The sequence below is a fragment of the Dyella monticola genome (assembly GCF_003363155.1).
GTDB lineage: Bacteria > Pseudomonadota > Gammaproteobacteria > Xanthomonadales > Rhodanobacteraceae > Dyella_B > Dyella_B monticola.
This window is the reverse complement of record NZ_QRBE01000012.1, coordinates 1-57,671: the sequence shown is the minus strand read 5'-3', so window position 1 is coordinate 57,671 and position 57,671 is coordinate 1. Positions and strand designations below refer to the sequence as shown.

General features: G+C 61.0%; 43 protein-coding genes (1 of these 43 running past the window's edge). 12 read left to right on the top strand and 31 right to left on the bottom strand.

What is annotated here, in order from left to right; translation table 11 throughout:
- Positions 1 to 4, top strand: partial view of a penicillin acylase family protein gene (locus tag DWU98_RS17185; protein ID WP_115496798.1) — the 3' portion only. It extends 2,237 nt beyond the left edge of the window; the window shows 4 of its 2,241 coding nt (coding positions 2,238-2,241); its start codon lies off the left edge, out of view; the stop codon is at positions 2 to 4.
- A 198-nt stretch (positions 5 to 202) separates the two neighbouring features.
- On the opposite strand, the gene DWU98_RS17180 is transcribed toward DWU98_RS17185, so the two are convergent.
- The 3 genes from DWU98_RS17180 to DWU98_RS17170 form a co-directional block, all read right to left on the bottom strand.
- Complete coding sequence (locus DWU98_RS17180; protein ID WP_230474899.1) at positions 203 to 1,933, bottom strand: GGDEF domain-containing protein; 1,731 nt, start codon at positions 1,931 to 1,933, stop codon at positions 203 to 205.
- 52 nt (positions 1,934 to 1,985) lie between these two features.
- Positions 1,986 to 2,282, bottom strand: a complete 297-nt coding sequence (locus DWU98_RS17175) for a hypothetical protein (protein ID WP_115496796.1) — start codon at positions 2,280 to 2,282, stop codon at positions 1,986 to 1,988.
- Between the two features lie 186 nt (positions 2,283 to 2,468).
- Entirely contained in the window at positions 2,469 to 3,308 is an 840-nt protein-coding gene (locus DWU98_RS17170) for an SAM-dependent methyltransferase (RefSeq protein WP_115496795.1), read from the bottom strand.
- Between the two features lie 286 nt (positions 3,309 to 3,594).
- Between DWU98_RS17170 and DWU98_RS17165 the strand changes: the two genes are divergently transcribed.
- A complete protein-coding gene (locus tag DWU98_RS17165; RefSeq protein ID WP_115496794.1) occupies positions 3,595 to 5,544 on the top strand; it encodes a M61 family metallopeptidase in 1,950 nt (649 codons plus the stop codon).
- 81 nt (positions 5,545 to 5,625) lie between these two features.
- Here DWU98_RS17165 and DWU98_RS17160 read toward each other — a convergent pair whose 3' ends face one another.
- The 3 genes from DWU98_RS17160 to DWU98_RS17150 form a co-directional block, all read right to left on the bottom strand.
- A complete protein-coding gene (locus tag DWU98_RS17160) occupies positions 5,626 to 7,044 on the bottom strand; it encodes an FUSC family protein (RefSeq protein WP_158545103.1) in 1,419 nt (472 codons plus the stop codon).
- Between the two features lie 159 nt (positions 7,045 to 7,203).
- Positions 7,204 to 7,635, bottom strand: coding sequence for a DUF2501 domain-containing protein (locus tag DWU98_RS17155; RefSeq protein WP_115496792.1), 432 nt, complete (start codon positions 7,633 to 7,635; stop codon positions 7,204 to 7,206).
- Positions 7,636 to 7,975: 340 nt separating this feature from the next.
- Positions 7,976 to 8,791: a BON domain-containing protein gene (locus DWU98_RS17150; RefSeq protein ID WP_115496791.1), complete on the bottom strand. Its 816-nt coding sequence runs from the start codon at positions 8,789 to 8,791 to the stop codon at positions 7,976 to 7,978.
- 302 nt (positions 8,792 to 9,093) lie between these two features.
- On the opposite strand from DWU98_RS17150, the gene DWU98_RS17145 reads away from it, so the two are divergent.
- Both DWU98_RS17145 and DWU98_RS17140 read left to right on the top strand, forming a co-directional pair.
- Complete coding sequence (locus DWU98_RS17145; RefSeq protein ID WP_115496790.1) at positions 9,094 to 9,396, top strand: KGG domain-containing protein; 303 nt, start codon at positions 9,094 to 9,096, stop codon at positions 9,394 to 9,396.
- A 121-nt stretch (positions 9,397 to 9,517) separates the two neighbouring features.
- Positions 9,518 to 10,183, top strand: a complete 666-nt coding sequence (locus DWU98_RS17140) for a UdgX family uracil-DNA binding protein (protein WP_230474897.1) — start codon at positions 9,518 to 9,520, stop codon at positions 10,181 to 10,183.
- Between the two features lie 70 nt (positions 10,184 to 10,253).
- Here the strand turns inward: DWU98_RS17140 and DWU98_RS17135 are convergent, their stop codons facing one another.
- From DWU98_RS17135 to DWU98_RS17115, 5 genes are all read right to left on the bottom strand, one after another.
- Positions 10,254 to 12,185 (bottom strand): hybrid sensor histidine kinase/response regulator, encoded by a 1,932-nt coding sequence (locus DWU98_RS17135; protein ID WP_115496789.1) that lies wholly within the window; start codon positions 12,183 to 12,185, stop codon positions 10,254 to 10,256.
- A gap of 770 nt (positions 12,186 to 12,955) precedes the next feature.
- Entirely contained in the window at positions 12,956 to 14,308 is a 1,353-nt protein-coding gene (locus tag DWU98_RS17130; RefSeq protein ID WP_115496788.1) for a sigma-54-dependent transcriptional regulator, read from the bottom strand.
- Positions 14,309 to 14,391: 83 nt separating this feature from the next.
- Complete coding sequence (locus DWU98_RS17125; RefSeq protein ID WP_115496787.1) at positions 14,392 to 14,955, bottom strand: DUF4142 domain-containing protein; 564 nt, start codon at positions 14,953 to 14,955, stop codon at positions 14,392 to 14,394.
- Positions 14,946 to 15,206 (bottom strand): stress-induced protein, encoded by a 261-nt coding sequence (locus DWU98_RS17120; RefSeq protein WP_115496786.1) that lies wholly within the window; start codon positions 15,204 to 15,206, stop codon positions 14,946 to 14,948. The genes DWU98_RS17125 and DWU98_RS17120 overlap by 10 nt, the downstream gene beginning before the upstream one ends.
- Before the next feature lie 155 nt (positions 15,207 to 15,361).
- Positions 15,362 to 16,045, bottom strand: coding sequence for a hypothetical protein (locus DWU98_RS17115; RefSeq protein WP_115496785.1), 684 nt, complete (start codon positions 16,043 to 16,045; stop codon positions 15,362 to 15,364).
- A 280-nt stretch (positions 16,046 to 16,325) separates the two neighbouring features.
- On the opposite strand from DWU98_RS17115, the gene DWU98_RS17110 reads away from it, so the two are divergent.
- Positions 16,326 to 16,523 carry a KGG domain-containing protein gene (locus tag DWU98_RS17110; protein WP_115496784.1) on the top strand — a complete coding sequence of 66 codons (198 nt, stop codon included), beginning with the start codon at positions 16,326 to 16,328 and terminating at the stop codon, positions 16,521 to 16,523.
- Positions 16,524 to 16,615: 92 nt separating this feature from the next.
- On the opposite strand, the gene DWU98_RS17105 is transcribed toward DWU98_RS17110, so the two are convergent.
- Positions 16,616 to 17,494: a BON domain-containing protein gene (locus DWU98_RS17105; protein ID WP_230474896.1), complete on the bottom strand. Its 879-nt coding sequence runs from the start codon at positions 17,492 to 17,494 to the stop codon at positions 16,616 to 16,618.
- 356 nt (positions 17,495 to 17,850) lie between these two features.
- Between DWU98_RS17105 and DWU98_RS17100 the strand changes: the two genes are divergently transcribed.
- Positions 17,851 to 18,051 (top strand): hypothetical protein, encoded by a 201-nt coding sequence (locus tag DWU98_RS17100; RefSeq protein WP_115496783.1) that lies wholly within the window; start codon positions 17,851 to 17,853, stop codon positions 18,049 to 18,051.
- A 174-nt stretch (positions 18,052 to 18,225) separates the two neighbouring features.
- The gene (locus tag DWU98_RS17095) at positions 18,226 to 18,684 is read left to right on the top strand and encodes a PA2169 family four-helix-bundle protein (RefSeq protein ID WP_115496782.1); all 459 of its coding nucleotides are present in this window, start codon (positions 18,226 to 18,228) and stop codon (positions 18,682 to 18,684) included.
- Positions 18,685 to 18,746: 62 nt separating this feature from the next.
- Here DWU98_RS17095 and DWU98_RS17090 read toward each other — a convergent pair whose 3' ends face one another.
- The 12 genes from DWU98_RS17090 to glgA all read right to left on the bottom strand — a co-directional run bounded on the left by DWU98_RS17090 (position 18,747) and on the right by glgA (position 35,481).
- Positions 18,747 to 19,118 carry a response regulator gene (locus DWU98_RS17090; RefSeq protein ID WP_115496781.1) on the bottom strand — a complete coding sequence of 124 codons (372 nt, stop codon included), beginning with the start codon at positions 19,116 to 19,118 and terminating at the stop codon, positions 18,747 to 18,749.
- A gap of 168 nt (positions 19,119 to 19,286) precedes the next feature.
- Positions 19,287 to 20,795, bottom strand: a complete 1,509-nt coding sequence (locus DWU98_RS17085) for a sensor histidine kinase (protein ID WP_230474895.1) — start codon at positions 20,793 to 20,795, stop codon at positions 19,287 to 19,289.
- Positions 20,779 to 21,303, bottom strand: a complete 525-nt coding sequence (locus DWU98_RS17080) for a hypothetical protein (protein ID WP_115496873.1) — start codon at positions 21,301 to 21,303, stop codon at positions 20,779 to 20,781. The genes DWU98_RS17085 and DWU98_RS17080 overlap by 17 nt, the downstream gene beginning before the upstream one ends.
- Before the next feature lie 52 nt (positions 21,304 to 21,355).
- Complete coding sequence (locus tag DWU98_RS17075) at positions 21,356 to 21,508, bottom strand: DUF3309 family protein (protein WP_115496779.1); 153 nt, start codon at positions 21,506 to 21,508, stop codon at positions 21,356 to 21,358.
- 152 nt (positions 21,509 to 21,660) lie between these two features.
- Positions 21,661 to 22,497 carry a YihY/virulence factor BrkB family protein gene (locus DWU98_RS17070; protein ID WP_115496778.1) on the bottom strand — a complete coding sequence of 279 codons (837 nt, stop codon included), beginning with the start codon at positions 22,495 to 22,497 and terminating at the stop codon, positions 21,661 to 21,663.
- A gap of 106 nt (positions 22,498 to 22,603) precedes the next feature.
- Entirely contained in the window at positions 22,604 to 24,757 is a 2,154-nt protein-coding gene (gene glgX, locus DWU98_RS17065) for a glycogen debranching protein GlgX (RefSeq protein WP_230474894.1), read from the bottom strand.
- Positions 24,758 to 24,877: 120 nt separating this feature from the next.
- Positions 24,878 to 25,072 carry a DUF2934 domain-containing protein gene (locus DWU98_RS17060; RefSeq protein ID WP_115496776.1) on the bottom strand — a complete coding sequence of 65 codons (195 nt, stop codon included), beginning with the start codon at positions 25,070 to 25,072 and terminating at the stop codon, positions 24,878 to 24,880.
- Positions 25,069 to 27,771, bottom strand: coding sequence for a malto-oligosyltrehalose synthase (gene treY / locus DWU98_RS17055; protein ID WP_115496775.1), 2,703 nt, complete (start codon positions 27,769 to 27,771; stop codon positions 25,069 to 25,071). Before treY ends, DWU98_RS17060 begins: the two co-directional genes overlap by 4 nt.
- Positions 27,768 to 29,807, bottom strand: coding sequence for a 4-alpha-glucanotransferase (gene malQ, locus DWU98_RS17050; RefSeq protein ID WP_115496774.1), 2,040 nt, complete (start codon positions 29,805 to 29,807; stop codon positions 27,768 to 27,770). Before malQ ends, treY begins: the two co-directional genes overlap by 4 nt.
- On the bottom strand, positions 29,788 to 31,599 hold the full coding sequence (gene treZ, locus DWU98_RS17045; RefSeq protein ID WP_230474893.1) for a malto-oligosyltrehalose trehalohydrolase: 1,812 nt from the start codon (positions 31,597 to 31,599) through the stop codon (positions 29,788 to 29,790). Before treZ ends, malQ begins: the two co-directional genes overlap by 20 nt.
- Before the next feature lie 100 nt (positions 31,600 to 31,699).
- Positions 31,700 to 33,904: a 1,4-alpha-glucan branching protein GlgB gene (gene glgB / locus DWU98_RS17040; RefSeq protein ID WP_115496872.1), complete on the bottom strand. Its 2,205-nt coding sequence runs from the start codon at positions 33,902 to 33,904 to the stop codon at positions 31,700 to 31,702.
- Positions 33,905 to 33,927: 23 nt separating this feature from the next.
- Positions 33,928 to 35,481 (bottom strand): glycogen synthase GlgA, encoded by a 1,554-nt coding sequence (gene glgA / locus DWU98_RS17035; RefSeq protein WP_115496871.1) that lies wholly within the window; start codon positions 35,479 to 35,481, stop codon positions 33,928 to 33,930.
- 411 nt (positions 35,482 to 35,892) lie between these two features.
- On the opposite strand from glgA, the gene DWU98_RS17030 reads away from it, so the two are divergent.
- Positions 35,893 to 38,424, top strand: a complete 2,532-nt coding sequence (locus DWU98_RS17030) for a mechanosensitive ion channel family protein (RefSeq protein WP_158545100.1) — start codon at positions 35,893 to 35,895, stop codon at positions 38,422 to 38,424.
- Positions 38,425 to 38,516: 92 nt separating this feature from the next.
- Positions 38,517 to 39,377 (top strand): alpha/beta fold hydrolase, encoded by an 861-nt coding sequence (locus DWU98_RS17025; protein ID WP_115496771.1) that lies wholly within the window; start codon positions 38,517 to 38,519, stop codon positions 39,375 to 39,377.
- A 104-nt stretch (positions 39,378 to 39,481) separates the two neighbouring features.
- Here DWU98_RS17025 and DWU98_RS17020 read toward each other — a convergent pair whose 3' ends face one another.
- The 7 genes from DWU98_RS17020 to thiM all read right to left on the bottom strand — a co-directional run bounded on the left by DWU98_RS17020 (position 39,482) and on the right by thiM (position 46,958).
- The gene (locus tag DWU98_RS17020; protein WP_115496770.1) at positions 39,482 to 41,125 is read right to left on the bottom strand and encodes a GMC family oxidoreductase; all 1,644 of its coding nucleotides are present in this window, start codon (positions 41,123 to 41,125) and stop codon (positions 39,482 to 39,484) included.
- Positions 41,115 to 41,765, bottom strand: a complete 651-nt coding sequence (locus DWU98_RS17015) for a gluconate 2-dehydrogenase subunit 3 family protein (protein ID WP_230474892.1) — start codon at positions 41,763 to 41,765, stop codon at positions 41,115 to 41,117. The genes DWU98_RS17020 and DWU98_RS17015 overlap by 11 nt, the downstream gene beginning before the upstream one ends.
- Positions 41,762 to 42,688, bottom strand: a complete 927-nt coding sequence (locus tag DWU98_RS17010; RefSeq protein ID WP_230474891.1) for a hypothetical protein — start codon at positions 42,686 to 42,688, stop codon at positions 41,762 to 41,764. The genes DWU98_RS17015 and DWU98_RS17010 overlap by 4 nt, the downstream gene beginning before the upstream one ends.
- Before the next feature lie 75 nt (positions 42,689 to 42,763).
- A complete protein-coding gene (locus tag DWU98_RS17005) occupies positions 42,764 to 44,569 on the bottom strand; it encodes a thiamine pyrophosphate-requiring protein (protein ID WP_115496769.1) in 1,806 nt (601 codons plus the stop codon).
- A 345-nt stretch (positions 44,570 to 44,914) separates the two neighbouring features.
- Positions 44,915 to 45,160: a hypothetical protein gene (locus DWU98_RS17000; RefSeq protein WP_115496768.1), complete on the bottom strand. Its 246-nt coding sequence runs from the start codon at positions 45,158 to 45,160 to the stop codon at positions 44,915 to 44,917.
- A 347-nt stretch (positions 45,161 to 45,507) separates the two neighbouring features.
- Complete coding sequence (gene thiE / locus DWU98_RS16995) at positions 45,508 to 46,152, bottom strand: thiamine phosphate synthase (protein WP_115496767.1); 645 nt, start codon at positions 46,150 to 46,152, stop codon at positions 45,508 to 45,510.
- On the bottom strand, positions 46,149 to 46,958 hold the full coding sequence (gene thiM / locus DWU98_RS16990; protein ID WP_115496766.1) for a hydroxyethylthiazole kinase: 810 nt from the start codon (positions 46,956 to 46,958) through the stop codon (positions 46,149 to 46,151). The genes thiE and thiM overlap by 4 nt, the downstream gene beginning before the upstream one ends.
- A 152-nt stretch (positions 46,959 to 47,110) precedes the next feature.
- Here thiM and DWU98_RS16985 point away from each other — a divergent pair, with 152 nt between their 5' ends.
- The 3 genes from DWU98_RS16985 to DWU98_RS16975 all read left to right on the top strand — a co-directional run.
- Entirely contained in the window at positions 47,111 to 47,668 is a 558-nt protein-coding gene (locus DWU98_RS16985) for a DNA-3-methyladenine glycosylase (protein ID WP_230474907.1), read from the top strand.
- 212 nt (positions 47,669 to 47,880) lie between these two features.
- Positions 47,881 to 48,576 (top strand): response regulator transcription factor, encoded by a 696-nt coding sequence (locus DWU98_RS16980; RefSeq protein ID WP_115496765.1) that lies wholly within the window; start codon positions 47,881 to 47,883, stop codon positions 48,574 to 48,576.
- Positions 48,577 to 49,077: 501 nt separating this feature from the next.
- Positions 49,078 to 57,671, top strand: an 8,594-nt coding sequence (locus tag DWU98_RS16975) for a beta strand repeat-containing protein (RefSeq protein WP_115496764.1), incomplete at its 3' end; no start/stop codon positions are given.

Sequence of the window (57,671 nt, the reverse complement as noted above, 5' to 3'; positions counted from 1 at the left end):
ATGAACGTCGGTCCGGCACGTTACGCAGACGCTCCTCTTGCGCCACCGTCATTCCGGCGAAGGCCGGAATCCAGTTTAATGACGTCGTGCGAAGCACTCACGATAAAAAATGCTGTGTCCTTCAGACCCATATTTAACTGGATTCCGGCCTTCGCCGGAATGACGGTGAGGCAAGTGTAACGAGAAGGGTCGACTGGTCGACTCAGGCTTCCACCAACTCACCATGCACAATCACACGATTGCGCCCAGTGCGCTTGGCGCGATAGAGCGCGGCGTCCGCTTCCCTGCACAAGCGCTGCAATTCGTAGCCAGAGGTATCGGTAGAGGCCAATCCCACGCTAACAGAAAACGTAATGATACTTCCCTCGGCATCCACCGGTGTCGCTTCAATGGCAAGCCGGATGCGGTCGGCGATAGCTATGGCCTGATCGCGCGAGCATTCGAGCAGAAGAATGCCAAATTCCTCACCGCCCAGGCGACCGAACAAATCGGTGGGGCGCAGATGCTGCTTGCAAATGGTGATGGTGTGCTTGAGTACGGTGTCGCCGATGGCGTGACCGTGCGTGTCGTTGACCTGCTTGAAATGATCCAGGTCGATGAAGATCAGACAGGCGCTGCCGGTTTTTTTCTGCAGCAGGCGGAGGGCGTGATCGGCCTCGCTGATGAAGTGTTGATGATTGAAGATGCCGGTGAGCCCATCCAGGTAAGACAGCTCCTTGAACCGAAGCTGCGAGCGCTTGAGCTTCAGCAACCAGAACACCACGAATCCCAGGCACAACAGCAATAGGATGATGTACAGGCGGCTGGTTTCCATGGCTTTGGTAGACAGCGCCTGCTGCAAGCGAAGAATGCTATTTTGCTTGTTTAGCTTCTCCGTCTCCAATTGTTGCGCAAGCACGTGTTGTTGGGCCATTTCATAGGCCATGGTCCTGGCACTGATGTCGTTGTAATAACTCTTGTCCTGGCTTGCATAGTGCTCGTAATAATCGAGTGCAGCCGCGGCATTGCCGTGCTGTTTCTCGATCTTGTACAACACGTCATAGGCCACCATCAGCCATTCGCTGATTTCGCCTGGGTGACCCAACGCCACGGCGGCGAGGGCGGCTTTCTTTGCATCCGCGTCATCGCCGAGCTTGGCATAGGCCTCCGCGCGTTGTACCAGCGACGAAAGCATATGGGGATAGTAGTGATTGAGCTGGATACTTGGTTCAACCTGGTCGAGTAAGGCAATCGTCTTGGCTGGTTGGTTTTCATCTAAATAGAGATTGCTCAACACCAGCCGCGCGCTGTTGGTGATAACAGGTTGATGGTCGCCTACGCAGGCGTCGATGCCTTGCTGGAGGATCGAGCTAGCCGAGGTCAGGCGCTTCCCGTTGTAAAGCGCTGCAATCTGCATGGAATAGGGCAGGCACGGCGATTCGCCGGGCGGCATGGCATCCTGCATCATCTGGGCGTAGTGGATGGCAAGGTCGATCTGGCCCGCGAAATCCAGTATCTGCGAGAGGTTCATCAGCACCGAGTAGCGCGCTACCGGATCATTGATCGTCGGCAGTTCACTTGTCAGGTGGTTGGCGAGTGCGAAGGCCTCCTCGTAGCGCTGATTGACGCCCAAGTTACTAAGAAGCAATGCCGAGGCCTTTGCGATGAGCACGGCGTCGCCGGAGTGATCAATCACATTGCGCAGCTGTGCTTCGGACTTGATGTAATTCCCCTCGAACATGGTTTCCCATGCATCGAGATAGCGCAGGCGCCATTGTTCTTGTGCGGTGAGGGGCGGTGCCTCGCTATGAATCTGCGCCAGCATCTGCACGAAGCGGGGGTGATCTTTCCTGTGCAGCGCTTCGGCTTGGGAAAGGAACGCCGCAGGGTCGGTGATGGACGATTTGGTCGTACCGTGGCAAGGCTGTACGAGCGCGCCCAAGGCCATGGCCATAAATGCAGGCCATAACCAAAGGCGGCTCGCCAGGTTAGACATACCTTTTCATCTACCGCTTGGTCGACGACGGGTCGCGATCGGGCGCTGGCGACCTCTGCGGAGTGTCATCGCCATCTTCTTGATCCGGCTCTTCCTCATGGCCAGGGCCTTGGCTGACCTGGGGCGGATCACATTGGCGATGCCCCAGCTCAACGGCAAGTTGTTCCTTATCTCCGGTTGCGGCGGCGGTTATCAGGGCCTCGGAAGCCTGCGCTTCGCCAAGCGCAGCGGCCAGTTCATCGGCCGATGCGTGACGCAGCGATGCATCCTTGCCAATGGCTTCCAACAATTCGATCGTATCAGGCATGGAAATCCCCCTTTTCCTGGGTTGTCATAAAACAGTGCGAAGGTGCAGCAAAGCCGGACGATCGTCAGCGCGATAGCTGTCCGACGGCCGGCATCGGTATCTGGTGCAGCGTGCTCGCCCTGCGAGCCTGTTTTTTCCCCGTGGCGCATCGCATGAAGATCCTTCCCCTCATGGTGTCTCCCCGCCTCACGCTAAGGTACTTGTCCCGTAGAGCTTGTCCAGTGCATTCAATCGATCTCGAATGACCGAATTGGGCTTCAAGGGCGTGGCCGGAGGAAGCACCACGGTTTCCTCGGCGGTAAGGGGGACATGTGGCAGGTCGCGCAGGGCAATGCGACGCACGCACGGCTTCTCGATCGGCAGTGTGGCCCCCCGGTAGATAATTAACTCGTGGTCGAGTGGATAGTCCCTGTTCAACAACTCCACCAATACCTGGCGGTAGGCTGGGCCAGTTTCCAGACGTCCCAGGGACCAGTCGCCGGTCAGGGCAACCTGCCAGAGCACGAGGTAGCCGGCCGGGTCGATGCGCCGTTCGTAGAACAGGAGCTGGCTGGCTTCGAAATGCTGGCATCCGAAGCGGCCCGGATCGATGCCCAAATCGGCATAAAGGCAATCCTCGGCGGAAATACCCGGTTCCATGTGGGCCTCGAAGCCTTCGGCGCGCGCCACCTCAATGACCTTGTGCGGCGACCACGCGAAAATGCCCGGATGACCGTAGAAAACCCCGCAGACGCGCTTGCCCGCGCGCACCTCGGTCATCATCACCTGGACCCATTCCCGGTAGGTTTTCATGCGTGATTTGCCGGGCTTGTAATAAGGCTGAAGGCTGCGCACATCCGGATGCATGCGTTCCAGCCACATTTCCACGACACCATTGGAAAGCGCGGCGAATACCACATCCGCCTGTTCGATATGGCTGCGTGCCAGTGGCGTGAGATGCGAACCCAGGGTCATGCCCATGCCTACACAGGCAAGGCTGCCACGGCAGGTATCGTTTTTTGAGGTAGCTAGGTGTGGTGTATTCATTGGCGGATGCTAAGGCAAGTTCCGGGCCAGCGCTTTATATCCGCCGATGGAGTGTCTACGCACCGGCATGGATGGGGACGCCGCCACGCCATAGGTGACGAACAATGTCCGTTTCCGACCTAATAAAGACCTGGCGGGGGCGTCGACGATTTGGACATCCATCTCTCGTGTTGATGCATGCGGGAACGCTGGCGTGTTGTGCGCTGCGATGCAGAGGATGAATCTCCCCGCCGGTTCCCAGTGGTGGTAATTTGCGCGATCTTCCACAGCGGCACCGGAGTTTTTCATGTTGCATGTTTCCCGCGCGGGTTCGGCGCATCGTAGGTTTTCACGCCTGGCCTTGGCCCTCTCCATGACGTTTGTCGCGGCGGCTGCTGGGGCGCAGTCATCGCGCACGGACAGCGTGCCACCCCCGCAGGATCTGCCTTACGTTGGGACGGTGACGCTGCATGTCGATGCAAGCGATACCGCACAGGGCATCTTTCGTGCCCACGAAACGATCCCGGTAAAGGCCGGTCCCCTCACGCTGCTGTACCCGCAATGGATTCCGGGTGACCACTCGCCGACCGGCCCTATCGCCATGCTGGCCGGCATCAAGCTCAGTGCCAATGGCAAGCCCCTACCGTGGAAGCGTGACGAGTACAACGTCTATGCGTTTCATGTCGACGTGCCGGAGGGCGTTTCCAGCATCGATGCGTCGTTCCAGTATTTGTCGGGGCGCACCGATAACGAAGGTTTCGAAATTACTGACCGCATGATGGACATGGAATGGAGCAAGGTGGTGCTCTATCCGGCCGGCTATTATTCGCGGGATATTACGTTCTCGCCCAGCGTCACCGTTGCCCATGGCTGGCAGCTCGGCACGGCGCTGGAGACGGCTTCGCAGTCCGGCGATACCGTCAGCTTTAAGCCGGTGACGCTCAACAACCTGGTCGATTCGCCGATTTATGCCGGCCGCTATTTCAAGCGCGTCGATCTAAACCCGGGTGGCGATGCGCCGGTACACCTGGATATCGTTGCGGACGAGCCGAAGTATCTGGCGATGACGCCAGAGCAAGTGAACGTGCATCGTGCGCTGGTGACGCAGGCAACGAAGTTGTTTGGCTCGCATCATTACAGCCACTACGACTTCCTGTTCTCGCTTTCCGATCAGTTATCCGGCAACGGCACCGAGCATCATCAGTCCAGCGAAAACGGCCTGGACGCCGACTACTTCACGGCGTGGGATGAGGCCGCTCCCGGGCGCGATTTGCTGCCGCACGAATACACGCACTCGTGGAACGGCAAGTTCCGCCGTCCGGCTGATTTGTGGACGCCCAACTTCAATGTCCCGATGGGTGATTCACTGCTGTGGGTGTACGAAGGGCAGACGCAATATTGGGGCTACGTGCTGACCGCGCGCGCAGGCATGTGGACGCCGGAACAGTTTCGCGATGCGCTTGCCATGGAAGCGGCCAATTACGATCTCAACCGCGTCGGTTTCCAGTGGCGCACCATGGAAGACACCACCAACGATGCCACGGCCGCTCGTCGTTCAAGCCTGCCTTACCGCAGCTGGCAGATGAGCGAGGAGTACTACAGCGCCGGTCAGATGATGTGGCTGGAAGTGGATGCCAAGTTGCGTGCGCTCACGCATGATCACAAGTCGCTGGATGATTTCGCGCGCACGTTCTTCGGCGCCGACAATGGCAGCTACGTCACCAAGACCTATACCTTCGACGATGTGGTCGCCGCGCTCAACAGTGTGGCCCCCTACGACTGGGCGAGCTTCCTGCATGCGCACGTGAATGTGCTTAATCCACCCTTGGAAGACGGTATCGCTGGAACGGGCTGGAAACTCGTCTACACCGATAAAGAGAGCGATTACGAGAAGCAGTACAACAGCCGGCCGGAATCCTCACGTCATTTGTACAACTTTGCCTGGTCGATCGGTCTGACCATGGGCGGCAAGGGCCAGATCAACGACGTCCGCTGGGACGGCCCGGCGTTCAAGGCAGGCGTAAGCACGGGTGCCACGTTGGTGGCGGTGAATGGCAAAAACTATTCCGACGACGTGCTGAAGAACGCGATTGCCGACGCCAAGAACAGCGCGGCGCCGATCCAGTTGCTGCTGAAGTACCAGGGCGGCTATCGCACTGTCGCAGTCGATTACCACGATGGTTTGAAATATCCGCATCTTGTGCGCGTCGCTGGCACGCCCGATTACCTGAGCGAGATCATCGCGCCACGTAAGTAAGCTCATCACGACCCCCTCCCCTGCATGCCGTAGGGGAGGGAGGCGACGTGGCGTTGCACGGGACGTCTCTCAAAAGGCAGCTTAGTCCGCGTTGCCTTGCAACACACCTTGCAGATATTTCAGCGCGGGTAGCAAGGTTTCCGGTTCCTTCACAGCCTTGCGTGCTGTACCAATGGCTCTGCGTACCTCGCCGGGCGCAACGCCTTGCGTAATTAGACCGCGCGCCGGTGTCCGGCATGCATGCAATGCGTCGATCCAGTCGGCGGGTTGTAAGGCGTGTATCCGTCGCGTCAGTAGACGCGTCGCCCGGAAAGGTGGTGCCATCTGATCGAGCTGACTCAACGCATCGTCGAAGCGCGCGATGCTGCGTGTGGACACCTGCGGATCGAAGGCTTCGGAAAGCGCGGCCAATGCATGCGCCATACGTAGCCTGAGCACATCGGTGGAACGCACTGGCACTACAAGCCATGCCGCAGTGATGCCAATGATCGCACCGATGAGGATTTCCTCCAGGCGTAGCAAAAGAATGGCCGATGGCTGATGGCCGTCAAATCCCTGCAGCAGTGCGAGCGCGATGGTGATGAACAGCGCCCACCACGCGTAGTTGAAGGGGCGCAGCCATATGCCGAGAAAAACGGCGACAAGGATCAGGGTGCCGCTGTGCGTGCCGACGAAACCGGTTTGCAGGCTGAACATCAAGGCGAACACGGTGCCCACGGCTGCGCCGAGTACGCGCAGTCCGCTTTTGTAAACCACGTCCAGGCGACCGCGATTGCCGCTGTTTACGACAAATGCCGTGAGCACGATCCAGGCCCAGCGTTCGCTAAAAAACACGTAGCCGGCCACAAAAGAGGCCGCCAACGCGATCGCCATCTGTACCGCCATGCGTGTGCTGGCCTGCAACCCCGAACGGTTTTGACGGACGGGGGTGCTCGCGGCCGGTTCGGCATCTTCTGCGGACGTGCGCCACGGCATACGACGCACCAGCAGATGGCACACCGCCACCCAAAACAGCGCAAGCAAGGCCACAATGATGGGAACGAGTACCGCCGGTAATTTGCCGCCCTGGGTGACATGGACATGCGGCACGGTGAGCAATGTAACGAACGGAAGCGCAATGAGGCTGCCGGCGCGCCGCGCCATCGGTCCGAAGCGGCGCAGCCAGATGGAGACGAACATGCCTGCCACGAATGCTGCCGCACCGAACCATGGTGCGAAGCGAAGCAGCATGGCCACGCCCAAGGCGGCAAGGCCGACCAGCGGAAGCACGAAGGCTGCTTCCAGCCGTCCGCGCACATTGCGATCGAGTTGGCTGCGCGAGAGCGAAACGGTCAGCACCACCGCGAGCACCGCCGAGCCCGGGCCGGGCGCAATGATCCACGTGCACACCAGTGTCGCCAGCGCCGCCAGCATGGTCGCCGCCGCCTCCCGCAACGCTTGCAGGAGCGTTGGCATATCCGAGAGGGTGGAGCGCGCGCGGGCGGGAAATACAGAGGTCATGGGCATGTCCACTAGGCTGTGCCGCAGAATGCGGCATTCTGCGATAGGCGGCCTGCGCTTGTCTCGTCCGGCTCGACAGGGAAATCACTCCACCTGGATCACAACAAAAAACGCACCGGTGTTTCGCCGGTGCGTTTTTTGTTGCATGGCCGCGCGTTATCAGTGTCCGAGGAAGCTGCGCCCCTGATTGAGCACGACACCGCAAGCCTTGGTGGTGATCTTGGATTTCAGATCGCTGTTGCCGCCACCTACGTTGGCGAGGTTGGTGGTGCGACCGTCTTTGCCTTTGAGAATACCGCTCAGGCCGCTTTGATAGTCTGCATTGCTGGAACCGCCCTGCGTTTTGCCGAGTAACTTGCCGGCAATGCCGGATGCACCGGAAGCGCCGCCGAGGTAGTTGTTCTTCACGCAGTACTGCAGTATTCCGGCAACGTTACCCATGTTGCCGGAGCTCAGCGAGCCGCTGTTGCCCAGCGCACCGCCGAGTTTTCCACCCAGACTGCCAAGCCCCTGAGCCGCCGCGGCGTTGCACGCCAGGCTCGCTACAAGCGCAGTGGCGATGATCGCCATGGTGATGCGTCGTGTGTTCATACCATCCCTCCTTCTGGTGTACGCAATGAAGATCGAAGACGTGTCGCGATCGACCCGGTCTTTCGATAACCCCGCAAGAGCCAACAGATAGTTCGGGAATCGATGCTTCCCTGCGCCCTTGCGGGCGTTGCCGCCCATACTTATACCGTGCCGCCAAGGCGCGGGAGTCCTAGCTTCATGCGATGACGTCGCAGCGCGTCGATGGTGGCACTCGGGGCGATGTGCGGCAAGCGTTGGGGTGACAGCTCACGCTTCAGCCCCCTCCGCGTTGGGGAGGGATACGAGGATGGGTCGTTGGGTGTGTTTGCGCCTGATACCGGGAACGGTTGCCGTTCCCGGACTATTCGTCACTCCACGGCTTGCGCGACTGCGGTGCGGAAAGATGCAACCGATTGTTGATGTCCTTCACGCCGTCGACGCCATCCACGCATTCTTCGATGCGATGTCGGACGATGGCATCGCTTACTTCGCCTTCGATCGTGACGACACCGCGGCGTACGTGCAGCGAAATGTTCGGCGCATCGATATCCGCGCGGCAATCGAGCGCTTGATAGACCTCTTCGCGAATCAGCTCGTCCGCATGTTGGTCGTGCGAGGGGGCGTGATGGCCAAAGCCTGGCGATTTTTCCGGCGCATCGTTGAAGTAGTCACCGCGGTCGGGCGATGTTTCGAGGTCTTCGGCGGTGAGACGAAATCCCAGGTCGGGATCATCGGGTTCATACGCGGGGCTTGGGTTGCTGGGCGGCAGTTCGTCCAGCAATTCGCTCGCCTTGGAGTCCATGTATTGGGGGTTTTGCCACACACCTGCGAAATCGGGGCCGTGACTCCCCGGCATACCTTCCTCATCGCGGTACGAGCTGTATTCGTCCGCGTATTCGTTGTAGCCGCCTTCGGGCAGCGTGAGTCGCTCCACGCTGTAGTTGGTTTCGTCCAGGCGCAAGGGCCCTTGCCATGACTCTTCCGGGTCGCGATAGCTCAGGCGTTCTGTACGTCGGTCGTGGTCCAGGCTGCGCGGCCCGAAACCCAGCGTGGTGTCGTCAGGATCGTTCAGGCTGGTCAAGGTCGTGGTGGTGGCCACATTGCGCTCCAGCGCCGTCATGCGGCGCTTGAGCAGCCGTGCGGGCGCTTTTGTTACTGCGTGGGATTTCTTGGTCATGAGCCGCTCGCTCCGTTCATCATCGTCCCGGAAAAAGCTACTGCGCGACCCAGTGGCGGAAGGGTGAATCGGACGCTAGCCCGATGTAATGATCGTGCCGCCATTCATATGCATGACAGGGTTCCCGCGCGCAAGCACAAGCACACTCACTAGCGCTTGCTGCGATGTGACGTAGCGCAAATTCCGCTGTTTTTTTGTATGGGAAGTACGAAAGCATCACACAACCGATGGCATGTTGGCTGCACGCACAGTCGCTTAGATCAGCGCGATGAACTTTGTACGCACTGCAGAGGTTGAAAGGCATGAGCAGGAGACAGCGTGACCCACATAAGGGCGCCATGACCGTGAGCGAAGCTGGCCGCAAAGGTGGTGAAGCACGCAAAGAACAACTCGGCCCGGAAGGTTATTCGGCGCTCGGAAAAAAAGGCGGGGCCGCACGCAAGGAGGAATTGGGCTCGGAAGGCTATTCCGCACTCGGCAAGCAGGGCGGCGAGGCGCGCAGGCAGGAACTGGGGCGCGAAGGGTATGCGGAACTGGGCAAGAAAGGTGGTCAGCGCAGTCGCGCATCGGCCGAACGCACAAAGGGTTCCCACCCACAACGGTAACTGCGCTTCACCGCCCTCGCTCGCGCGGCGTACCTTGAACCGCTTATGGACGTGATTCTTGACTGAATCTGCACACCATTTCGATAAGCCGCATCGGAAGCTTCGCCCTGGCGATGTGAAGATGAACCAGATGCTTCACACACGATCGGCGTGGGAGTCCCCGCTGGCACGGCCCTCGACCTTGCCACCGCCGTCAGGGTCGTTGGGAGAGCTGCGCGATCTGGCCGGTCGCTGTCACGACTGCCCGCTCTGGAAACACGCCACGCAGACCGTATTCGGCAAGGGGCCGGTGCACGCCAGCATGATGCTGATCGGTGAGCAGCCGGGTTTGCAGGAGGATGCGATAGGCGAACCGTTCGTGGGGCCTGCCGGCGCACTGCTGGACCGCGCGCTGGACGAAAGCGGCCTGCAGCGTCGCGAGATGTATCTCACCAATGCGGTCAAGCATTTCAAATATGAGTTGCGCGGCAAGCGGCGCCTGCATAAGCGTGCCAACGCCGCGGAGCAGGCGATCTGCCGTGAATGGCTGGCGGCAGAACTTCGCGAAGTGCATCCGCAGCGCATCCTGGCTCTGGGAGCGATGGCGGCACAGGCCTTTCTTGGCACGACTTTTCAGCTCACCAAGAGTCACGGGCGCTGGTTCAAGCTAGCGGGCGGGATCGATGCGATGGCCACCTGGCACCCATCGTCCGTGCTGCGCTCGATCAACCGCGATACGCACGATCACCGCTATCAGCAACTGGTGGACGATCTGCGTGCATTCGCGGCAGGGCCGCCGACCTACTGAGACGCCCTGTTGATTTCGCCGTGTGGTTTGCTTGCCAGGGCAGGGGGCACGCAACCTGCCACATGCAGGGTCAATGGGCGGCCTGCAGCAGCAATTGCGCTTTGGCCAGGAGGTCGCCCATATCGAACGGCTTGATCAGCGCTTCGGTGGGGCCATCCAGTTCGCTGACGTCCAACCGTTCGGAGTCGGCGTAGCCGGTCATCAAGATGACACGCAGTTCAGGGAATTGCTTGCGTGCCTGACAGCACAGATCGTAGCCATCCATCGTAGGTAGGTCGATGTCCGACAACAGCAAATCCCATGACGGGCGCGCGGCGAGTACAGCGAGCGCTTCATCGCCGGAAGCGGCCTCGGAAACGTGGCAGCCAAGTTGTCGCAACCGCGCGGCCACGGAATGGCGAATGGTTTCGTTGTCTTCCACCACCAGGATGTGGCAGCCGCGCAGATCCGGCGCTGTCGGTTGACCTTTCGGCGTGGGGTTTTCCAGCTTGGCCTGATCGCATGGCAGATAAAGCAGCACAGACGTGCCGGCACCGGGCATGCTGTGAATGTCCACGGCGCCGCCGTGCTGCGTAACGAACCCATAGACCATCGACAAGCCCAGACCCGTGCCGCGTCCTTCGGGTTTGGTGGTGAAAAACGGCTCGAAGGCGCGACGCCGTGTTTCCTCGCACATGCCCGGGCCGTCGTCGGCGACGCTGATCTCGATATATGTCTCGTGAGAGCGATCCAACTGAACCTGCACGCTGTTATCGTCGGCGCTGCACAAACGGCACGTCATGCTCAGGTGCCCGTGGCCAGTCATTGCATCGCGCGCGTTCACCGCCAGATTGACCAGCGCGCTTTCCAATTGGCCGCTGTCGCACGCAACCCAGGGAAGCTCGTCAGGATGAGTGACATCCAATGTGATGTCATCACCCAGCGTGCGTTCCAGGAGTTCACGCATGGAGAGCAGTACCTTGGCGACATTCGTACGATGCGTGGATGTGGTCTGCCGACGTGCCAGCGAAAGCAGCCGCTGCGTCAGCCGGCCGGCGCGCAGGGCGGCATCGAGCGAAACCATCACGTGTCGCTTGGCTTGTGTGGTGTGGCGGTGATCAAGGCATAGCGAAGCAAGCTCCAGCGAGCTGATGATGCCCTGCAACGCGTTGTTGAAGTCATGGGCGATGCCGCCGGTGAGATGACCGATGGCCTCGATCTTCTGGGCATGGACGATTTGCTCGCGCGCCTCATGCAGGCGCCGTTCGGTCACCTGCTTATGCGTGCAGTCGCGCGTGATCTGTGCAAAGCCGAGCAATGAACCATCGCTTTCGTGAATGGCCTCGATGATGACTTCGGCCGGAAAGCGTTCGCCATTGGCGCGCAGCAACTCGCATTCGGTATTCGCGCGACCGTTCTGCATGGCCGTGCGTAGAAGCTGCGAGGGAAGGCCGCCGACGCGCCGATGCTCCTCGAACAGCATGGAAAACGGCTGACCGATAATATCGCTGGCCGAGTAACCGGCCATGCTCTGCGCACCGAAATTCCAGTCCAGCACGATTCCCTGCGGGTCGAGCATGCAGATGGCGTAATCGGCAACGTTACGCGCGAACAGGCGAAAGCGTCGTTCGCATTCGCGCAGATGATCGTGCACTTTTCGGTCCGGTTGCAGGTCGCGCACGATCATGGCGAAGCTGCGCGGGCCTTCACCTGAGCCTTTCATCACATGGATGGCCACTTCCACACGGGCGCGTCGACCTTTCTTTCGTGCCAGCCATGCTTCGGTGCGTGCCGGGCGTCCCGTGCTGTGTGCGTGAAGGGCGGCATCCAGCAACGCTTCGATGTGATCACCGGCATACAAACTGGCGTAGTGCCTGCCCAGTAGCTCGCGTGGTTCGAACGTACTGAACAGTGCGCCGCCTTCATGGCAGGCGGTGATGTGACCGCGGTGATCCAAGACAAAAATGGCGCAATCAGAGGACGACGAATGAAATCGACTGTTGTGAAGCGAAGCAGGCGGCATGGCGTGACTCGAAGCATGTAAAGCCGGGCGGTCAATGCAGCGTCTGATCTCGGTTCAGTCGAGCACAGCACTGCGCCTTTTATGCATGCACGGGTAAGCAAACAAATCCTGCAAAAATCGTTTTAAGTCAGAACCGCATGCGGTTTCAAGATCGGGCCGAGCAATATCGCCTTTACGTTTCCCTGAACGATCTGTCAGATCGCTGGCCGTTTCCTCCGGCGCCCCGTTTTCTTTGATGCCGACGGTTCAAGATGATGGCGAACGCGTAATGGCAGCGTGAAAATTGTGATGATTCAGGCCGCTGCCGGCCAAAGCGGAGAGGCTTCTTCACATGTGGGCTGGAAACCCCGGCCTGAGGCCAATTGTGGATGAGTCCGTTGATGTTTCCTGCGCAAGTTTTTTTCCCACTGTCACGCATGCTGGCGCATCCCCGACGCTTAAATGCCTGCTTTCCCGGGCAAGTGCTTGCGCATCCACGCCTTACAAAAAGGGCATGTTCCCGCGTATGAATGCAATGATCGAAACGTTGCCTGTTTTTCCGATTTTCGTCCAACCGCAGCCGGCGCCTCCGCCGGATCCAGTGAAGCCACCGAGCCCGGCACCGCCGCTGCCGGATACGGGCGCGCCCATTCCGCAGCCTGGCCGTCCGCCTTGTGTCGATCCAACGCCAGAGCCGGCACCCATTGACGATCCGGCCCCACCGCCAAGTTGGCGCCCGGTTGCCTGGTGCATGCCCGCGACAGAAGAGGGTGTCCTTGCATGTCACCTGATCAGTGGCTTCGTAGTGTCTGCTCGGCTTTGCGATAACGCAGCAGCTTGTTATAGATAGTCTTGACGCTGACACCCAGCACTCTGGCGGCGCGCGTCTTGTCGTTTCCACAGTGACGCAAGGCCTGTTCGATGGCCTTGCGTTCGATTTCATCCAGCGTTTGCCCATCCCAAAGGCCGATCGCGCGTTCCTCTTGCGAGGCCAGGCGCGCGCGGATTTCCGATGTGACGTCCACGTGGTCATTCTCTGCTGTCAGGTACGCGCGCTGCACCACATGTTGGAGTTCGCGCACGTTGCCAGGCCACGGGTAAGCTTGTATGCAGTCGAGCGACGCATCGGTCAACACGCATTGCGTATCGTATTTGGCGTTGAGCCGGTCAAGAAAGCGCATGGCCAGCAGTACCGCATCGTTATCGCGTTCGCGCAGCGGTGGCATGGCGATGGGGAAGTCGCACAAGCGGTAATACACGTCGTGACGAAGCTGGCCATTGCGAACGGCGAGCCACGGGTCGCGATTGCATGCGGCGATCACGCGCACATCGAGTTCGTGCTGGCTCTGCGCACCCAGGCGCGTCACCATGCGTGTTTCGAGCACGCGAAGCAGATAGGTTTGCAACGGTGGCGGCATCTCGATGAATTCATCCAGAAATAAGGTGCCACGCTGGGCTTGCTCGAAAAAACCCGCGTGGTCGTGGGATGCGCCGGTAAAGCTGCCACGCTCGTGGCCGAACAACAGGCTGCCGAGCAAATCCGGCGGGATGGCGCCGCAATTGACCGCGACAAAATGGCCGCGTCGTCCGCTCAGCGTATGCAGCGCTTGTGCCGCAAGTTCCTTGCCCGTACCGCTTTCGCCGTGCAGCAGCACGGTGTTATCCAGCGGCGCGATGCGGTGGATCGCCTTGAATAGCCGATGCATGCTGCATGACGCGCCGATCATTTCACCGCATTGATCCAACTCGCGATCGTGGCCGTTGCGCAGGCCTGCGCGCAGCGATGCATGATCGAACCAGGCGTCCAGACGGCCACCATCGACCGGTTTGACGATGTAATCGTCGACATGCAATCGAATGGCCTGCATGGCAGTGTTCACGTCGGGACAGCCGGTCACCACCACTACATCGGCGCTGCGATACGGATCGAGATGCGCAATGACCTCCAGCCCGTTGCCGTCGGGCAGGGTCAGTTCGATCAGCATCAGATCCGGAGAATGACCTTGTGCGATCACTGAGGAGGCATCCCTCACGGTGGAGGCGGTCATGACATCGAAGCCGCGCGATTGGGCATGCGCGCCCGCGGCATGCAGGAATGCACGATCGTCGTCGACAAGCAGCACGGACGGTGCAGGTTCGCGCATAAATACCTCCGATCATGCCGATGCGCAGAGGCGATTCAGCATGCCCGTTTCGAAGTGGACGGGTCGTGGATGACCACGCTCAATTACATCGGCGGAAGTGGCGTCGCTGCCGGATGGGGATCGAGCTCCTCCGCTAATTTCAGATGCAGATCGAGTGTGGGCAGTGTCGTTTCGGCAAGGTGGCGAATGTCCGCATTGCTGCTGGCGATGGCCGCCGTAAACAAATGAATGGCTTTGCGATGATCTTCCACGATCGCCTCATCATAGGCCTGGTCGAACGCGCTGCCGCGCAGCGCGCGCAACTGTTTGGCTTGCTGACGTACGTCCGGCCCGGGCTCCGCCGAAACATGCACGTTGTAGCGCCACGCCAGGTTTGCCAGTTTGCGGTTGACTCGCGTCTGATCATCGACAATGCGCTTGGCCATGTATTGCACGGGCGCGGCGCTGGAGGTCTTAAGCGCAACCTGGCTCAGTGTTACCTCCGTGGCGGACACGCTCACGGCCTGGCGCAAGAAGCGCCGGTCTTCCTTACTGATATCGCCGTGAATGCGTGAGGGGTGACTGGCGTTGGCTTTCAGTTGATAAAGAATCACCAACACCGCAAGAGCAAGGATGCTGATCAGTAACGTAGTTTGCGTCAGGTCCATGCTTCTTCGACAGTTTCGACGACCTCTTCGCGCGGGCTGTGCCGGCCAAGCTCAGCCATATGCTTGCGGTTGCGGCTGATCTGGCTGCCGCCTTTCTGGCCGGCCTTGCGTGCCTCCTCGGGGGTAAAGCGGTGCGCACGCCCTCTTGCGTGAGCGGTACGGCCGCCAAGGCTGGCTACTTCACGGCGTCTGCGCTCATCCATGGCCGCAAAACCCCGGAGAGAAACGTTGGCTTCGTCGTGATCGGACATAGAGGCACTCGCTACGCGTATCTCAGGGAGTAATCAGTGTTGAACCTGCCGCCTGCGAAGGGCGTGAATGTATGGCAAAGAGGAAGTGAACGCTTCTGCCTGTTCGCTCGCCATTATTCTTGCCGCCTGCGGTTTCGCATGAACACGCGAGGGCGCTACGAATGGCGAGCATCGACAGAAAACACACCCGCACGACCTACTATCGTGCTTTGCAGCGGGCGCTTGAACTTCATCGTCAAATGATTGCGCCGCACCAAGCCAAGGGCGGCAACTTCATACGATTGCTGAACAGCCACGTGATGCTCGTGGTGACGGGCGCATGCGCGTTGGAAAGGCGTGACGAAGCGCTGGAGCTCCGCATCTTTCATCAGTGCCAGCAACAATCCCCAAGCCACTTCGTTGATTTGCTCAACGCAAAGTAGCGCCTGTAGCGAGGGCAACACTTTCACCTGTGGATCGCACGCCTGTGCCCGGGCCGCTTTGGCGATAAGCAGGAAATGTTCATGCTCCTCTTCCAGCCGGTTGGTGGTGGTGCTGTCGCCGAGCACGTCCAGCGCCTGAGTAAGAAGGTGAGTGTGTTCGATGAGTATGCCAAGGAATAGCTCCAGGCCGGAGAGGTCCATGGCGCGGATGACGGGGTCTTTGCTCTGGCGGCATTTGTCGACAAGGCACTCGTGCATCTCCAGAGTGATGCGCTCATAGGAAAGGCGTATGGCAAGCATGTCTGTGAGCGTGAGTCGTTCCTGATCGGGCTTGTTCGACGAGGCGGGGGCGTGTTCTTCGAACATGTTGATAGACCTGGTGGGAAGAAAATCAAATGTGGTTCGCTTGAACAACATAGGTTGTCATATGGCTTGGCAAGCGTACTTGAACATACGCCTCGCATCCGTTCATTCCATCTTAAAATAAGCTGTAAAGACGCCCGGGAGCGTCGAATTGCAACCAGGCAGGCGTATGCACGTGCTGTTATGCACGGCAATTTTTCTCTATGTGCGACATGCCTATCACCGACGCGAAAGGCCTTTCACGACGGTCTCAAATCGCTTTGACTTCAGGGCTTATAGAGTGCGAACCGTTCGCCCAACGGCGGACATTTTTGTTCTTCACTGGAGTAGTTCCATGACTAACGAGAAAAGCAACCGCGGATTCGCATCGATGGACGAATCCAAGCAGCGCAAGATCGCCAGCAAAGGTGGCAAAGCTGGCGGCGGTGATCATGCCTCCCACGAGCAGCATGTGGCCGCAGGAAGGCAAAGCAGTGGGGGAACCCACGAGCAACACGTGAAAGCCGGCCAGCAGAGCCATAAAAACACATGATGCAGCAGGAGAAGGAATGCCTGCTTTTACGAAGGAGATGTTGCAACAAGAAAAACCCGGCACATGGAAAGTGCCGGGTTCTCTATATGCGCTCAGATATCGCGCAATGGCGAATTTCCGCCTTGGTCTTGGTCTTGATCTTCGTTCCAGGCATCGCGGCTCACACGTAGTCGGTTTTCGACGTCCTTGACGCCGCTGATATGTTCGGCGCAATCCTCGGCGCGGTGCTTCATCTGGCGCTCGCCGACCTGGCCTTGCAGCGTGACTACGCCATTTTCCACCGTCACCTGGATGGCGCTGGCGTCCACATAGGGGTTCTCCGTCAATCGATCGCAGACGTCTTCACGAATGCGCTCGTCCGAGCGGGTATAGCCGCTGGGGCCTTTGCCGAAATGGGAGCTGCCATGTGGCCGTGAGGAAAGCACATCGCCTTCGCTGGCCCAGCTTCGTGGTGATGGGCCGCCGTAATCGCCGCGATAATTCTCATAGCCTTCTTCAGGGCGACGATAGGTGGATCCATAGGTCGGCGCATAGCCCCGTTCGCCCGGCTGAAAATTCAACGTGCCCTGATCGTCGTCTTCGCCGCGCCAACCGTACCTGCCATGTTGGGCCGGCCAGATGCGCTCGGCGCCGTGCTGCCGCCATGGTTCTTCCGGCGCATAACCTTCCCAGGTTTCCTGGGCGCGTTGCCCGTAACGGGGCATTTCCCGCTCCCGGCGATTGCCATAAGCCTGTTCGTATTCGGAACGGTCCTGGTTTGCGCGCGTACCGTAATCGCGTTGTTCGCCGCGCTGTGTGGTGCCACCGTAATGAGACAGCCAGCGTGCGGTCTGGGCGTCGTTCCACTGGGAGGCATCGTCGTAGCGTGATGGGTCGTCGTAGTGCGAGGGCCGGTTCATCGCGTAGCGGTCCGGGTCGCTGAAACGTGAGGTATCGCGGAAGGGTTGATGCTGGGGATAATTTCGGTTCATGACGTGCTCCTGTAAAGAAAACAGCGGCGCTTTCGCCTCCAGATGTTTCGCAACATCCGTGCCACTGGTCCGCCCGCGTTATGGGCGGAAATGAGTTGCTTGGTGGAAATATTTACCGAACCACGTGCAGAAAAATTTTCTCAGGTAGCGCATGGCATAAGCCTGCCATTGGGTACCAGTGCCCTGATGCGCATCGGGTATGTGCAAGCAATTAATGGGGTGAAGCGCCTTTCTCTGGCACGAAGGCACCGTCATGCGAATGCACAAAAAAGCTGCGCGCACGGTCGGCGTACTACAGACACTTGCTTCACCTGAAAAAGTGGATAGTCATTTTCATCTGCAATGGAGGCGAAGCCATGACATCTTCACCCGATCAACGCCTGCAACATCTGGAGCGTCTTTGCGGTCAGCTACTGGCACAGAATCACCGGCTCATCGAACGCAACGCCAAATTGGTGCTGGAGATACAAGCGTTGGATCGTGAAGGTCGCGTGACGCTTCCCATGAGCAACGTGGCGCGCATCCCGATGCCGCCAAGGCTTCATCCGGTTCGCTGAGCCACGCGCCCGCGCCTATGAAGACATCGTTGCTTCAGCTCGCCCCCCTTTGCCGCTCAATACGGCCGATGGCAAGATTACCGATCCGCAAATACTGCAAGAAAGCGCTTCGCCACGGATCGTTGCGGCGGACTACGCCAGCATGGCCGTGGGCACGTGATACCGAGATCGCCTATGTCAAGCAATAACGATGACATCGCCATTCTCAATCGCCTTATCGAGGTGACCATCGACAGCGCCGAAGGGTATGGCGAGGCCGCCAAAGATGCGCGGAATCCCGAACTCAAGGCGATTTTTCAACGCCGGGTAGACGAACGGATGGCGGCGTTCCATTCGCTGCAGTCGCAGGTTACGGCGCTTGGCGGACAACCCGAGGACGAAGGTACCTTGCTTGCGTCCATGCATCGTGCATTCGTGAATCTGCGCGCCACCGTGCAGTCGGGTGATTTGTCGGTGGTCGACGAAGTGGAGCGGGGCGAGGATCGGATCAAAGCAAAGTATGACGATGCGATCCGCAGCGGTGAGCTTTCCGCCTCATCGCTGGCGGCGGTCGAGCAAGCGTACGAATCCGTGCGATCAGGCCATGACGAGATGAGTCAGCTCAAACATTCGCTGCACCGTCTGCATGGCTGATCGCATGAGCCGTCGCCGCAGGCGCCAAATCGGGGGCGCCTGCGGCGGGAAAGCGGGTTTGATTACTTGCTGACCAGCAAGTCGAGACAACCGAACAACTCACGCAGATGCACCGGCTTCTGCAGACGCTGCAGATGCGCATAGTCGCGTGGGATGGCATCTTCATCGTAGCCGGTGGTGAGTACGATCGGCACGTTATCGGCCATCAGGCGATCGGCGAGAGGAAACACGCGTTCGCCGTTCAAATTGACATCGAGTACGGCTGCGTCCGCTTGCGCGCCCTGGTCGAGCGCTTCCATGGCGCTGGCGACGTTGGGGAAGGGGCCCACTACACGCATGTCTTCCATTTCGAAGGCGGAGCACAGCGCGTCCGCGATGAGGAATTCGTCTTCCACCATAAGAACCGATTTGCCGCTCAATCTATAAGAAGCCATGTGCAGTCTGTCCCCTGCCTGAAGGCGTCTATGTCCTTAAGGCGTCGATGTATGAAAGATGTCTATGTGTACTCGCCACTTTGCCTACATGGCGTGTACAGACACGCTCGGAGCAAGCCCGTAAGCAGGGTTGTTATCGCCTGATCCAGCCTGGGCACACCCGACGATTCATGTCGGGCATGTGAGGATCGGCACGGCAATGGAGCAGCATACGCCGTCAGGCGTCAGCTCGTAATGCGTTTTTGCCTTGAGCTGGTACACCAGGGCATGCTCGATCAGCTCGCGGCCATAACCGGGCTGCGAGGTATCGCTCAAGCTGGGCAGTGTCACGCCGGTTTCCTGCCAATGCACGTGCAGCATGGGCGACGGGTCGTCGGTGTGTTCCACGTTCCAGCGCACGGTAAGATGCGCGGTGGAGCAGGAGAGTGCGCCGTATTTCACAGCATTGACGGCCAGCTCGTGAATGGCCAGTGCAAAGGTCTGAAGCGTGCTGGAGCGCAGGCGCACGCCATCGGGGCCGTCCAGCGTAATCTGCTGATGGGATACGGCATGTGCCGCCAATTCCGCGCGCAGCAGTCCGTCGAAGGTGACTTTGTCGCCGCGCACCAGGCGCGACAAATGCGTTTGCACGCGGCTGATGGCATGCAGGCGCGAAGCGAATATGTCGGCGAAATCGTCCAGCACTGTGTGCTTGGAACGTGTGCGTTCGAAAATGACCTGGATGACACTGAGCAAGTTGCGCGTGCGGTGCTGCAGTTCCGTATTGAGCACCTGAAGCTGGCCGGTAAGCGTTTCGCGCAACGCATCGCCCGTATGCAACCACTCTGCATCGGCCGTATCGAGCAGCACGCGCGCCAGGTCCTGGCGCTGCGCCATGAGCTTGATCATGTCCGTTTCGTAGGTGAGATCCGGGTGTGTCTCGGTCCAGTAATGCGCGGTCCGTATGAAGGCAAGCAAGGCCGACATGTATTCGAAATGTCCGTCGCCTACGGCGCGTCGCACGGCAGCGCGCGCCTGCGCGGATCGGGCAGGGACCAGGAATATGATCGTCAGCGCGTCGAACAGATCTTCTTCATCCGAGGTGCCCGGTGCGGGAATCGGTACGGGTTTCATGTGCGCTTCCAACCGCGCGAGCGACACCTCCAGCCGCGCTGCATTGGGCACCGGGCGATTCACCAGCGCGATGACCTGCTCGACGGTGTGCGTCACCGCGGATGCATCGCCGGCGGGATAGCCTTTGCCGAGCAGAAAACCGGCATGCCGGACGATGCAATAGCGCACTTCGCAAAAGCGCGACAGGTGCACGAACAGACGTTCCTTGAACAACGTCGGCAAGGGGTTGTCCAGATAGGCACCGCGGGTGTGTTGCCATAGTTGCTCGGTGAGCCCTGGCGCAGCTGCAATCGTGTCGAAGAAATGGGGAAGCACGCCCATGCGCGCGCGCACCGCGTGTTGAAAGCGATTTTCGCGTTGGCTGGCGGAGCTGAGTATCAGGCGCTGGGGCGTCAATGCCGTGCGCAAGCGTTCGCGCAGCAGGAGGGGCTTTTCGGTGGCTGCATCGACTGGCAGCGAGCCTGCATGCCGCGGTGTGCCCGGCATCAATACACGTACCGTTCTGTGCAGCGCGGCTGCGATCGAGCGCCGGTGTAATGCCATGAGATCATCGGGTCGACGCATGAGCTTCAGTGCCGGTGGTGATGTCTTCCGCATGATGCTGTTCGAAGATGCCGCGTGCCGCCTTGCGTTGATTGGCGCTCTCCACATGCACGGAAATGAGCATGCCGCCTTGCCGGATCTTGCCGTCGAAGCGCCGCGCTTCGAATTCGGGCATGCCAGCACCGACTAGTGCACCGGCAATGCCACCGGCCGTGGTGCCCAATGCGGCGCCGCTCAAGGCGCTCATCACGGGACCTGCGGCGATGAACGAACCCATGCCGGGAATGGCGAGCGCGCCGATGCCGGCCAACCATCCTAGCGCAGCGCCAGCACCGAGCCCGGCCACGCCACCGGCGGTAGCGCCTTCCGGAGCCTTGGTATCGTGTTCGTAGGCGAAATCGCGGGTGCCGCGCAGGTCCGGCAGCAGGGCCGAAACATCCTGACGGCCGAAACCAGCGCGCTTCAGATCGGCGACGATGGCTTCGGTTTGCTCGAGGGTATGGGTCATGCAGTAGACGGAAGCTTTCATTGTTCTAATTCTTGTCCGTTACACAAAGGGCTCCGTCCAGGCAGCCATTGCCTCAAAGAATGCCAAGCAACAACAAAACGATAACGATTACCACCACCAGGCCCACGCCACCAAACGGGTAGTAACCCCAGCTTCGACTGTACGGCCAGGTAGGCAGTGCGCCGAACAGGATGATCAGCAAGATGATGATCAGTATCAGCGACATGCCTTACCTTGACCCGAGGCCGCGTGGTGGAAACGAGGAATGCGGGCGACTATGGCACTGTCCATCTCAACGCAGTGCACACGTAATGTCAGGATAGGCTTCACGTCCAGGGCTTGAGGCAGCGGCGCTGCGCCAAGAATGCGAGGAGACCATCACGTCGCGCGGGGCTTGCGCGGCGCTTGCTGCCGAGCTGTGGCCAAACCATGCGTAAGTTCGGCGCCCAGCAGCACCACGAACGACGCGTAATACACCCACGTCAGCATCACCACCAGTGCGCCAGCAGGGCCATAGGCGCCGCCGATACTCACGTATCCGATGTACGTCTCGATGGCGAACTTGCCCAGGATGAACAGCACGGTGGTGAGCAAGGCGCCGCGCGTTGCGTCCGACCAGGTGATATCCGTATCCGGCAGGACGCGATACATCGCACCGAAGGCCACCACGAACAACGCCAGCGACACCACGTACTCCACTATCGACCACGCCACCGAGCCGTAGGGAATCATCAGGTGGATCAGCGCGCTGACCGCGAAGGAGATGATCATCAGAAAGGCGATGCCGATCACCAGGCCGAACGCACGCGCGCGCGCCTTGAGCCAAAGGCCGATGACGTTACGCGAGGAGTCTTCCACATGCCAGATGCGGTTGAGCGTTCCTTGCAGCTGCGCAAAGACGGCCGATGCGCTGAACAGCGTGACGACCAGGCCGAGGACCCCCGCAATATTGCCGAGCTTGGGCCGCGATTTTGCGTTGTTGACAATGAGGATGACTGCCTGCGCGGCTTTATCGCCCATCATGGCGGTGAGCGTCTGGTCGAGCTGAGCCTGCCACTGGGCACGCAGCAAAGAGAGTATCCAGAGCGTGAGCACGATGATCGGCGCCATCGACAACGCTGAGTAATAGGCGATCGCGGCGGCGTGCGTGAAGAGTTCGTCTTCATTAAAGCCGGTCATCGCGCGATGGAAGGCGGCGCGCAGGGAATTGAGCATAAATCGCCAGGAGGGTCTCGTTCTCGCCTCGGTGTCATTGCGGCCTTCGCCGGAATGACACCCGGCAGGTGCCATGAGTCTGCGACATGCAGGTCATTGGCACCCATCATCGCTGTTTCATAGGCCGCGCCCGATAAAGCGCAAGCGAACGCGCACGCAAGGTGACGTGCTTTTCGCCGATCACTGGCGCTTCGCGTGCCGTATTGACCAGCAGCCGCCATTCGGGCTTGCCGGCCGCATCCGGCAATACGAATTCAACATCTTCGAATTGACCGTTGATGAGCAGAAGCAAGGTGTTGTCGACGCCGGGGCGCTTGATGCCGGTGGGTTTCGCGCGGCCATCGAGCAGCATGCCCAGACAGCGTTCATGTGGGTTTTGCCATTGCTCCTCAGTGAATTCGTGGCCATCGCAGGTCAGCCAGGTGACTTCGCGCACGCCCGATTCTTCATCCACCAGGCCACGCAGAAAACGGCTGCGACGCAACAGCGGATAGTCGCGGCGCAGGCGCGTGAGGCGACGCACGAAATCGGTGAGTTGGCGTTGCTCGCCGGCAGCCGGCCAATCCAGCCACGTGACGTTGTTGTCCTGGCAGTAGGCGTTGTTGTTACCGCCTTGCGTGCGGGCAAACTCATCGCCGGCCAGCAACATCGGCGTGCCTTGCGAAAGCAGCAGTGTGGCGAGCATGTTGCGCATCTGCCGTTGGCGTAGGGCGAGGATCTCCGGGTTGTCCGTGTAGCCTTCCTCGCCGTGATTCCAGCTCAGGTTGTTGTCGGTGCCGTCGCGATTGTTCTCGCGATTGGCTTCGTTGTGCTTGTTGTTGTAGCTCACCAGATCGTGCAAGGTGAAACCGTCGTGTGCGGTGACAAAGTTGATCGATGCATTCGGCCTTCGCCCGCGCTGGTCGAACAAATCGGCCGAGCCGGTGAGACGCGTGGCGAAGTCAGGCAAGCGACCTTCGTCGCCGCGCCAGAATGCGCGCGTGGCATCGCGGAATCGATCGTTCCATTCGGCCCAGCCTGGCGAGAACTTGCCGGCCTGATACCCGCCGGGGCCGATATCCCACGGTTCGGCAATCAGCTTGACGCGGCCGAGCACAGGGTCTTGCCGGCAGGCATCGAGAAATCCGCCGCCTTGATCGAAGCCGTGCGATTCGCGCCCGAGAATGGTGGCCAGGTCGAAGCGAAAGCCATCCACGCGCATTTCAGTGGCCCAATAGCGCAGTGAATCCATCACCATTTGCAGCACGCGCGAGTGGCTCAGATCGAGCGTATTGCCGGTGCCGGTGTCGTTGATGTAAAGCCGGCGGTCGTCGGCAAGACGGTAATACGTGGCGTTGTCGATGCCACGCAGCGACAACGTCGGGCCCAGATGATTGCCCTCGGCCGTGTGGTTGTAGACAACATCCAGAATCACCTCCAGGCCTGCATCGTGCAGATGCGCGACCATTTCCTTGAGCTCGGCCACCGTGTGGGTGGCCATGTAGCGCGGATGCGGTGCGAAGAAGCCTATGGTGTTGTAGCCCCAGTAATTGCGCAGTCCCACGCTGAGCAGGTGCTTGTCGTCGATAAATGCGTGAATGGGCATCAGCTCCACCGAGGTGACGCCAAGCGAGCGGATATAGTCGACCACCGGTTGTTGCGCCAGACCTGCAAAGGTGCCGCGCAAGGATTCGGGCACCTGCGGATGCAACATGGTGTAGCCGCGCACATGCGCTTCGTAGATGACGGTGCGGTCCCATGCCACGCCAGGCCAATAGTGGTTACCCCACGTGAACGCAGGATCGATCACGCGCGACTTGGGCATGTAGGGCGCGCTGTCGCGCTCATCGAAACTGAGGTCGCAATCGGGATGGCCAATCGTGTAACCAAATAGTGCATCGTGCCAAATAAGCTCGCCGATAATCTGTTTGGCGTACGGATCGAGCAGCAGTTTGTTCGGGTTGAAGCGGTGGCCCGCTTTGGGATCGTAAGGGCCATGCACGCGATAACCATAGAGCTGGCCCGGTCTCACGTCAGGCAAATATCCATGCCAGATTTCATCGGTGTATTCGGGCAGCGTAATGCGTTCGGTTTCGCGCCCTTCTTCATCAAACAGGCAAAGCTCCACCGATGTGGCGTGCGCGGAAAAAAGCGCAAAGTTGACGCCCAGCCCGTCCCAGGTGGCGCCGAGGGGAAAGGGCAATCCTTCGCGCAGGCTTGCGCTGTGGGTGGTTGCTTCCGCGCCGCGATGCAGTCGGAACGGTTCGCTCGCGACGTTCATCGCTGGCGACCACTGGGTACCTGATAAAAGCATCGTGCGCGGCCGGCATCGTTTTGCCAGCGAGCGCGGTCTACGCTTTTTTGCGAGCATCCGGGTGGCATTCTCACTCCTTGCTCCCCATCATTCGGTCGACTTCTTGCCTGCATGCTGTTTTTCGTTGCGCTGGGCGGCGTGTCTCTCTTCGGCCAATACCAGTTTTTCCGCCATACACCAATGACGAAGCGATTGGCCGGAAGGGCGCCCTTCCGATTCCCAGATGCTGTGGGCAATTTCGCTGATGCGAGCGTGCCGTTCAGCGGGGGAGCGTGTTTTCATGGGCTGGACTCGGAAATCAGTACGGCGACGGGCCATTCGGAAAAAAGCGCTCGCGCGGACAGGCCCTGGGCGCTGGCCTGATGCGTACGATGGGTAAATAAATCAGTGAAAGTGCAGACGCCGTCATCGTAGGCGCAGGTGACAGCGGTATCGCCCCAGAAATCCTTGTTTGCCAACGGAATGTCTTCCGTGATGCCCGTCGCGCACAGGCGCGGTACAGCCACCAGCAGCTGATGGGACTGGAAGCGTCGCACGAAGGCGATGATGTTGTCCGCGCGCGGACCCATGGTGTCCTGCGGATCATAACTGCCATGCACGAACATCTCCGGCCAGCGCCGGCGCGCGCGCAGCAGGCGGTGAATGAGATGTTGTTTGATCACTCCGCTGCGATAGTCCGAAAGAAGCTGCGCGGGCAACAAATTGCCATCGTAGGTGGCTTTGCGGGCTTGGTAATCCACCGGGCGGCGATTGTCCGGGTCCACCAGCGACTGATCCCAATAGTCCGTGCCTTGGTAGAGATCAGGCACGCCTGGCACGGTCAGGCGAAGCGTTACCGCAGCAAGGCCGTTGAGTGCACCGGGTGCATCGAGGCTGCGCGCGGCGTGCTGGATGTTGCGGTGAAGTGTTTGGTATTGGGGAGAAAGCAGTACATCGCGGGCGGCCGCTTTGCAGGCGTCCTCGTAAGCGGGATGCGGCGTGGTCCAGCGTGTTTGCAGCTTGGCTTCGCGTTCGGCTTTCAACAGCCACTGCTCCACGCGTTCGGCGAACGCACTCATCGCTTGGGTATCGCCGCTGTCCAAGCCAAGCGGCCACGCCGCTAGCACGGTCTGAAACAACATCCACAGCGCGCGCCTCGATGGCCTGCTGGGGCCTTCGAGTTCGGTCACCCACTGGCTGGCTTGATCCACGAACCAGGGTGCGCGTTCGCTGAGCACCGCGAGCCTTGCGCGAATGTCTTCGCCGCGCTTGTGGTCGTGCGTGGCGGTGGCCAGCAGCGAGCGCGGCCATGTTTCCGCACGCTGCTGCATGATCGCGTGAAAGCGTCGCGGACTGAGTGAAAACACGCGCGGATCGCTTCCTACTTCGTTGCGCGACAGCAGCACGCCGTAGCGATAGAAGGCGGTATCTTCCACAGCCTTCGCGTTCAAGGTGGTGGATAGCTGCTCGAACAGGCGTCGCGCGGTTTGCAAATGTCGCCGCTGCGAGAGCGTATTGAGCCACCGCGCCTTGGTCTCCAGCAGGTAGCGACGAAGATAGGCGCGATAAGCGGCATGATCGGGGTTGCCGTCTTTCATCGCGCGTTCGAACGCATGCTCCAGTGTGTGCCGGTCCTGATCGCTCGCGCTCCCTGTGCCTAGATACGTTCGATATACCGGCATGCGCTCAAGGATTTCCTGCAATGAGCGCTGCAATGCCAACGGCGTGATGTCGCCGCGTTCGGGGGTATCGCTGACATAACGCTCGAACGCACGTACGCAACGGGCCAGATCGGTGGCAAGGCTTGAGGCCAGGAGGCTTCGCCGCGCTTCGCGTTCTTCGTCATCGAATTGCCTGGAGCGTCCGGTCAATGCGGTCCACGCCTTGGCCAGTTCGGCATGGCCTTGCGGGTCGTGTTGCAGGGCGCCGACCTGGTTCATGAAGTCATAGCCGGTGGTGCCCTCTACCGGCCAATCGTGGTGCAGCGTTTCATCGTGCGCGAGGATCTTTTCCACGTGCAGCGTGATGCGCCTGGCGATCTGGCGCGGATCGATGCGTGCTGCACGGTCCGCGCGAAGGCGCAGCTTGCGCAGATACTCGCGTGGCTGGGTGAGGCCATCGATGTGATCGATGCGCAAACCGTCGATCATGCCTTCGCGGATCAGTCGCAACGGCAGCGCATGCACGGCATCGAAAACATCGTCCCGCTCCATCGCCAGGGCGACCAGCGAATCGATATCGAAGAACCGGCGATAGTTGACCACCTGGCCGCTGCTTCGCCACCATGCGAGACGGTAGTGTTGCAGGTCGAGAAAGCGGCGCATCAACGCTTTGTCGACATGCAGTTGCGCGATTACGCGATCGATATGCTCGCGACCGGCTTCGTTCTGCATCGCGAGCCGCACGGCGTCGATGGCATCGGCGGCCGCTTTGAAGCGCGGCAACGCCTGGCCGGCAAGGTCGAATAGCAAGCGCAGGCTGTGCTCGGAGGTTGGCAGTTTGGTGCCCGCGACATTCAACGCGATGGTGGTGCCGCCGACGTGCCGCTCCACTTTCATGTCGCCGCGCGCCAGGGCTTGTTCCAGCGGCACGGCGAGCATCGGCAGCCACAATTTGCCTTCCGTATCCGGCGCGTTCCACTCGATATCGAAGTAATGCGAAAAGCGGCTCGCGCGGCCCATCGCCAGCACGTCGTTCCACCACGGATTGGCGACATCGGCTGCCATGTGGTTGGGCACGATATCCACAATCGCGCCCATGCCGTGCGTGTGAAGGGTTTGCACCAAGGTGGCGAGCGCAGGCTCGCCGCCCAGTTCAGGATTCACGATCATGGGGTCGAGCACGTCGTAACCATGCATCGAACCTGGGCGCGCCATGGCGATCGGCGAAAGATAGACATGACTGAGCCCGAGCGCGGCGAAATAGGGCACCTGTTCGGCCGCGGCAAGAAAATCAAAAGCGCGGTTGAGTTGCAGGCGGACCGTGGCGCGCAGCTCCGTCATGCGGGCGCGGCCTCTTTCATGGCGGTGTCGATGGATTTCATCACCGGTTGCAGCGTTTGGACGATGTTCTCGGGCAGCCGATGCCGCCAGTTCGGATACGTATCCACGGTGCCGGGCAGGTTGGGCTGCTCGTTGCGATGAAGGGCGTCTTCGAGCGGTATCAGTATCAGTGGCGAAGGTGTCTTTGCCAGATAGGGAAGGGCGGGCGAGAGCGTATCGACCGGCGACCGTGCACCGGGTGAAGCCTGTGATGCGGACAGCGCCCGGTCCAGCTGCACTACGTCGTTGCGGCGCGCCTGCATGCGTTCGAGCAGTGTTTGTTCATCCCATGCCTGCGCCTTGGCAAGCTGCGTGAGATCCGTCCCTTCACGCCAGCCCGCCAGCGGTGGCAGATCATGCGTGGTGGTGGTGGCCACCGCATTCGCTCGCCATTGCGGCGCTGGCAGGAAATCGCCTTTTTCGTCCCGTGTGAACAGCAGTACGTCGATGCCGAGTACACCACGCGCGGCGAGCACGTTGCGCAATCCTTCGGGCACCGTACCCAAGTCTTCGCCGATTACGATGCAGCGATGGCGCCACGATTCCAGCGCGGTCAGGCGCAGCAGATCCATCAGTGGCAGCTCGATATATGCCCCTTGCGTGGAGGATTGCCCGTGCGGCAACACCCATAGACGGCGAAAGCCGATGATGTGGTCGATGCGAATGCCGCCGCCGCGCGCCATGTTGGCACGCAATAGTTCGATGAAGGGGCGAAAGCCGCTGGCCTTGAGCCCCCACGGCGAATACGAGGTAATGCCCCAGCTCTGCCCGGTAGGGTTGAACGCATCCGGTGGTGCGCCCAATTCCAGGCCTTCCAGCACGCCATCACGCCAGCGCCATGCTTCGCTGCCGCCGTGTTCGAAGCCGACGGCAATATCCCAGATCAGGCCAATGCGTTGCCCGGCATCGCACGCGGACCTGCTGGTGGCGTCCCAGCAACGTGCGGCCAGCCATTGCAGGAACATCTCAAAATCTGCATCGGCGACATGCTCTTGCGCGAATTGCGTTGCCGTGGATGTCTGGTGCCAGTCGTGCTCCCATCGCGTCCACGATGTCGATTCGTCATTGCGTGCCGCCAGCGATTGCCGCGCCGCCACCCACGCGTGCTGCTTCAATGCGTCGCCGCCATGGGCGACAAAGCGTTGAAAGTCATTGCGCAAATGCTGGGGTGCGTGCGTGAAGTGTTCATGGAGCACGCGCAGCACTTTGCGTCGCAACGCATAGGTCGCTGGCCATTCGACCAGGTCGTTCGCCTGTGCCTGCTGCCATGCCGAGGTCGCGCCGCTGCGATGAATGGCGGCGTGCAGCACGGACTCGCCAAACACCTGTGCGGGGTCGGCATGCAACCAGTTGAGAAAGCCGCGATCAGATGGCGAATACGGGCTGTAGTGCCGTGCGATGGGACTCATCGCATGCAGCGGACTGAGCGCCAGGGCATCGCCGCCCGCATGTCCCACCGCATCGGCGAGCTCAGCCACGCCACGACTGTCGCCCAGGCCACCGTCGTCAGGATGGCGCACGGCATAGACCTGCGCGCCCAATCCCCATGCGCGACGCTTTTCCGACCCCAGGCTGTCGCCCACGCCGAAGCAGCGTTTGGGGGCAACGGCCAACGTCAACCGAGTATCGCCACAAGTGAGCGTGTAGTAGCCATGGCGGATTGGCGCCTGGCACACGCCTTCGCCGGTGAATGCCAGCGCGTGCGTCGTCCCGCTTTCATCCTCGAGCACGGCCGTGCGCGCCTCGCGTAGGGAAAATGGCAGCGTAAACATCTCCCCCGTATCCGCCGTGATGAGCGCGGGAAGTGTGTTTTCACGTTCCTGGAGCTGTTCTAGGGCACCCTGGCGGCACGCCACATCGTGCGAGGGCAGGCGCATGGCGTGGAGCAATCCGTGCAGCACGTCCTCGGGCACGTTTTTGTGCTGGCCGAACGCATCGGTCCAATGCAGGGCGATGCCGGCGGCATGCGCAAGACGATCAAGCGAGGAGTCGCTCACCTTCCAGTTCCCTCTCTAAAACGACAGCGGTATGCGACTGCAGGACGCCGCGATCGAGGGCGTCAAGCGCATCCTGCGGCTCGATCCAGATCACGCGGGTGGCCGAATCGCGCGGCAGCGATACGTCCTGGCCCGACACGTTCAAGGCGATTTCCCAGTAGTGGCCGTCGCTCAATCGCCAGCGCGCATACAGGGCTTTGTCGCCGAGCACCTCGCAGCCCAGCGCGCAGCTGCTCTCCAGGCGCGGGCAAAGGTATCGCTGCCGCAGTTGCAGCAGGCCGGCGAACCAGTGTTTCCACTCCACGCCTTGTTCGTCGTCTTGCATACGCGGAATGGAGGCCGCGTATGTGTCCAACGCATTGGGATCGGGGATGCGGGCGCGCCGTTGCGGATCGGTGAAACCGGCGAAGTGCGAGAACTCTTCGCGTCGCCCGTTGCGCACTTTTTCGGCGAGCTCGCCGTCGTAAGCGGTGAAGTAATAGAACGGCGTGCGGCAACCCCATTCCTCGCCCATGAAAAACAGCGGGATCATCGGGCTGAGCGTGACCACCACCATCGCCGCGCGCAGATCGGCATCATCCACCAGGCAGGTAAGCCGCTCGCCCATCGGGCGGTTGCCGACCTGATCGTGGTTTTGTAAAAACAGCACGAACGAGGTGGGGCGCAGATGGCTGCTCGGTTCGCCACGCGGATGTCCGCGACGGTCGGGTTGACCCTGGAATACGAAGCCCTCCGCCAGCGCCTTGGCCACGTCAGCGGTCGGGTTCTTGGCGAAGTCGGCGTAATAGCCTTCGTGCTCACCTGTCAGCATCACGTGCAGCGCATTGTGCGCGTCGTCGTTCCACTGCGCGTTGTAGTCGCCGCTCAGCAGGCTTGCGGTGTTGTTTTCGTTTTCCAGGATCAGCCACACCTGCCGTCCGTGTGGAAGGCAGGTGCGGCGCACGGCGGCGGCAAGCTCTTCCAGAAACGCCTGCGGCTCAATCGTATGAACGGCATCCAGGCGCAGGCCATCGAAACGGTATTCGTTGATCCACATCAGCGCGTTGTCGATAAAGTAGCGCGCCACTTGCGGCCGGCGAAAATCGATGGCTGCGCCCCATGGGGTGTGCACGTCGGCGCGGAAGAACTCTGGCGCGTAGTGGGGCAGTTCGTTGCCGACCGGGCCGAAATGGTTGTAGACCACATCGAGAATCACCGACAGGCCGAGCCGGTGTGCTTCATCGATCATATGCTTGAGCGTGGCGACGCTGCCGTAAGAGGCATCCGGCGCATAGGGCTGCACGCCGTCATAGCCCCAGTTGCGATCGCCCTGGAACGAGGCGATCGGCATCAACTCGATGGCGGTATAACCCGCGGCGGCAAGGCGCGGTAGCGACTTGCACAAGGTATCGAAGCCACCCATCGTACCGACATGCACTTCGCAGATGACTGCGGTGTGCCATGGCGCACCGTTCCATTCGTTGCGTTGCCAACGGTAGTCACGCGGGTCCACCACCATGCTCGCGCCGAGCACGCCGCCAGGCTGCGCGCGCGAAGCCGGATCGGGAACCTGGCGATGGCCAATGCGGTAGACGTAGCGCGTGTCCGGGTCGACCTCCAGCGCAAGCGTGTGATTGCCTTGCGCATCGCGCGCCATCGGAAAGGCGAGCTCGTCGATGATCAGGTCGACCTGGCTGGCATCCGGCGCCCATACGCGGAAGCGCGTGGTGCCGTCGTCGAGTACCTGTGCGCCATACATGCAGTCATGGCATGACGTCGCGGGCGTTTGGGTGGACATCGGCTTTGTGGACATACAGCTCGCACCGCGAAGTTCATGGATATGAAGAACGACGTGTTCTCCTACGGGAGAGGGGGCGGATCCGCGCTGGCATGCGTGCCTCCTGCTTGCGCATTCACGTCTCGCTCCGGTCGGGCCGAAGGATCAGCGTCGCCAGTGGCGGTAGCACCAACGCCAGCGAAAACGGCTGTCCGCGGCAGCCCAGTTCGTCGGCATGTACCTGGCCGCCATTGCCCTGATTCGATCCGCCGTAGTGCGCGCTATCGGTGTTGCACAGCTCGCGCCATAAACCGCCTTCGGGTACGCCCACGCGATAACCAACGTGCATTTCCGGCGTGAAATTGCAGATCACCAGGATGGGTGCGACACCTTCGCCGCCGTGGCGCAAATACGCGTAGACGGAGGCATGCGTGTCGTCGCCCACCACCCATTGAAAGCCGGCTGGATCGTGGTCGAGGCGATGCAATGCAGCTTCATGCACGAGCAGGCGGTTGAGGTCGCAGATCAAATGTTGCACGCCGCGATGCATGGGGTCGTTCAGCAAGTGCCAATCCAGCGAACGGTCGTGGTGCCATTCGCGGTGTTGCGCAAACTCGCCCCCCATGAACAGCAACTTCTTACCTGGGTGCGTCCACATAAAGCCGTAATACGCACGCAGGTTGGCGAACTGACGCCAGTGATCGCCCGGCATGCGCGCGATCAGTGACCCTTTGCCGTGCACCACCTCGTCGTGCGACAGCGGCAGCACGAATTTTTCCGAATACGCATACACCATGCCGAACGTAAGATCGTGATGATGATAACGGCGATAAAGTGGATCGCGCTGCATATAACTCAGGCTGTCGTGCATCCAGCCCATGTTCCATTTGTAGCTGAAGCCGAGGCCGCCTTCGGCGGCGCTACGCGTGACGCCCGGCCAGGCGGTGGATTCCTCCGCCATGATCAGCACGCCTGCTTGTTCGCGTGCCATCGCGCTATTGAGCGCTTGCAGAAAGGTGATCGCCTCGAGATTTTCGCGTCCGCCATGCTTGTTGGGAATCCATTCGCCCTCGGGGCGGCTGTAATCGCGATACAGCATGCTTGCCACGGCGTCTACGCGCAGGCCATCCACGTGGAAATTGCGCACCCAGTGCGCCGCACTGCCGAGCAGGTACTGGCGTACTTCGTGGCGACCGTAGTTGTAGATCAGCGTATCCCAATCCTGATGCACGCCTTCGCGCGGATCGCTGTGTTCGTAGAGTTTGGTGCCGTCGAAATCGCGCAGGCCATGCTCGTCGGAGGGAAAGTGGGCACTGACCCAGTCGAGGATCACACCGATGCCCGCCACGTGACAGGAATCCACGAAGCGCGCAAACGCATCTGGGTTGCCCAGGCGTGCGGTGGGTGCATACATCGCGATCGGCTGATAGCCCCACGAACCACCGAACGGGTATTCGCTGATCGGCAGCAGTTCAATGTGCGTGAAACCAAGTTCCTGCACATAGGGAATCAGTCGCCTGGCGAGTGCATCCCAGGTAAGCGGCTGGCCGTATTCATCCCATTGCCATGAGCTGGGATGGACTTCGTAGATGGATATGGGCAGGTGATCGTGATCCACCGAGCCGCGATGCCCCATCCACGACGCGTCGTGCCAGTTCACCGATAACGGAGCGGCCACCATGGAGGCGGTGGCGGGAGGCGCTTCGGTCTGTCGCGCGAACGGATCGGCCTTCAGTGGCAACAGATGTCCATGTTGATCGAGCAGTTCGAATTTATAGAACGCGCCCGCTTTCACGCCGGGAATGAAGATTTCCCACAGACCCTCGTGATCGTGCCGGCGCATCGCATGGCGGCGGCCGTCCCATCGATTGAAATTGCCGACCACGGAAACGCGCCGCGCATTCGGTGCCCACACGGAAAAGTGCACGCCGCTGACGTCGTTGGTGTGCACAACGTGCGCGCCGAGGATATCGCCTGGATGATTCAGCTCGCCGGCATGGAACGCGCGCAGCGTGCCTTCGGTGAGCAGCGGCTCGAACGCGTAAGGATCTGCGATCACTTCCTTGCCCTCGGGCCAATGGATGCGCAGGCGATAGGCGTCGGGGCGGTGTGCCAGGTACACCGCGAACACCCCTTCGCCAATGCGTTGCGCCGAACATGCTTCGCCGTCAGGTAAAAGCACGATATCCACTGCCGCAGCGCCGTGTACCACGGTCGCGACATACCAGTGATCATTGTGCTGGTGCAGGCCCAGCCACTCGAACGGATCACCGCAGCGACCCTGCTCCAATGCATGCAGAACGTCCTTGGGAATGCACGCGTCGAGGCGTGTCGGCGGCACCGCGGCGGTGCCTGAATTGGCCCTCACGCCGCCGCCTTCTGCGGCAACATCCGGCGGTACAGGGCCACGTATTGCCGGCCCGGACCATCCCAGCCGCGTTTTTCGAGCATCGCCGCGCCGCGCATGGCATTGAGCAGCAGCCGTTCGGCAAAAATTCGGAAGGCGCGCTGCAGGCAGCCGCGCAGCTCCGATACGTTTGCGTTGCGGAACAGCAGGCCGGTAACGCCATCTTCGATGGTGTCGATCAGGCCACCGGTTGCGTGTGCAACCGGCAGGCAGCCATACGCTTGTGCGTACATCTGGCTGAGACCGCACGGTTCGTAGCGCGAAGGCATGAGCAGGAAGTCCGCGCCGGCGAACATGCGCCGCGCCAGGCCTTCCTCGAAACCAATGTGTGCCGCCACGCGGCCATGAAAGCGCCGCGCCAGGCGCGCGATGGTGCGCTCGATCGCTGGATCGCCGCGCCCGATCAACGCAAGCTGGCCACCGGCAGCGATGATCTGCGGCGCCGCCTCGCAAATCAGGTCGACACCTTTTTGCTGCACCATGCGCGAAATCACGGCAAACAGCGGGCCGTTTTGTTCGCGCAGGCCAAGTTCCTTGCGCAGCTCGTGCGTATTGATCTGCCGCTTGTCCCACTCGCCGATGGCGAAGGGCGAAACCAAGGCAGGATCGCTCTGCGGGTCCCAGCTCTGGTCGATGCCGTTGACGATGCCGACCAGGCGTCCCTCCAGCGAACGCTTGCGCAACAGCGCCTCCAGACCGCAACCGTACAAGGGTTCGGTGATCTGCTGTGCGTAGCTCTCGCTGACGGTGGTGAGGCAGGTGGCCTTGGCGATGCCCTCGTGCAGGAACGACACGCGTCCGCGATGATCGTGATCAATGCGCCTGCGGGTCGACATGCCGATGCCACTGGCCGATGAAGCGGAAAACACGCCTTGATAGGCCAGGTTGTGAATTGTGAGCACGGTCGGCACTGCGCTGTGCTCGCCATCCAGGTAATGCGCGGCCATGGCGCACGGCCAGTCATTCAAGTGCAAAAGATCAGGACGCCAGTCGAGTTGGGCATGCTTGAGCGCAATGTCGGCGGCGACGTGGGAAAGCGTGGCGAAGCGGATATCGTTGTCCGGCCACTCGTGCCCGTGTGCGTCCGTATAGGGCGAGCCTTCGCGCTCGTACAAATCGGCATTGCACACGACCAGCACGGACAGGCCATCATCCAGACGCAGTTCACCAATCTCGCACGCGGGAAGCCTGTGATGGCTGCGTGTTCTTCCGACGATGCGCATCGACTTGCCCGCCTTGAGTACGCTCGGGTAGCCCGGCAACAGCACGCGCACGTCGTGGTGCCTGGCGAGCGCACGGGGCAGGGCGGCAGAGACATCGCCGAGTCCGCCCGCTTTCACGAAGTCGGTCATTTCCGTGGTGACGAACAGTATTTTCTCGTTCTCTCCACGGTCGATGCGCACGCCGCTGGGAGGCAGGTCCGGCCGCCGACGATGTGCTACGGAAGCGGTAGCGCGGTTCTGCTGCCGGCGTGGCGGATAAGTCCTGTGTGCGGGTTTTACGATGGCCATCCAGTCAGCCTCATGAATTTTCTGCAAGGCGACGATTCGCCAATCATTGCAGTCGTTATGCTTGAGGTTAGGGCGCGGATGATCAAACTTGCGTACAGCCAGCAGCGTGGGAAAGTGAAGATCGCGAGACGAGTCGCCGCGCAATTGCCACCACAATTTGCACCGATGTCACCGGCATAAAGGCGTGAACAACTTCCTCTGCACACAACGTTTACGGACGACAGTGCACGGTTGTTAAGTACCTTTACGCGGAGATGCACTGCATTGATGGCGCTTGGAATGCGCGTGCAACGTGCGATTGAATGGATGGCGTCATCGTCGCGCACTGCTGCTGCAAACGTTGCATTGCGCTCGAAACATCGTGGTCCATCATTTTCTTCCGCAACGTCGCGTGCGTCCACGAACGTACGCATGCATCACGCGGCAGTGACTGCAACGCGCTTTATCGTAACGATGTGCCGGAACGTCGCGCTGACCTTCCTGATCAGTGCAGGCATCTTTGCTGTGGCGTCTTTTTCGGCCACCGCCGCCGAACCGGCCTCGGCATCGAGCAGCACCAACCCGGCCTGCGTGCAAAGCGGCGCGACGCAACCACCCGCCACGGCAGGCAAGGCCGCATCCTCAACCGCCAAGCTTGCGGCCACGACACCCACAGCGAAGCCCATTGTGCCGCTGCAAGCCAATGGACTGATTGCCCGCAGCTTGCGCCAGATCGGATTGTGGGCCGCCGGGCTGGGGCTTCAGGTCGATGAAGCAGGTAAATCGCTGGTTGCGTTGATCAAGCTGTTCGAACGTTCGGGCGGCCATATCGCCAATGCGTCCGATCGCCAACTGTTACTGCATGCGGCTGGTGCGCTGGCGGGTGTGTTTGCCGCGGGTCTGGTGCTGGAGTGGCTGTTGCATTTCGCGTTGAGGCGGCCGTTGTGCGCCCTGGTTGCCAAAGCCGATGCCGTGGAGGGGCGCGACCGCGCGCGTGAAGCGCGCGAACGCGCGGTGGCCGCACACCATGCGGAAGCATCGCGCGCCGCGGAGAAGAAGGGCGCGGAGCAGGCGAAAACCGAGGCCGGCGTGCAACCGCCTACGGACGATGTAGCCCTGGTACACACGAGCGAACACGGCGTGGATAAGGTGGAGCCAGTGCGCGTAGGAGTGCAGAACAGCGCGGCCGGTTCGCAGGCGGACCATGTGCGGCAGGAGAGATCATCGTCACGGGCGTCATACAAGCATGCCGACCATGCCATGCCAGCCCGCTACGTGAACGCGCTGCACCATCTGCTGTTCGCTGCCGTCGTGTTGCTGATCAACCTGTTTCCGTTGCTGGTGTTCTTCATTGTCTCCGGTCTTGTGCTGCGCGCACTGGGTGGCGACGACGATCGCATCCACGCCATTGTCAGCAGCTTCATCGATGCGTATATCAGCATGCGCATCACCATGGCCATCTTGCGATTGCTGGTGTCGCCCCAAGGGCCAGGACTGTGCGTGTTGCGCGTCAGCCATCGGACAACCAGGACCGTGCTCGGTTGGATGCGCGGCATTGTTTTCCTGGCAGCCTTCGGCATGGCTTTTGGCGATGCATTGCAGACACTCGGTGGCGGCGCCGCGAGCCGCATGGCCTTCATCAAGCTGATTTCGCTGTTTGTGCATGTCGCCGCTGTGATTCTCATCCTGCAGTTGCGCCATCCGGTGGGCCGCGCTATCGCCGCAGCGCCGGACGCGCGGGGCCTGATCGCCGGAGCGCGCAATTGGCTGGCGCGCGTATGGGCTTTGTTTGCCGCGGTCTTCGTCCTGGGCGTGTGGGTGGTATGGGCACTCGGCGTCGAAGATGGCTTTCCGAAACTCATCCATTTCATCGGGATTTCGGCCGGCATCCTGATCGTGGCGAGGGTCCTGACGATACTTGTACAAGGTGCGTTGGGGCGTCTTTTCCATCACGATGACGATGCCGGCACCAATGCCCACGATGCACGCAGCCGGCTCGCTCATCGCTATTACCCGATCATCAACGGGCTGGTGTCATTCTTCATTGCCGTATTCACCCTCATCGCACTGTGTCAGGCGTGGGGCTTGGATTCGATCGGCTGGTTTGCGCACAGCGCCGTGGGCCACAGCCTCGCTTCGGCATCACTGACCATTCTGGTTGCGACGATTATCGCCATCGTCGTGTGGGAGGCGGCCAGCTTGAGCATCGAACGGCGCATTGCGCTGTGGACCGAGCATGGCGACCTGATGCGTGCCGCACGACTGCGCACGCTGTTGCCGATGATGCGCACCAGTCTGCTTATCGTTGTGGTGCTGGTCGTCGGGCTCACGGCTCTGAACGAAATCGGCATCAACACCACGCCGCTGCTTGCCAGTGCGAGCATCGTCGGTGTGGCGCTGGGCTTTGGTTCGCAGAAGCTGGTGCAGGATTTCATTACCGGTATCTTCCTGTTGATGGAAAACGCCATGCAGGTGGGGGACTGGGTCACTGTCGCCGGCGTATCCGGCACGGTGGAATATCTCTCGGTGCGCACGGTGCGATTGCGCGGCGGAGACGGTTCGCTTTACACCGTCCCCTTCAGCTCCGTTACCACGGTGAACAACATCAACCGTGGCATCGGCAATGCGTCGATGAGCGTGAGCGTGGCCTACGGTGAGGACGTGGAACGCGCGATAGAGGAATTGAAAAAAATCGGCAGAGAGCTGCGTGCCGAACCGGCCTTCCAGAAGTCCATTCTCAAGGATCTGGAAATATGGGGCGTAGATTCGGTGGATGGCTCGAAGGTCACCATCGTCGGCCAGATGCAATGCAATGACTCGGGTCGCTGGGGAGTTCAGCGTGAACTCAATCGGCGCATCATGCAGAACTTCCGCGATATCGGCATTGAAATCGCCAACCCGCGCATCAGCTATCTGTTTATGGAGCAGGAAGCCAAACCATCCAACCAGGGTTCGGTGAAGTGAATCTGCCGTGCAATAAATGTTGCACGATCCTTTGCGGTGACATCCCCTTCATTACCGCGACGTTAGGTTTCGTTGGAAGATAGGAGACTCCCATGAGCATGCTTCAGGTAGAAACCGACAGCCTGGGCCGTCCGATCGAGCTGTTTTACGAGGATATCGGCTATGGACCGCCCATCGTGTTGTTGCATGGATGGCCTTTCGATCATGCGATGTGGGAGGAACAGGTTTACGCACTTGCCGGCAGCGGATGCCGCGTCGTCGCGTATGATCGGCGTGGTTTCGGTAAATCGTCCAAGCCTTTCGATGGCTACAACTACAATCGCCTCGTGGATGACCTGAAAGCGTTGCTCGATGCTTTGGACCTGCATGATGTGACGTTGGTGGGTTTCTCCATGGGGGCGGGTGAAGTGGTGCGCTATATGAGTCGCCACCTTGGCCAGCGAGTCGCGCGTTTGGCGTTGGTAAGTACGGTTACGCCATCGGTCACTAAAAGCAAAGACAATCCCGACGGCGCGGACGACGCCAAGTTCGATGACGTATGCACGCACATACGCGCTGATCGTTTCACGTTCATGGACCAGTTCGTTGACCGGTTGTTTGAAGGTGCGGATGTGAAGCGCCCGATGGTGGACTGGATCAAGTCATTGGCCGAGCCGGCATCGCGTATCGCCATGCTTTCGTGTGTGCGTGCCTTCGCGGAAACGGATTTCACCGGTGACATGGCCGCTGCGATCAATCTGCCATCGCTGGTGATCCATGGCACGCAGGATCGTATTGCACCGTTTGCGGCGAATGGACGGCGGACGGCGGATTTATTGCCGGGGTGTATTTTTCGGCCGTATGAGGGTGCAGCGCATGGATTGTTTGCGACGCATGCTTCGATGTTGAGCGAGGATTTGCTGGGGCTGGTGCGGTCGCCGCCGTCACAGACGTTGCCGCCGACGGTATTTTAGGTACAGCCGGTTTGTTCCCCCCTGTTTCCGCTGGGTGAGCTCGCTATGAGCGGGTAGCCGTGCGTTTCATAGCGGGTGATCTTTTACATTAATGACATGCGGCGCTACAGCTCTCCCCGCGCCGCCAATACCCCGATGCGATCCGCGGTCCGGCACGCAATCGCCTGAATCGTCAACGACGGATTCACTCCGCCTACGGTCGGAAACACCGACCCATCGCAGATCCACAAATTAGGGATATCCCAACTGCGGCCATCGGCATTCACTACGCTCGTACGCGGATCGCTGCCCATGCGTGCGCTGCCATTGAGGTGGCAGGTGTCGTCGGTTTCGCGCCAGATGTCCTTGGCGCCGCCGGCGTCGAGCGCCTTGCCCATGAAGTCGAGTGCGTGTTCGATCAGGCGGCGGTCGTTGTCGCAGTACGCATGCGTGACGCGCGCGATGGGCAGGCCGTACGCGTCTTTTTCATCGGCGAGGGTGATGCAGTTGCGTTCTTGCGGCAAGGTTTCGCCGACCATCTTCAGGCCCACCTGGTGGTTGTAGTGTTGCATCTCCTTGAGCAATGCCTCGCCCCATAGGCCACGTTTTGTTTGGGTAAGTGTCCACACCACGGGCAATGGCCCCTGGCTCATGTAGGCATAGCCGCCGAAGAAATCTTTGCCTTTGTCGGCGTAGTTCCAGTGTTCGGTGATGGCAAGCGAAGGTGGACCTTTGTAGGCGCGGATTTCTTCATCCATCAGGCCCCACACGGCTTGATTGCTTTGCACCATGAAATTCTTGCCGACGAGCCCGGAGCTGTTGGCCAGGCCCTCGGGAAAGCGACCATTGGCCGAAAGCAACAGCAGGCGAGGGGTTTCGATCGCGTAACCGGCGACGACCACGTGCTTGGCACGCTGGAATTGCCAACGTCCTTCGCGAAAATAGTCCACGCCGGTGCACAGTCCGGCCTCGTTGACGGCAACACGGCCGACCATGGCCAGGTCACGGATTTCCGCGCCCGCCTTGACGGCCCGCGGAATCCATACATTGAGCGTGCTTTGCTTGGCGTTGGTGGAGCAGCCGGAAACGCAAAAGCCGCGATACGCGCAAGGGTGCGCCAGTCCGCGTGGTGCCGAGAGCGTGGAGAGCGGGGTGGGCGACCACGCGATGCCCATCTCTTCGGCGCCGCGCGCAAGCACCATCGCGGCAGCGTTCAACTCGTGCGCGCGATAGGGGTAGCGTCCGCGTTTGGGTCCCCATGGATAGGTCACCGGTCCGGAAATCTTCAGTGCGTTTTCTACGATGCGGTAGTAACGCCACATCTCGCGCCAGTCGATCGGCCAGTCGGCGCCATAGCCCAATATCGAGCGGGACTTGAACCATTCGGGCCGAAAGCGCAACGAGACCATGGCGAAGTGCACCATGCTTCCGCCGACGGCCTTGCCGCTGTTATTGTTGCCGAGCTTGATTGGATCTTCACCGTCGCACAGGCGTTCGTCAGTCCAGAACAACTTCTTCTGATGCGATTCGTCGGATGCGAATTCCTCCAGCGGCCGCCACCACGCGCCGGCGTCGAAGGCGATAACTTTGAACCCCTTTTCGGCGAGGCGGCAGGCGAGGGTGCCGCCGCCTGCACCGGTGCCGACGATGGCGAAATCCACCGCCTCGTTTTGGGGATATTCGCGCATGGGCATCCAGCCTCCCACGCGAAGCACATCCGGTGCGCGACCGTTCTTGCCGCGCGGCTCGTGTTGCGGATCACCGGACACGGCGGTTTTCCTTTAGCGCCTGACGTTCCTTGCCTGGTTTTGCCTCCACAGCTTCCCATGGATCGCGCCGGTCATAGTACATGCGCACATAGCCGCGCGGATTGGCCGGACCGCCGAAGCCGATATCGTTCCAGGCAAGCGGATGGGAGTAATACGCACCGCAGATATCGGGCAACACGCGGTGTGTGAAAAACAGCTGCGGATCCATGCCTTGCCACGCACCACTGGCGAGTTCGCCATGTTGCATGTGCTTGAGCAGCGCGTTTTGCGCGGCAGGTTCGATGCTGGCGAAGGGAAGCTCGTGGCGGCCTTTGCTTTCTTCATCGAGCGCAGCCAGGCCGATGCGCCACGCCTCGCGTAACGGTGGAAGGCGCGCATAACGGAAGCCGTCGCCAGCGTTGGCGTGCAGGCGCATATCGATCATCCCGGCCAGGGGCACGCGCGGACGATCGATCGGTTGCGGCACGATGCATGCGCACAGCGCTTCCAGCGCGCGCCATTGCACGGCATCCAGAAAGCGCGGATCGGACGGTGTGGCGAGACGCTCCTTGATGACCTTGCGGGTGGGCTCGTCCCATGACGGTGTATCGCGTTTGCGCAAGACGTCGTAACCGGGATAGCGCGAGGTATGCATGCTCATCGTGGTTCCCTCTCCCTTAGTCGCAAGGCGGCAAGGCCGGCGAGCGCCATCGCGGCGAAACTCGGCGGCGCAGGTACCGGCGGCCCGTTGAACAGATTCTGGCTCCAGTTGCGCCATCCGCCATGGTGACGCGCTACGCCGCGCACGTGGAATGCAAGGCCCAGCCAGCCCACCAGCCACGTCATGCGCAACATCACGCGTGCAAGCCAGCGTGGCTGCGGCGAGGTCAGGGCGGCGTGCAACAGTAACGCGCTGGCCGCCGGTGGAATGCTGACCGGCGCATACATCGCCTTGTGCTGGAAGGAGCCGCGAAAATGCAGCAGCCATGCTTCGGCCGCCGTGCCCGCAAGGCCGATGCCACTCAATAAGCCCAAGGCTCTGCCCGCGGGCATGCCCAACAAGCGCGGTGCCCTGGCAGGCTGATTGCGCAGGCGTTCGGCCGCTGCCCCCAAGGCGCCGGACAACAACAGCGCGGTGGGTGCACCCATCGGAGCGGCATAGAAAAGGTTATTCCAGTTCCAGCCGCCCGGACGTTTCATGACGTTGTAAACGTGAAAGCCGGTTCCAGCCAGGCCGGTGAGGGCCGCGCCCCAGTAGATGGCGTGGCGCACCGTATGTGTCTGTGCGTGGCGATCGGCGCCGCCATGCAATCCGGCCAGTATTGAAAAGGTGGCGACCAGCGGCGGCACATACATCACCGGATTGGAAAACGAACCGCGGTAATGCTCCATCGCACTATCGGCAAGCACGGAGCCCGCGAGCAGGGCGGAGCTGCGATTGAACGCGCGCGAGGTTTCGATATGCACCTGCCGCGCCCGCTTGCACAGACGTCGCTGCTGCGGCCGCTCCATCACCGCCGCGGTAGCCGCAACGCCCGCGAGTATGCAGGCGATGCCAGCCCACCGCATGCGGTTGTTCGTCATCGGCCTGCTCCTGAAATCCATGCGTACCTCTGGCGCGGGGCAACCCTGCGCGCGGATGTGCCCACGCTGCGCGTTCTACTTGTCTTTGCTCTTTTGCCCCGGCAACACCGCGCTCAACACTTGTCGCGCGGTATCGCGCACCATGTGTCCTTGCTCGGGATCGCCGGCCATCAAGGTGGATGCAAACGCCTTGGCCTGCTGCAGCGTGATGTGCGGCGGAAGCGGCGGTATCTCCGGATCGGCTTTCACTTCGATCAATACCGGACGATCGCTGTGCAGCGCATCTTCCCAGGCGGCGCCGAGGCGTTCGGGATTGTCCACGTAGATGCCGCGCAGGCCGATCATTTCCGCAAAGCGGTGATACGGCACGGAAGGAATGTCCTGCGATGCCTCGAACTTGGGATCGCCTTCCATCACGCGCTGTTCCCAGGTGACCTGGTTGAGGTCGGCATTGTTCAGCACCATGCAGATCCAGCATGGATTGACCCATTCCTTCCAGTACTTGGCCACGGTGATCAGTTCGGCCATGTTGTTCATCTGCATGGCGCCATCGCCGACCAGTGCGATCACCGGCCGTTGTGGATAAGCGAATTTCGCCGCGATCGCATAAGGCACGGCAGCGCCCATCGAAGCGAGTCCACCGGAAAGCGAACACAGCATGCCGCGTTGCACTTTCAGATCGCGCGCGTACCAATTGGCAACCGAGCCCGAGTCACTGGTGACGATGGCGTTGGCGGGAATGCGCGACGACAGTTCCCATACGGTGCGCTGGGGATTGACGCCGTTGTCAGCCTTGGCCAGCGCGCGCGCTTCGAGTTTCTTCCACCAGTCCTTCATCCACCCTTCGATGTCCTCACGCCAGGAATGATCCTCCTTGCTCTCCAGCAGCGGCAGCAGCGCGCGTAACGTTTCCGCGCTATCGCCGACGAGATTCACTTCCATGGGATAACGCAGGCTCAACATGTCGGCCTTGATGTCGATCTGCACGCCGCGCGCGTGGCCTTCTTTAGGCAGGAATTCGGAATAGGGGAAGCCCGAACCGATCATCAGCAACGTGTCGCATTCGGTCATCAGTTTCCAGCTTGGCTCCGTGCCGAGCAGGCCGATGGAGCCGGTGACCCAGGGCAAGTCGTCGGGCAAAACCGCTTTGCCTAGCAGTGCCTTGGCGGCTCCCGCGCCGAGTTTGTCGGCGATCGCGATCACTTCGTCGGTCGCGTGCATGGCGCCGGCACCCACCAGGAGGGCAACTTTCTTGCCCGCATTAAGCACCTCGGCCGCGCGCCGCAGATCATCGTCGTACGGCACGACTTTCGGCTTTCGATAACCGACGCCCGAATGCACCGTGCCGTGTTTGCGCGCAGGCGGCTCATAGGGAAGATCCTGCAAGTCATTGGGCAGGACCATCACAGTGACGGCATGTTCACCCACCGCGATACGCACGGCGCGGTCGACGATGTGACGCACTTGCGCCGGCACGATAGCCTGTTGAACGAATGACGCGGCGACATCCTTGAACATCGACACCAAATCCACCTCTTGCTGATAGTGGCCGCCCAATGCAGCGCGCGCCTGCTGACCGGTAATGCCGAGCACCGGCATGTGATCCAGTCGTGCGTCGTAAAGACCGGTGATCAAATGCGCCGCGCCAGGGCCTGAGGTAGCGATGCACACGCCCAGCTCGCCGGTGAACTTGGCATGTGCCGATGCCATGAAAGCGGCCATCTCTTCATGGCGCACCTGGATGAACTGGATCTTTCCCTTCGCGCGGTTCAACGCGCCGAGCACGCCGTTGATGCCGTCGCCGGGATAACCATAAATACGGCGAATACCCCATTCGTGCAGTCGTTCGACGATGAAATCTCCGACGGTTGGCTTGCTCATGCACGTGGACTCCGATGAGTGCTGCTTGCACAGCGGGTGTGACTGATGAGATTTACTCAAAGGAACCTAGGAAGAACGGCGTGCAGGGGCTGTGCAGCTTTTGTGGCGGGTGCATGATTGGCAACGAAGCTCGTCAGCTAGCGTTTGCTGTTGTCGGAAAATCAGGCCGACGATGTAACGAGCAAAGCATTGTCCGGCCATCCACGCGCCATGACGGAGCCGCCCGGTATGCATAATTTGAGACCCGTGAAAAACAACGAAACGACCAGCAGGCCTTCGCTGATGATCATCAGCTCATCAACATGCCGCACCAGCCAGTGGATTCACTCCTATGGCCGCTAGGGTTCAGTGATGGCGCTTGTTGATGTCGTTGCGCTCATGGCTCGCTTCGGAAGGCGGCGCATGTTGCGTATCACGTGGCACCGTTTCGTCTGCAGGTGGTGCGTTGGCGTGCTGCGGTTGTGCTTGTTCGCGCGCGCCAGGCCACGATGGTGTCTGCCTGCTTTGTTCCTGCTTGGCATGGGCCAATTCGTGCAACTTCTCGGCGGGCGTGGCGTGGTGATGGTGTGATTTTTTCTTGTGCGTGGTCATCTCTGCGCTCCTGCGTTGCCTATACGCTAGGCTCCCCTACGACATGTTGCGCACGCGTCAAGTTTGTCTGTGCATCGCGGTGCCGAAACATCGACATGCCGATGAGGCGCAGGCAAGCACGCTATGTTCCTGCAATGCATTCGGTGAGCCGCATGACGACCATGCCGCCGTTTTCGGAATCGCAGAAATAGAAACGGGCTGCCTTGACGGCAGCCCGGTCGGGCATCGGTCATCCATGTTGAGGAGGGGCCCCCCCTCGGCGCCTGACTTCCCGGCGCGCCATTTATCGCATATCGGAGGCTTTACTGTCAGGTACAGGAGCCAAAATTGGCTCTTTCACGACAATTTCACCGTTTGCCGCGCGCGTCTTGAATACAGGCCCACAGCTCGGCCGAGGCCGCGCCCGGGTCGTCCGTTCCGCAGATGGCCGATACCACCGCCACGCCTTGCGCCCCTGCTGCAAGCACATGTTCGATGTGCTCCGCCTTCAGGCCGCCGATGGCGACCGCCGGCAAGGGGCAGAGGCTGACGATACGCGCGAGCCCGTCCAGGCCGATCGGCTTGGCGTGATCGGGCTTGGTCGACGTCGCGAAGACCGGCCCCACACCCACGTAGTCGATCAGCGAGGGATCGATCATGCGCGCCGCATGGTCGGAGTTCACCGACAAGCCCAGGATCATGTGCGGGCCGATGCGCGCGCGCGCCAAAGTGGGCTCGGTATCGCGCTGCCCGATATGGACCGCGTCCACGCCCGCTTCGATGGCGGCATCGATGTCGTCGTTCATGACGATCAATGCGTGCGTGCCGCGCAAGGCGTCCTTTACCTCACGCGCAAGCGCAATGCGTTCGCGGGTCGAGGCGTGCTTGTGACGCACTTGCACGACGGTGACGCCACCGGCGACGGCTTCGCGCGCGGTTTCCACCAAAGAATGTCGCCGGCATAGATCGGGATCGAGCACCAGATACAGGGAAAGATCGAACGGTGACCTCATGCGTGCGTGACCTGCGCGTGTGCTTTAAGCGCGGTGCCATCCAGGGCGGCGAGCGCATCGATGAATTGCCACGCAAACGAACCGGGGCCCTGTGCGGTCTGCGCTGCCTGCGATCCGGCCACACCGAAACATGCCAGCGCGCAAACCGTTGCCATCAGCGGCGCTGCCGGCGCTACGGCAACGCATGCGCCCACCAGGCCGGTAAGCGCGCAACCCATGGCGGTGATCTTGGGCATAAGCGCGGAGCCACCCGCGATGCGTACGCTGTCGCGTCCATCGGTGACGAAATCGACGGCGCCGGTGACGGCAACCACCGCGTGCGCGCGCCGCGCCAGCACCATGGCCGAGACTTCGGCACGTTCGACACTGTCGCCGCTATCCACACCGCGCCCGGAACTTGCATCACCGGCAAGTGCCATGATTTCCGATGCGTTGCCACGAATCACCGTGGGGCGCAGCACAAGCAGTGCTTCCGTGGCCTTGCGTCGAAACGCCGTGGCGAAATGGGCGACTGGGTCAAGCACCCACGGCTTGCCGCTTTCGTGCGCGGCTTTTGCGGCCTCGCACATGCCTTCCAGCCAAAGCGTGGAAAGCGTGCCGATGTTGATCGTGACTGCACCGGAAAGCCTGGCAAATTCACCGGCCTCTGCCGGCGCATGCACCATCGCCGGCGATGCGCCTGCTGCCAGCAGCACGTTGGCGGCGAGATTCATCGCAACGTAGTTGGTGATGCATTGCACGAGCGGCGATTGGCGACGTACCTCATCCAGAAGATCGCCGCACGAAGAGAGCAATGGTGTGGTCATGATGGCGTTTATCCGGGCAAGACGCGAGATGGTACCTCGATATGCCCGATTTCGCCGCGTTACAGGCGGTCCTCTGCTCGGCAAACGGGCCGCTTGGCATGCTTTACCATGCCGTCATGGCTACACCCCGGAAACAAGCATTACCGCGTCCGATCGATCGTTCGTTTTATGCTCGCGATCCGCTGCGGGTGGCGCCTCAGCTGTTGAACAAGGTGTTGATGTGCCGCGACGGGCGCGCAGGGCGCATCGTGGAAGTGGAGGCCTATCGCGGGGCGGATGATCCTGCCGCGCATTCCTACCGCGGTAAAACGGCGCGCACCGAAGTGATGTTCGGGCCTCCGGGTCACATGTATGTGTACTTCACCTATGGCATGCACTGGTGCTGCAATGCCGTGTGCGGGCCCGGCAATGCCGTGCTCATTCGTGCGCTGCAACCGATTGCCGGTCTGGAACGGATGTACGCCGCGCGGCCCCTGGCCAAGAACGATCGACAACTTTGTAATGGCCCTGCATGCCTTACGCAAGCGATGAGCATCACCAAACTGCAGAATGGCATCGATCTCACGCAAGGCGAAAGCTACACCATCGTCGACGACGGTACGCCACCACCAAGACGGCCGGTGCGAACCACGCGCATCGGCCTCACCAAGGCGGTGGATTATCCATGGCGCTGGTATGTTGCCGAAAACGCGTATGTGTCGAAGAAATAACCACCGACGCAGCATGTTAACGTGTGCATACGCTGGCGTATCGCAGATCGGCAATGATCATCCCGTCGACTAGAAGGCACGTTCCGCCAAGTTGCACATGGACTTTTACAAGTTCCCGGTCGTAACCTCCCGCGAATATGCGGTCTGGGACAGCCGACGCGGCGGGGCCGCCAAAACCAGCCCTGGAGACGAGTCAGGAGCGGGGATAAGGCATGGTTGAGGGTGTGAAGGGCAACGTGCTCATCGTGGAAGACGATGCACAGTTGCGAGATGAGGTTCTGGTGCCCGGGTTGAAGGCATGCGGTTTCAATGCATGGGGCGTTGGCAGCGCAACAGAACTTTACCGTTCCATCGTGGTGGAGCGTTTTCGCCTGGTGGTGTTGGATATCACGCTGCCGGACGAAGACGGCTTCGAGCTCGTGGGCCATCTCCGTGCGCTGTCGGATATCGGCATCGTGGTGCTGTCGGAAATCGATTCCACCGCGCACCGTGTGCGTGGATTGATCGAAGGGGCCGACGTCTACCTCACCAAACCGGTCGACGTGGACGTGCTGGCCGCTTCCCTGCATAGCTTGAGCCGCCGCGTTGGCAATGCCGCAGCCATGGAGTTGGCATCCACCGGTTGGCGCCTGGAGGCGAGCGGGTGGCGGCTGGTCGCGCCCGGCGGCGTAGCCATTGCACTGTCGCTGCCTGAGCGATTGCTGCTCAACCGGCTGACCGCATCGATGCCCGAGCCCACCACACGCAGTGTGCTGCTGGAGGAGCTTTCCACCGTAGTGCCAGGCTTTGATCCGGCGCGGCTTGAAATGCTGATCCACCGTTTGCGGCAGAAGGTCGCAAGGAAGGCAAAAGCGACATTGCCGCTGATTGCCGTGCGAGGGGTCGGTTATACCTTGGCCCTCGACTGACGGGGACAAGATCGCGCACGCCTTCACATCTGCAAGGAAGTGCAAGTATCGGCATGTGTTGGAGATTGTGGGGTACGCGCCGAAAACTTAAAGTTCGCGTGCCGCGAGACGGCGCGTACGCCACGGAAGGCGGGAGTGCAATGGTTGCACTTTGTGATCGTGAAAGTTGGGTACGGCGTCTCGTTTTGGCTGCAGTCTTCATTGAATTCAGAGGGAACAGGGGGCGATCCCGTCACGTTTGCCGATGCGCGGTTAGGCCGCAAACGTTGAGGGGGGCAGGGCGCGTCAAGTATTCGGCGCCCGTCGATAGACACGCGTAGGTATCACTGGCCAGGCAGCCAGCGTCTTGTTGCGGTCGTTTCCGCGACGTGGACGCGGTTTGGGCCGGTAGAGCCGTGTGCGTGGCATTCGATGTCCGCGTGGGCAAGCTGCACGGTCCGCGTCACGGAAGAGGGGCTGTCACTCCTACAACTTGACATGGGTGTCATACCAATGAGCTCTATGCGTCGCTCGTACCGCAGCCGCCCCGATGGGCGTGACGTCGTCGTGTGTGTCGATTCGCGCAAGCACGCACTGGGAAGGCGCTTTGCCGTGTTGTCGATGCTGGCCACGGCGCTTGGGATGACCAGCCTCGCCTATGCGAGCGGAGGTCCCGTCGGCGGCCAGATCGTTGCAGGCTCAGGACAGATCCAGCAGAACGGCACGACGACCACGATCCGCCAGACCAGCCCGACGCTGTCGCTGAACTGGCAAAGCTTCAACATCGCGCCGAACCAGACGGTCGACTTCGTGCAGCCGGGCAGCGATGCCATCGCGGTCAACCGTATTTTCAGCAGCACACCCAGCGCGATCTACGGACACCTCAATGCCAACGGGCAAGTGTGGCTGATCAATCCCAATGGCATTTTGTTCGGGCCCGATGCGCAAGTAAATGTCGGCGGCCTGGTCGCCTCGACGCTGGATCTTCAGGACGATACGCTCGACTCCAGCAATCGGCTTTTCAGTGGTTCAGGCAAAGGCGGCATCGTCAATCGCGGCAGGTTGACGGCGGCCAACGGCGGCTACATCGCATTGCTTGGCAACCGGGTTTCCAACCAGGGCACGATCACGGCGCAGTTGGGCACGGTGGCGCTTGCTGGCGGCAGCGCCGTCACGCTCACCTTTGCGGGCAATCAGCTCGTGCATCTGCAGGTAGATCAGAGCACGCTTGATAACCTCGCGGAAAATCGCCAGTTGATCGTCGCCGACGGCGGTCGCGTCATCATGACCGCCGGCGCGAAGGACGCCTTGCTCGCCAGCGTGGTGAACAACACCGGCGTGGTGCAGGCGCAGACGGTGCAGAACCACAACGGCACGATCACCCTGGTCGGCGGCATGGACGCGGGCCAGGTGAATGTGGGCGGTACGCTCGATGCCAGCGCGCCGAACGGTGGCAACGGTGGTTCCATTGAAACCTCCGCGGCGAATTTCAATCTGGCGAGCGGCGCGCACATCACTGCCGCAGCGCCACGCGGACAGGCGGGTACCTGGCTGGTCGATCCGACCGACCTGAGCATCGACAGCACCGCTGCCGCCACTATTTCCAGCACGCTCAATGGCGGTACCAATGTCACCGAGCAGACCACTTCCAGCGGTGCGTCCGGCGCGGGCGTACAGGCTTCGGGTTCCAGCGATCCGGGCAACATCAACGTCAACAGCGCCATCAGCTGGAATAACGCGGCCGCCACGCTGACCTTGCAGGCTTACAACGGCATCAACGTCAACGCGGTCATCAGCGGTGGCAATGAGGGCAAGGTGGTGATGCAGGCCACCGGCACCAGCGGTGGCGGTATCACCATCGCCTCGGGCGCCTCGATCCAGGGTGGCGGTGGCGTCACGCTGGTGACGGCCACCAACTTCGTCAACGACGCCGGCGGCACCGCGGTGAGTACCGGTACGTCCGCGCCGTGGTTGATCTATTCGACCAATCCCGCGTCCGATACCACCGGCGGCCTTACGCCGAATTTCATCCAGTACAACGCGACGTCGTCGACCACGCCGGTGACGACGGGCAACGGTCTGCTTTATAGCGTGGCGCCCACGCTGACGGTTTCGGGCGTTGCCGGCAGCGTGTCCAAAACCTATGACGGCTCGACCAGTGCGCCGCTGACAACCGCCAATCTCACGACGAGTGGATTGATCAACGGCGACAAGATTGCCTCGGCCACCGGCACGTATGCAACATCCAATGCCGGGTCGAACATCGCCATCACCACGCCGTCGGCGATCTCCGGTTTCGATATCACCAATGCGGCCGGCATTACGATTTATGGCTATGGTTTATCCGGCTTGGCGACGGCGAACATCGGCACGATCCTCCAGGCGCAGCTGACGGCCAGCATCATCGGCGACCCGACCAAGGTGTACGACGGGACGACGACCGCCACGCTGAGTTCTTCGAACTATCAGCTCACCGGTTTTGTGGCGGGACAGGGCGCGACGGTGAACCAGCCCAGCTCCGTGGCCTATGCCGGTGCAGATGCGGGCAGCCAGCAGGTCAGCGCGGCCTTCGCCATCACCAACTTTGTCGCCAACAGCGGTACCAATCTTTCCAATTACATCTTGCCGACATCGGCCACGGGCGCGGGCACGATCACGCCGGCACCGGTGTTGCTCAGCGGTTTGCTGGCGAACAGCAAGGTCTATGACGGCACCACGACGGATACGCTCAATCTCAGCAACGCCAGCATATACGGTGTGATCTCGCAGGATTCGGGCAACGTTTCGCTGGTGAGCACGGGCGGCACCGGTACGTTCGCCAGTGCCAATGCCGGCAACAATATTGGGGTCACGATCAGTGGCTTTACGCTCGGCGGCTCGAAGGCCGGCGATTATCAGTTGATCGCGCCCACCAATCTCACCGCGGACATCACGGCCAAAGCGCTCACGCTGACCGGCGTCACGGCGAACAACAAGGTGTACGACGGCACCACCGCCGATACCTTGAACACCGGCGGCGTCACGCTCAACGGCGTAGTGGGCAGCGATGATGTTTCGTTAACCGGCACGGCTGCCGGCACGTTCAGCCAATCGGACGTTGGCAGTAATCTGGCGGTGTCGGCAAGCGGCTTGAGCCTTACCGGTTCGGCGGCCGGCAATTACACCTTGGTGGAACCGACGGGACTGACGGCCAACATCACGCCGGCGCTGCTGACGGTTGCGTTCTCCGGCAGCCCCACCAAGATCTATGACGGCACCGATGCGGCAACGTTGACCAGCGGTGATTTCACCATTACCGGCTTCGTGAACGGCCAGAGTGCGGTGGTGTCGCAAAGTCCGGCGATTTACGCATCATCCAACGCCGGCTCCAACATTAGCGTGACAGCTACCTTGCAGCCGTCGGATTTTACGCCCGGCTCGGGTACGTCGCTTTCGAACTACACCTTCATCAACACGGTCACCGGCTTGGGCACGATCGATCCGGCGCCGCTGGTGGTGTCGATCGTCAACAATCCGACCAAGGTGTACGACGCCACGACGGCGGCCACGCTTGGCTCCAGCAATTTCACCTTATCCGGCCTGATCGGCGGCGACAGCATTACGCTGAATGCACCGACCGGTGGTCTATATGCATCGGCCAATGCCGGCATCGAAGGCGTCAGCGCAACGCTTACCGGCGCCAACTATACGGCCGGATCCGGCACCTTGCTGTCGAACTATGTATTGCCGACCATCGCCAACGGCTTCGGCACCATTACCCCTGCGCCGGTCGGGGTAAGCATCAATGCCAGCCTCAATCAGCCGGTGAGCAAGGTGTATGACGGCACCAACACGTATCTGCTCAACGCCGAAAGTGGTGGCACCTATACGCAAGACTTCACGCTGACCGGCTTTCAGAATGGCGACAGCGCATCCGTCAATGCCAACATCACCGGCTTTTTCGCGAGCAAGAATGTCGGCAACAACCAGCCGTTCCAGGTCACGCTGAATGCTTCAGATTTCACCTTTGCCTGTGGCAGCGGCAGCAGCTGTGCCGGCAACTACAGCTTTCCGACGTACGTGTTCACCACGGGCGACATTACGCCGGCGCCGCTGACGGTCAGCCTGATCGGCAATCTCAACAAGGTGTATGACGGCAGTGCAATCGCGCAGCTGGGCTCATCCAATTTTCAGATCAACGGTTTTGTCAGTGGCGAAGGCGCGACGATCACGCCCACCGCCTCGTTCAACTACGCCACGGCCAATGCCGGCAACAACATCAGCATCAACGGCACGCTCACTGCCAACAATTATGCGGCCGACAGCGGCACGCTGCTGTCCAACTACACGTTGCAGACGGCGGTTTCCGGCCTGGGCAATATTTCCCAGGCACCGCTCTACATCACCGGCGTCTATGCCACCAACAAGGTCTATGACACCACCACCAATGACACGCTGAATATCGGCGCGGCGGGATTGGCCGGCCTGGTCGCTACGGACGCGGGCAACGTTACGCTCAACACGTCTACGTCCGGCACGTTTGCGCAAGTGAACGTCGGTAATGGTATCGCGGTGACGGCCAATGGCTTCACCCTTTCCGGAAGCGCCGCTTCCAACTACGCGCTGCAACCCATCTCTGGTCTGACCGCGAATATTACGCCGGCAACGCTCACCATCAGCGGGGTCACGGCTGCGAACAAGGTCTACGACGGCACCAACAGCGATACCCTCGACGTTGGCGGCGGCCTCACGCTCAATGGCGTGTTGGGCAGCGATAACGTCGGGCTGTCCACCACAGGTGCACACGGTACCTTCATCACGACCAACGTGGGTGACAACCTGGCCGTCGCTGCCAGCGGTTTTACGTTGAGTGGCGCGCAGGCCGGCAACTACACGTTGACGCAACCGGGTGGCCTCTCGGCAGACATCACGCCGGCACAACTGACGGCGGTGATCACCGGCAGTCCCACCAAGGTCTACGACGGCACCGATTCGGCCACGCTTACCGCGTCGGACTACACCTTGACTGGTTTTGTGAGCGGGCAGGGGGCCAGCATTCCGCAGTCCGCCACAGCCAGCTACACCACGACCAATGCAGGCACGGGCCTGGGCGTGCAATCCACGCTGGTGGTGTCGGATTTCGTGGCCAACAGCGGCACGCTGCTTTCCAATTACATTCTGCCCGCCAGCGCTGCGGGCAATAACGGCGTGATCACGCCCTACGTGCTCAACCTCAGTGGCACGCGCATCTACGATGCCAGCACGGATGCGATGGGCGGTTTGTTCGGCACGATCACCGGTCTCAACGGCGATACGTTTAGCTTGAGTGGCCAAGGCTCGGTGTCCAGCAAGAACGTAGGCACCTACAGCGGCACCGGCTCAAGCACGGGCTCGCAGCCGTTCAATCTCGATTCGCTGGCTCTGGTTGCCGCCGGCAAGACCGGCTCGGGTCCGGATCTGGCCAGCAACTACACGCTGATCGGTGGCGCCGATACGTTGGTAATCACGCCGGCCGTACTGACCATCACTGGCACCACGGTGAACACCAAGACCTATGATGGCACCACGAGTGCGACCTTGGGCGGCACGCAAGCGCTGCAAGGCGTGTTGAGCGGCGATAACGTCACCGTTGCCACCGACGTCGGCAATTTTGCCTCGCCGAATGCGGGCGCGAATATCGCCGTCGCCTCCAACATCACGCTGGGTGGTACCGATGGTGGCAACTATGTGCTTACGCAGCCCACCGGGCTTACCGGCACCATCACCCAGGCGGTGATCACGCTCGCCGGCACGCGTCAGTACAACGCCAGCACCGCTGCCGACGCCAATGCGTTCGGCAGCAGCGGCGTGATCAATACCGGCGTGGATGGTGAAACACTCACCGTGACCGGTGTCGGTTCCGTGTCGAGCGCGAATGTAAATACCTACGCGCAAACAGGCGGAACATTCAACCTTGGCACGCTGGCGTTGGCCAATGGCACGGGCCAGGCCAGCAACTTCACCCTGGGCAGCAGCAACACCTTTGCCATCACGCCCTACGTGCTCAACCTCACCGGCACGCGTACGTACGACACGACCACCACAGTCGATTCAACGGTATTCGGAAGCAGTGGCACGCTCACTGGCGTGAATGGCGAAACGCTTACCCTGAGCGGCTCCGGTACGGTATCGAACAAGCAGGTCGGCACCTATACAGGTACCGGTTCGGCCACTGGTTCGCAGGGATTCAATCTCAGCACGCTGACGTTGACCAGCGGTACCGGCCAGGCGACCAACTACACGTTGATCGGCGGCAGTGACACACTGACGATCACCAAGGCCCCGTTGACCATCACGGGTACGACGGTGGACACCAAGACATACGACGGCACCACCAACGCGACCTTGGGCGGTACTCAACAACTGCAAGGCGTGCTGGGTAGCGACAACGTTACGATTGCCACCGATGTCGGCAGTTTTGCTTCGCCGAATGCGGGCACGAACATTTCCGTCACGTCCGCCATTACGCTCAGCGGCTCCGATGCGGGCAACTATGCGCTCACGCAGCCTACCGGCCTCACCGGTACCATCGAGCAGGCGCTGATCAACCTTGCCGGTACGCGCCAGTACGATGCCGGCACCGATGCCAATGCCAGTGCGTTTGGCGTCAATGGCGTGATCAGCACTGGCGTGAATGGCCAAACACTCACCGTAACCGGTGCAGGTTCGGTGTCGAGCGCGAATGTGAATGGCTACACGCAGGTTGGCGGAACGTTCAACCTTGGCACGCTTGCGCTGAGCAATGGCACCGGCTCGGCCAGCAATTACGCGCTGGGCACCAGCAACACCTTTGCCATCACGCCCTACGTGCTCAATCTCAGCGGCACGCGCGTGTACGACGGCGTCACCGATGCCAACGCAAGCCTGTTCGGCGGCGGCGTGCTGACCGGCGTCGCCGGTGAAACGGTGAACGTCAGCGGTTCGGGCGTGCTCAGCAGCAAGAACGTCGGTACGCAATCGTTCGCCAACCTGGGCACGCTGTCGCTGACCAGCGGCACGGGTCAGGCCACCAACTACACCCTGGTCGGCGGCACGGATCAGGTGACGGTCACGCCCTATGTGATCAACCTCAGTGGTTCGCGCGCTTACAACGGCACCAATTCGGCCAATGCAGCCCTGTTCGGCAGCAGCGGTGTGCTTACGGGCGTGAACGGCGAAACGCTCACGCTGAGTGGTTCGGGTGCCGTGACGGGCACGAATGTAGGTAGCTATACGGGTGCGAACTTCAGCCTCAATACGCTGGCGTTGGGCAATGACACGGGCTCGGCGAGCAACTACACACTGATCGGTGGCGTCGATGCGCTGACGATCAACCCGGCCGTGATCAACCTCGCCGGCACGCGCCAATACGATGCCAACATCGATGCCAATGCCAGCGCGTTCGGCGTTGGTGGCGTGATCAGCACTGGCGTGAATGGCGAGACACTCACCGTGACCGGTGTGGGTTCGGTGTCGAGCCAGAATGTGAATGGCTACACACAGGTTGGCGGAACGTTCAACCTCGGCACGCTCGCGCTGAGCAATGGCACCGGCTCGGCCAGCAATTACACGCTGGGCACCAGCAACACCTTTGCCATCACACCCTACGTGCTCAATCTCAGCGGCACGCGCATGTACGACGGCCTCACCGATGCCAATGCAAGCCTGTTCGCCGGCGGTGTGCTGACCGGCGTCAACGGTGAAACGGTGAATGTCAGCGGTTCGGGCGTGCTCAGCAGCAAGAACGTCGGTACGCAATCGTTCGCCAACCTGGGCACGCTGGCGTTGACCAGTGACACGGGTCTGGCGACCAACTACACGCTGGTCGGCGGCACGGATCAGGTGACGGTCACACCCTATGTGATCAACCTCAGTGCTTCGCGCGCCTACGACAGCACCGCGGCTGCCAATGCAGCCCTGTTTGGCACCAGTGGCGTGCTTACCGGCGTGAACGGCGAAACGCTCGGGCTAAATGGTTCGGGCACGGTGACGGGTGCGAACGTAGGTAGCTATACGGGCGCGAACTTCAGCCTCAATACGCTGACGTTGAGCAGTGGCACGGGTTCGGCGAGCAACTACACACTGATCGGCGGCGCCGATGCGCTGACGATCAACCCGGCCGTGGTCAACCTCAGTGGCGCGCGCGTGTACGACGCCAATACCGATGCCAATGCCAGCATCTTCGGCAGCAATGGCGTGATCAATACCGGCGTGAATGGCCAAACGCTGACATTGACGGGTCTGGGTGCGGTTTCGAATAAGGATGTGGGTGGCTACACGGGCGCTGACTTCAACCTCGGCACCCTGGGGCTCAGCGACGGCACGGGCTCGGCGAGCAACTACACCTTGGTGGGCGGTACCGACAATGTGTCGATCACGCCGGCCACGCTCACCGTGGTAGGAACCCTCGTCGGTACCCGGGTCTACAACGGCACCACCTCGGCATCGCTCAGCGGTGCCACCCTCAGCGGCATCTTTACCGGCGACAGCGTTACGCTGGGTAACGACAGCATCGGCACCTTTGCGTCGGGGAATGCGGGTGGCAACATTCCCGTCAGCACCGGCATGACCATCGGTGGCGGCGATGCCGGCAACTACGTGCTGCAGCAGCCAGGAGGGCTCACCGGCACCATCACGCCGTACGTACTCGATCTGAGTGGCACGCGCGTCTACGATGCCAACACCGATGCCAATGCGACGCTATTCGGCAGCAATGGCGTGCTCACCGGTATCAACGGTGACACGCTGACGCTGAGCGGTTCGGGCTTCGTGTCCAGCAAGAACGTGGGCAGTTACACGGGCGCGGATTTCAATCTCAACAATCTGGCGCTGACCGGCAACGGTTCGGCGCTGGCCGGCAATTACACGCTGGCCGGCGGCACCGACACGCTGGGTATCACGCCAGCTACGCTCACCGTGACGGGCACCCTCGTCAACACCAAGACCTACGATGGCGGCACAGCGGCGACGCTGACGGGCGCCACACTCAACGGCGTGTTTGGCGGCGACGATGTCACGCTGACCAATGACACCGCCGGTACCTTCGCGTCGCCGAATGCGGGCAGCAACATTGCTGTCAGCAACAACATCGGCATCACCGGTGGCGATGCGGGCAACTA

Bases quoted from the DNA above. Each gene is read 5' to 3' on its own strand.
- DWU98_RS17010 (WP_230474891.1), bottom strand. From the start codon at position 42,688: ATGACGAACAACCGCATGCGGTGGGCTGGCATCGCCTGCATACTCGCG.
- DWU98_RS17060 (WP_115496776.1), bottom strand. From the start codon at position 25,072: ATGAAAACACGCTCCCCCGCTGAACGGCACGCTCGCATCAGCGAAATT.
- DWU98_RS17170 (WP_115496795.1), bottom strand. From the start codon at position 3,308: ATGAATACACCACACCTAGCTACCTCAAAAAACGATACCTGCCGTGGC.
- DWU98_RS17160 (WP_158545103.1), bottom strand. From the start codon at position 7,044: ATGACCTCTGTATTTCCCGCCCGCGCGCGCTCCACCCTCTCGGATATG.
- DWU98_RS17125 (WP_115496787.1), bottom strand. From the start codon at position 14,955: ATGGACCTGACGCAAACTACGTTACTGATCAGCATCCTTGCTCTTGCG.
- DWU98_RS17090 (WP_115496781.1), bottom strand. From the start codon at position 19,118: ATGGCTTCTTATAGATTGAGCGGCAAATCGGTTCTTATGGTGGAAGAC.
- DWU98_RS17085 (WP_230474895.1), bottom strand. From the start codon at position 20,795: ATGCGTCGACCCGATGATCTCATGGCATTACACCGGCGCTCGATCGCA.
- DWU98_RS17180 (WP_230474899.1), bottom strand. From the start codon at position 1,933: ATGGCCATGGCCTTGGGCGCGCTCGTACAGCCTTGCCACGGTACGACC.
- treZ (WP_230474893.1), bottom strand. From the start codon at position 31,599: ATGTCCACAAAGCCGATGTCCACCCAAACGCCCGCGACGTCATGCCAT.
- DWU98_RS17105 (WP_230474896.1), bottom strand. From the start codon at position 17,494: ATGAACCGAAATTATCCCCAGCATCAACCCTTCCGCGATACCTCACGT.
- thiM (WP_115496766.1), bottom strand. From the start codon at position 46,958: ATGACCACACCATTGCTCTCTTCGTGCGGCGATCTTCTGGATGAGGTA.
- DWU98_RS17140 (WP_230474897.1), top strand. From the start codon at position 9,518: ATGAACCAGATGCTTCACACACGATCGGCGTGGGAGTCCCCGCTGGCA.
- DWU98_RS17135 (WP_115496789.1), bottom strand. From the start codon at position 12,185: ATGCCGCCTGCTTCGCTTCACAACAGTCGATTTCATTCGTCGTCCTCT.
- glgA (WP_115496871.1), bottom strand. From the start codon at position 35,481: ATGGCCATCGTAAAACCCGCACACAGGACTTATCCGCCACGCCGGCAG.
- DWU98_RS17095 (WP_115496782.1), top strand. From the start codon at position 18,226: ATGTCAAGCAATAACGATGACATCGCCATTCTCAATCGCCTTATCGAG.
- DWU98_RS17030 (WP_158545100.1), top strand. From the start codon at position 35,893: ATGCATCACGCGGCAGTGACTGCAACGCGCTTTATCGTAACGATGTGC.
- DWU98_RS17025 (WP_115496771.1), top strand. From the start codon at position 38,517: ATGAGCATGCTTCAGGTAGAAACCGACAGCCTGGGCCGTCCGATCGAG.
- DWU98_RS17155 (WP_115496792.1), bottom strand. From the start codon at position 7,635: ATGAACACACGACGCATCACCATGGCGATCATCGCCACTGCGCTTGTA.
- DWU98_RS17175 (WP_115496796.1), bottom strand. From the start codon at position 2,282: ATGCCTGATACGATCGAATTGTTGGAAGCCATTGGCAAGGATGCATCG.
- DWU98_RS17080 (WP_115496873.1), bottom strand. From the start codon at position 21,303: ATGAAAGCTTCCGTCTACTGCATGACCCATACCCTCGAGCAAACCGAA.
- DWU98_RS17165 (WP_115496794.1), top strand. From the start codon at position 3,595: ATGTTGCATGTTTCCCGCGCGGGTTCGGCGCATCGTAGGTTTTCACGC.
- DWU98_RS17015 (WP_230474892.1), bottom strand. From the start codon at position 41,765: ATGAGCATGCATACCTCGCGCTATCCCGGTTACGACGTCTTGCGCAAA.
- DWU98_RS17120 (WP_115496786.1), bottom strand. From the start codon at position 15,206: ATGTCCGATCACGACGAAGCCAACGTTTCTCTCCGGGGTTTTGCGGCC.
- DWU98_RS17110 (WP_115496784.1), top strand. From the start codon at position 16,326: ATGACTAACGAGAAAAGCAACCGCGGATTCGCATCGATGGACGAATCC.
- DWU98_RS17005 (WP_115496769.1), bottom strand. From the start codon at position 44,569: ATGAGCAAGCCAACCGTCGGAGATTTCATCGTCGAACGACTGCACGAA.
- DWU98_RS17145 (WP_115496790.1), top strand. From the start codon at position 9,094: ATGAGCAGGAGACAGCGTGACCCACATAAGGGCGCCATGACCGTGAGC.
- treY (WP_115496775.1), bottom strand. From the start codon at position 27,771: ATGACGGAGCTGCGCGCCACGGTCCGCCTGCAACTCAACCGCGCTTTT.
- DWU98_RS16980 (WP_115496765.1), top strand. From the start codon at position 47,881: ATGGTTGAGGGTGTGAAGGGCAACGTGCTCATCGTGGAAGACGATGCA.
- DWU98_RS17075 (WP_115496779.1), bottom strand. From the start codon at position 21,508: ATGTCGCTGATACTGATCATCATCTTGCTGATCATCCTGTTCGGCGCA.
- thiE (WP_115496767.1), bottom strand. From the start codon at position 46,152: ATGAGGTCACCGTTCGATCTTTCCCTGTATCTGGTGCTCGATCCCGAT.
- DWU98_RS17115 (WP_115496785.1), bottom strand. From the start codon at position 16,045: ATGTTGTTCAAGCGAACCACATTTGATTTTCTTCCCACCAGGTCTATC.
- DWU98_RS17070 (WP_115496778.1), bottom strand. From the start codon at position 22,497: ATGCTCAATTCCCTGCGCGCCGCCTTCCATCGCGCGATGACCGGCTTT.
- DWU98_RS17150 (WP_115496791.1), bottom strand. From the start codon at position 8,791: ATGACCAAGAAATCCCACGCAGTAACAAAAGCGCCCGCACGGCTGCTC.
- DWU98_RS17100 (WP_115496783.1), top strand. From the start codon at position 17,851: ATGACATCTTCACCCGATCAACGCCTGCAACATCTGGAGCGTCTTTGC.
- DWU98_RS17000 (WP_115496768.1), bottom strand. From the start codon at position 45,160: ATGACCACGCACAAGAAAAAATCACACCATCACCACGCCACGCCCGCC.
- DWU98_RS17130 (WP_115496788.1), bottom strand. From the start codon at position 14,308: ATGCGCGAACCTGCACCGTCCGTGCTGCTTGTCGACGACGATCGTGCA.
- glgX (WP_230474894.1), bottom strand. From the start codon at position 24,757: ATGAACGTCGCGAGCGAACCGTTCCGACTGCATCGCGGCGCGGAAGCA.